Origin of the sequence: Lentibacillus halodurans (assembly GCF_900112045.1) — a bacterium.
Taxonomy (GTDB): Bacteria; Bacillota; Bacilli; order Bacillales; family Amphibacillaceae; genus Lentibacillus; species Lentibacillus halodurans.
The window spans coordinates 1-57671 of sequence record NZ_FOJW01000018.1 but is presented as its reverse complement, the minus strand read 5'-3'; the positions used below and the strand labels follow the sequence as shown (position 1 = coordinate 57671).

Below are 57671 nucleotides of genomic sequence, written 5' to 3'. Positions count from 1 at the left end.
CAGATCAATCGTCTTCCTGCACATAAAGTTACGATCCTATGTACAGGATCACAGGGCGAACCGATGGCAGCACTTTCACGGATAGCCAATGGTACACACCGTCAAATTCAAATTATCCCTGGTGATACGGTCGTATTTTCATCATCACCAATCCCTGGTAATACTGTAAGCGTCAGCCGGACAATCAACAAGCTGTATCGTGCCGGAGCGGATGTGATCCACGGTCCATTAAGTGATATCCACACTTCCGGGCACGGAAGCCAGGATGAGCAAAAACTGATGCTCAGACTTATGCAGCCAAAATACTTTATGCCGATTCATGGTGAATACCGTATGTTGAAGGAACACCTTAAACTTGGTGAAGCATGTGGCATTGATCCGACTAATTCATTTGTAATGGATAATGGAGATGTCTTGGCATTAGGCAGTGACAACGCGATGATTGCCGGAAAAATCCCATCAGGTTCCATTTATGTTGATGGAAGCGGGATAGGAGATATCGGCAATATCGTTTTACGTGATCGCCGTATTCTGTCTGAAGAAGGGCTTGTCATGATTGTCGTCAGTATTAACATGAAAGAGTTTAAAATTGCATCAGGTCCTGATATCATCTCGCGCGGATTTGTCTATATGCGGGAATCAGAAGACTTGATCAATGAAGCCCAGAAACTTGTTGCAAAACATTTGGATAAAGTAATGGAACGCAAGACAAGTCAATGGTCGGAAATCAAAAATGAAATAACCGATACAATTGCGCCATTCCTCTTTGAAAAAACAAAGCGCAGACCAATGATTTTACCGATCATTATGGAAGTTTAAATAAAAAGATTCGGCTGAAACCTTGTCTTTCCATAGGCTGGGGATCAGGATATTGGCGAATCAGCCGATTTCACATTCCAGTACTTGAGACGCTATTCATTAGTACGATCGAAAGTCATTTAAAAAAGGTGGCATGAAAATAAAATAAATTTTCATGCCACCTTTTCTGTTTTCAGTGCGATTGTGGACGTGAACACCCTTTTAAATGGGGGTCAGTGCTTCACTACCTGTCGATTACCAAGTGCTTTTCAAATCTCGATATATCTTTGTCAGCACCGATCAAGATAAGGACATCTTCCTCTTTAAGTACATCATCGGCTGCAGGAGAAACATTAATGTCTTTATCACGTTTGATGGCGACAACGTTACAGCCGTAATTCGCCCGGATATCAAGTTCTACTAAGGTTTTGCCGCGCATCTTTTCGCCCGCTCTCACTTCAACAATGCTATGATCATCAGAAAGTTCAAGATAATCAAGAATATTATTGGATATAATATTATGGGCAATGCGTTTCCCCATATCTCTTTCAGGATGAACAACGTGATTTGCACCGATCCGGTTTAAAATTTTCTCATGGTAGTCATTTTGTGCTTTCACCGTAATGCTCTTAATGCCAAGATCAGTTAAAACAACTGTTGTTAATATACTGGCTTGTATATTATCACCGATCGCGACGATCACATGATCAATATTTTTAATGCCTAATTCTTTTAATGTTGCTTCATCAGTAGAATTAGCGATGACTGCATGTGATGCAATATTTTTAAATTCATTTATTTTATCTTCATCCGAATCGATGGCCAGTACCTGCATTCCTTCTGAACTGAGTTCTTTGCATATACTGCCGCCGAAACGCCCTAACCCGATCACTGCATAGTCTCGTTTCATTCTGCTTCCTCCATATTGTATTTATTCATAGTCTATCATACCACAAGATATCTGACGCAATGAATATTTTAGCGAGTTTCCATTGTAACGATTTTGATACAAAGTTTTCACCCTGTTGTCACAGCTGTAAGTATGAGATTGAACTACAATGTTTTATACTATCTATATAAGGGAAACTGCGATCCAGCAATTCGTATATAATACGTTTGATATGATAGATGTCATGTTCCCAATCAAGGAGGACTCCCCCCAATGGAAATGGATACAGTTCTGATAAGCAGGTTACTTACAGCTATGACACTGGGCTTTCATATTATTTTTGCAACCCTTGGCGTCGGTGTACCGCTGATGATTTCGATTGCTGAGTTTATCGGGATTAAAAAGAAGGATCCGCATTACCGGCTGCTGGCAAGACGCTGGACCCGAGGGTTTGTCATTACGGTAGCCGTCGGTGTCGTAACAGGAACCGCTATTGGTCTGCAATTATCACTGGTATGGCCGAATTTTATGCAGGTTGCCGGCAATGTCGTCAGCCTGCCATTATTTATGGAAGTTTTCGCATTTTTCTTTGAAGCGATTTTTCTGGGAATTTATTTATATACGTGGGAACGGTTTAAAAATCAATACATCCATTGGCTGTTCTCCCTGCCGGTTATTATTGGCGGGGGCTTTTCTGCCATGTTTATTACAACCGTCAACGCCTTTATGAACACTCCGGATGGTTTCGCCATGGAAAATGGGACGTTTGCCGCCGTTAATCCGATTGCTGCCATGTTAAACCCAGCAACCCCGACAAAAGTGTTCCACGTGTTAACGTCCGCCTACTTAACTTGTGCAGCAATTTTGGCAGCCATAACAGCTTTTATGATTCTGAGAAAGAAAGCGACAGACTATCATAAAAAAGCCTTGAAACTCACCGTGACCTTAACGTTTATATTTGCGGTTTTAACAGCTGTTGCCGGAGATTCATCAGCTAAATTCCTGGCAGCTCACCAGCCGGAAAAACTGGCCGCGGCAGAATGGCACTTTGAAACCGAGGAAGGGGCTGATCTGATTCTTTTCGGGTGGCTGAATGATGCCCATGAGGCCATTGGCGAAATTCGCATCCCTAATGTTTTAAGTTTTCTTGCCCATAGTGATTTCAATGCTGAAGTGACAGGGCTGGAAGAGTTCCCCGAGGATAAGTGGCCACCGCTGTGGGTGCATTATATGTTTGACCTGATGGTCGCGATCGGCTTCTTCCTGCCTGGTGTTGCTTTACTGTACCTTATGTTAAGTAAAATGAAAAAACGTAACGAGCATAACAAAGCTATACTTTCACTTATTGTACTGGGAGGACCCTTGGCAATGCTGGCCATTGAATTCGGCTGGATTTATGCCGAGGAGGGACGACAGCCATGGATTATAAGGGGGTATATGACAGTTCAAGAAGCTGCTACGTCTTCACCTTATATCGGTCTGATGTTTTTCCTTTTCCTGGCGCTTTATATCGTATTAGGGACATTATGCATTGTGACACTGCGTAAATTGTTCCGGAACAATCCGGCTGAGGAAGAATTGGAGAAACAGTATCCAACTGATGAAAAGGGTGATGAATCATGAGCTATGAGCTAATCGGTATTTCTGTTTTATGGATATTTTTGTACGGTTACCTGGTTGTGGCCTCAATTGATTTTGGTGCAGGGTTTTTTGCATACTATGCTAAAATTACTAAACAGGACCACGTGATCAATAAGCTGATTTCACGGTATTTGTCTCCTGTCTGGGAAGTGACAAACGTCTTTTTCGTTTTCTTCTTTGTCGGGATTGTCGGATTCTTTCCGGAAACGGCTTATTACTATGGAACAGCATTACTGGTGCCGGGCAGTATCGCGATCGTTTTACTGGCGATTCGCGGATCGTTTTATGCCTTTGAAAATTATGGATCCAAACAAAGTACGGTTTATATGTTTTTATATGGTGCTACTGGCCTACTGATCCCTGCTTCCTTATCGGTTGCACTGACATTGTCTGAAGGCGGATTTATCACAGAAGAGAACGGTGTGGTCTCACTGCAGTACCTGGAACTGTTCACAAGCCCGTTATCATGGAGTATCGTTGCATTATCGATTGTGTCAGTACTGTTTATCAGTGCATCCTTTTTAACATTTTACGCAGCACGTGCTCAGGATTATCCGGCCTTAAATCTGGTACGCAAGTTTGCCCTGTTTTGGAGTACACCATCGATTATCGCTGCACTGACGACGTTTATCTTTTTGAGTCAACATAACTCCAGACATTACGAAAGTATGCTTGACTTATGGTGGATGTTCGGGCTATCGGTCGGATTTTTCATGATGGCTGCATGGCTCCTGTATCGGGGAAAATATTACGGAATGGCGTTTATCAGTGTTATGCTGCAATATTTCTTTGCCTTTTTCGGTTATGGCATCGGGCATTATCCTTATATCCTTGATCCATTCATCACAATTGATGACAGTGCTACACATGAATCAATGGGAATAGCACTTGTGATAGCGTTTATCGGTGGATTACTCTTATTAATTCCTTCTTTGATACTGCTGATGAGACTGTTTTTGTTCAATGCTGACTATGTCAAAGGCAAAAAATAGCTGATAGATATTGATCATTCTTTGGGAGACTGAGAAGCTATGGACAGCTTAAGAAAGGTTACATTCGGATATAAGTGGCAACTGTCATTCCTGTTTGCCCTGTCTGTCATAACAGCAGTGGCGATTATTTTGCAGGCATATTTCCTCGTGACAATTGTCGATCGGGTATTTTTACAACAGCTGACATTTTCCGAAATTGTATGGTTGCTTTGGGGATTGTTGGCTATTCTATTGATTCGAACGACTGCATCCTATATCAATGGCCGCATCGGGATCAAAATAGGTGCAGACGTTAAAGCAAGTTATCGCAAATCGCTGCTGCATAAATTTGCAGGAACAGCCATCAGCAGTTCGTCACAGGGGCAATCCGGCGGGAAGGTCAGTACACTGCTGGATGCAGTTGATGAAATGGACAGCTATTTCAGTGCATATATTCCACAGTTGATCCAGACATCGATCATTCCGCTGATTATTTTAGGTGTTGTATTCAGCCAGCATGTCAATACAGGGCTGATTATGGTCATTACAGCTCCATTCATACCCATTTTTATGATCATTATCGGCATGCAAACGAAAACCAAATCAGAAGAACAGCAGGAAAAACTGGCTGCCTTCTCCGGACGTTTTCTGGATACGTTACAAGGACTGACCACCCTTAAATTATTTGGACAGGCAAAAGAACAAGAAAATGCCATCGAAAAAAGCAGCCTCAGTTTTCGCGATGCGACGATGCAAATATTGAAAGTCGCGTTTACGTCCTCATTTATGCTTGAGCTGATTTCGATGCTCAGTATTGGCATTGTCGCCCTCGAACTGACCATTCAGCTTATCATTTACGAGCGTATTTCCTTTTTCACGGCGTTCTTTTTATTAGTACTGGCGCCCGAATTTTATACCACACTAAAACAGCTCGGCAGTACGTTTCATAGTGGACGGAGCAGTATGGGCGCAGCAAAAAAAGTGACGGATGCATTAACCGATACCGAACAGCCCGTTCAATGGGGGAAAAAGAATTTGCCCGCAGAATTAATGCCGGCAGTGATTCGTCTGCAGCATGTCAGTTTCGCTTATGGTGAAGGTCAATTTTCCTTGAAAAATATCGCAACAGTCATACCATCTTACGGTCAAATTGCAATTGCCGGCAGAAGCGGTTCCGGAAAAACGACCTTGCTGCATCTGATCGCCGGTCTTCTTCCTGCTGCCGATGGACAGATTTTCGTTCATGAGAAGCCGTTAATGCAATACCGTGAAAAAGATTGGTTTGACCAGCTAAGTTATATCTCGCAGCATCCCTACCTTTTTTCAGGAACGATTGAAGAAAATATCGCAATTGGCGGAAATTCTGATGCCAGCCGGGAAGAGATTGAACACGCAGCTGAACAGGCGGGGATAGCCGATCTGATTCAAACACTGGAAGATGGTTACGATACACGTGTCGGTGAGGCTGGACGCGGACTTTCCGGCGGGGAAATGCAGCGCCTTGCATTGGCCAGAGCGTTTTTAAAAAAACCATCTATTATTCTGTTTGATGAGCCGACAACCGGCCTCGACCTTTATACAGAACGCATTTTGCAGCAATCGATCCAACAATTGTCCCGGGATGCTACGGTGATTACTGTCGCCCATCGGCTTCATACGATCAAGCATGCTGATAACATCCTATTTCTGGAAAATGGGAACCTGCTGGCTGAAGGGACACATGATGAACTGGTTGAAACAGTTCCAGAATATCGGAACATGGTATCACTTCAGCAAGGAGTGAAGAATGAATGAAAGATTTAGCCATGATTATCAAATTAATGATACTGGAAAAACGGGATATTTTTTATTCGATCATCTTTGGCTTTATTGCTGGTATAACAGCTGTAGGTCTTTTTGCAGCAAGTGGCTATCTCATATCCAAAGCTGCCTTGACGCCGCCTTTTTATACACTAATCATTCTGACATCATCTGTCAAATTACTCGGGATCACTAAAGCCATTGCCCGTTATGCCGAACGCTATTTTTCGCACCGGGCGACATTTACGATTTTAAGCAATTTGCGTGTTGCGTTTTTTAATAAACTGGAACCATTAGCCCCGGGTATTTTTCACAAATATAGAAGTGGCGACCTATTATCTCGGGTTGTTGGTGATGTTGAAACACTGCAGCATTTCTTTTTGAGAGTCTTTTATCCGCCAATCGTTCTACTGCTGGTCTTTATAAGTACCATCCTGTTTACCGCGTTCTTTTCCATTTATGTGGCCATTGTTCTGTTAGTGGGGCTTTTGCTGACGGTGTTTGTTGTGCCGGCGTTATTTGCACGAAAACAAGTAAAGATCGATCGTCGTGTCCGGGAGCAAAGAGGCGAATTATCAACAGAGGCTGCCGAATTCCTAAATGGTTTCCGTGATCTGAAAATATATCAGAAGCTGGATGAAAAAGAACAACATCTCATTCAATCATCTGATGCCTATATCAACGATCAGGAACAAGAAAATATTAATAAGCTAACGAGTCAGTCGGTTAACGCATTCATGTCGCTGATTGTTTCCTGGTGTGTGCTGGCATTAGGGGCTTACCTCGTCTTCGATGGTCAGCTGGAAGGAATACTGCTCGCAATGCTTGTCATGATTTCCCTGACAGTTTTTGAGGATGCTGGACCGATGGCTGTCTTTCCAATCCACTATCAGGACAGTAAACGGGCCGCTAACCGTCTATCGGCAGTCGTGGAGCACGAAAATGAAGATGGGATAATCAATGGCGACAAAGCGTTATCGCAGTCGGATCATGCCTTCCCGATTTATATGGAAAATGTTTCGTTTTCATTCCCGGATGAACCCCGTCAGACGCTGAGAAACATTGACCTGAAACTGCCTGCAGGTTCAAAGACAGCACTTGTCGGGCCAAGCGGTTCCGGGAAATCGACACTTTTTCAGCTGCTGTTGAAAATGAATCATACCGATCAGGGTGATATTCAACTGGATGGACTGTCAATCAATCAAATCGAGCAGGAATCCATTTGGGCAAATTTGAATGTCGTTCTGCAGGAAAACCATTTCTTCTTTGGGACTGTCAGGAGCAATTTGTTGATTGCGGATGAGACATTAACCGATCCGGAAATGGAGGCTGCACTGGCCAAAGTAGAGCTTGATTATCTTTCATTGGGTGATGCGGTGTATGAAAAAGGCGAAAACCTTTCCGGCGGGGAAAAACAGCGACTGGCCATAGCACGGACGATGCTAAAGAATGCACATATATGGCTGTTGGATGAACCGACATCATCTGTCGACGCCCTGGCCGAAGAGACCATTTACCGACACCTTTTTGACCAGGCTGAACATGATACCCTCGTGCTCATCAGTCATCGCTTGAGAAATCTGGAGAAAATGGATCAAATTATTGTCATGGATCACGGTAAGATTATTGAATCTGGTACATTTGCCGAATTGATGCAGCAACAAGGGTATTTGTATGAAATGAAACAGATTGAAAAAGATCTGCTGTAGAAAACTCCCTGTTTATATAATGGGATCAATTTTAGAAGGAAAATTGCTGGTATCTAAATTCATATCCTACTGATTGAATAACTAGGAATTACTAGCAAACAAAAGCGCTCAGATTAAATTCTGGGCGTTTTTGGATGTAATATATCAATATAAAAATCATGATTAACTTATTTCCGTCTCCAATGAACATTCTCCCTTTTATGTTTAAAACCGTTAACCGATTTTATCATTCACTGGCGAGAAGACCCCCACTTCAATTTTGGGAAAGCAACAGCCCAAAATAAGTGGGGAATGAATCACTTTCGGACAAGGGATCGTTTTTGCCATCTCAATTGTCCGCTGTCCTGAACTATATTGATAGCAGATATCTATTAAAACTTTTCCTTTTTAGATAATATTTTCACAAAGCTATACTTACTAAAATCTGAATCGATTTCAAAATGGCTTCTTTATCCAGCATCTTAATACCCATGTATCATCATCTTAAAAAAGAGGGCAGTTACGATAAAATAATCGACAACTGCCTCTTCTCCTAGTTTAATTATACCATTATTACTTAACCATTTTTAGTCTTTTTTTACTTTTTTAAATTGTTAGTATAAATCAAGTGATGTTGCTTCTTTGACGTAGTCACCAGCTATTAAATGGGAGGGAAAGTAATGAAACAATATGTTTTAAAGTTTCGTGAGATTGATCAAACGCGGCAAATGGTGTTTGGTGGGAAAGGGGTTAATTTAAGGGAACTGTCGAAGATTCATGGAATACAGGTTCCAGAAGGATTTTGTATTACCACAGAAGCTTTTAGAAAATCTCTCGAAAATAAGGATGCCTTCCACACATTGCTAAAAGAGCTGACCCTGCTAAAAGCAGGGGATCGAGAAAAGATTGGTGGAATCAGCAGGGAGATTCGGAAAATCATTTTGAAAGCAGAAATTCCTTCCGATGTTGTGAAAGCAATTACTCACACACTCTCCCGGTTTGGCGAAAACCACGCTTATGCAGTACGTTCCAGTGCAACAACTGAAGATTTACCACATGCCTCTTTTGCTGGTCAGCAGGATACCTATCTAAACATCAGAGGAAAAGATGCATTCAGGCTCCGGTTCGCCTTTTAGATCTAAAATCCAGCTGTATTCAACATGCACAATGTGCAACAGAGTGTATAGGATACTGCCAACTCCTCCCACACGTTTCTTTAATAATTCTTCTTCAGAAACACCCTCACACCATTTAAAACAATCATCCTGAACTTGCCAGTTATATTGAAACAGTTTTAAACATCACGGTATCCTCCACCTTATTATGTGAGCCACTTCCTACATCGCATCGAGCATTTCAAACTGGGATTTGACAAGATCGAAGTATTCACCATGCCGTTGCATCAGTTCATCATGGCTGCCGTTCTCCAGGATCTTGCCATTTTCCAGTACAAAGATATTATCCGACTCTCTGATGGTCGATAGCCGGTGAGCAATAATAATAGCCGTTCTGCCTTTCAGCAGCCTTTGTAATGCTGCCTGAATCTTTACTTCTGTCTCGGTATCTATGCTTGCCGTTGCTTCATCAAGAATCAAAATTTTCGGATCGGCCAGCAGTGCCCTCGCAAATGATAATAATTGCCGCTCACCTGCCGACAGGATATTGCCACGCTCTTCCACTTCTGTTTCATATCCGTTTGCCAGTCTTTGAATAAAATCATCGGCTCCGACCACTTTTGACGCCTCAATGACTTCCTCATCCGTTGCATCCGGGCGCCCAAACCGGATGTTTTCCATTATCGTGCCGGAGAAAATGAAGGTGTCCTGCAAGACGACACTGATCTGACGGCGCAGACTGCTCAATCTAACATCACGCAAATTACGCCCGTCAATTTTAACCGAACCTTTTGTCGGATCATAGAAACGGCTGATCAAATTGGCAATCGTTGACTTGCCGCTCCCGGTATGACCTACAAGTGCAATCGATTCGCCCGCTTTAATATCCAATGATATTTCATGCAGTGCAATCCGTTCTTCATCATACGAAAATTGGACATGGTCAAATTCAATACGGCCATTCATGTCAGTCAAATCAACACCATCTGTTTTATCAACCACATTCGGCTGTTCATCAAGAAATTCAAAGATACGCTCGGATGCAGACATAGCCATCAGCAGCTGGTTATACATCTGTCCAAGCCTGGAAATCGGCTCCCAGAACATACCGATATAAAAACCAAATGATACAAATGTTCCAATGGCAATACCACCATTGCCCTCACCTAGCAAAATGAGATAGGCACCAAAGGAGATAAGAATGATCGTACCAATTGCATTACTCATTTCAACAAACGGGCCGAACATAGCACTCTTTTTAGTGGCCGTGCGCCAGCTTTTAAAATTATCGGTATTGACCCCATCAAAATATTCTTCATTCGCTTTTTCCTGGGAAAATGACTGGGTTATACGGATTCCCTGAAGGCTCTCATTTAGATGGGAATTCAAACGTGACTGCTGAATTCGTACATCCTGCCATGAACGCCGGATATTCCGCCTAAGTTTAGTTGAAATATAAAACATGATCGGCAGAATAACCATAATGGCCAGAGCCAGCTTCGGACTAAGCACCAATAATATAACAATAATGCCGGTGAGCATCACAACATCCATCAGCAGATTGATAATTCCGTTCGTAAACAGTTCCTGCAGGGAGTTGGTATCATTCATAATCCGAACAATAATCGATCCCCCCGAACGTGTATCAAAAAAACGGTGTGACAGCCGCTGTATATGTGAAAATAAATGTTGCCGCAAGTCATAAATCACATTTTGTCCCAGTATGTTCACCCACTTAATCCGAAAAGCATTTCCAACATAGCTCAGCAGGTATAATATCGCAATGCCCACTACAAGATAAGTAAGCATCGTCGTATCTTCATTGGCGATGACGATATCAAATGCGACCTTCCCAATCAGAATTGGGACAATCAAACGGACGGCAGTTGAGATGAACATTGCGATTACAGCACCTGGTAAATAGGTTTTGGTATATGGCTTTATATACGTCAGCAAACGCCACATTTGCTTCCAGTTAAATGGCTTTTCCACAGCATGATCGACTGTGTAATAAAACCGGTTTAAATGACGATTTTCATTCTGTGTTTCTTTTGATTTTGCCAACATTCTCACCTCCTCTTTAAGTTGCTGTATTCATAATCTGTTCCCGGTCTTGGTACTGAATATTGTAGATCCGTTCATACTGACCTTTATTATGGACCAGTTCTTCATGTCTGCCCTGTTCAACGATCTCCCCGTCCTCGAGCACAAGGATTTCATCAGCATGTTTTAACGATGAGATACGATGCGCAATAATAAAGGTGGTTCGCCCTTTCATAACCTCTTTTAAAGCTTTTTGAATCTGGAATTCTGTTTCCATATCAACGGCCGATGTTGCATCATCAAGCACTAAAATACTCGGATTGATGCAAATTGCCCGGGCAATGGCGATGCGCTGTTTCTGTCCGCCTGACAGACCCATCCCGCGTTCGCCCAGCATCGTATCGTAACCCTTTGGCATTTCCATGATAAAATCATGCGCCTGCGCCCGTTTTGCAGCGTCGATAATTTTTTCTTCCGGTATCTCCGGATTACCATAGCGGATATTTTCCCTGATCGTTGTCGAAAACAAAAACGATTCCTGTAATACAAACCCGATATGACTGCGTAATGTTTTTAGCTGATACGCATCAACAGGCCTTCCATCCACCAGTACCTCACCCTTCTCAGGCTCATAAAAACGGGGAATCAGTTGTGTAATGCTCGTTTTTCCCGATCCTGTCGAGCCGCTCAGACCGATTACTTTTCCAGCAGGTGCATCAAATGAAATATTTTTAAGTGCTTTGTCATCGTCTTTTGTATACGTCAACGTGACATCCTTGAATGTGACATGACCAGCAATCGGTTCATCGATCGCTCCATCTTTTTCTGTGATATCTTCTGTTGCTTCCAGAATTTCCAGCAGCCGTTCACCAGATGCCTTCGCCTGTGAAAACATATTAATGACAAATCCAAGGCTCATCAATGGCCCCATAATATACCAGACAAGCTGAAAGAATGCTACCAGTGCCCCCAGGCTCAGTTCATTGTTAATGACCAGAAAACCGCCATATGCCAGTAAAAGAACGACACATATATTCCCGATGAATTCCATCACCGGAAAATACTTTGCCCAAATGCTGGATGTGTACAAATAATTTTGTCGATAATTATCGTTACTGTCAGAAAACCTTCCGACTTCAAAGTCCTCTTTAGATAATGATTTCACTGTATTCATCCCACTGATATTCTCCTGTACACGGGTGTTCAGCCTGCCGAATGATTTACGGATCCCTCTAAATGCCGGATGGACCCGTTTGTCAAATTTAAACACAACCACAGCCAAAAATGGCATAGCAGCCATCGTAATCAGTGCAAGCGGTACGGAATAGTAAAACATGACCCCTAAACTGAACAAGATGAGCATGGTAATCTCGATAAAATCAGAAATACCAAATGATAGGAAATTACGAAAACCTTCCACATCCGTTGTCTTTCGTGACATAAGATCTCCGGTTCTGGCATTATCGTAGTATTTAAACGATAACACCTGAAGTTTTTCGTACAATGCTTCCCGAAGCTTGTATACAGCGGTTACCCCAAAGACATCCCCCATATATTGATGGAAAAATGTAGAAATACCTTTCAAAAGCATAATGAGAAAGAATCCAGCCGCTATATACGGGATCAATGAATACCTTTCCTCCAGCACAACTTCATCAATCGTTAACTGCAGAACAATTGGATAAACAACTGTAATGGCTACAACAAACAACAGGAAAAATAATGATATCAAGAGATACTTTTTATATGGCCAATAAAATTGTTTTAATTTTTTAAAAGTATTCAACTGCCTTCCCTCCCCGATGACTTTTCATAATATCTAATATAACGGGTTCCGAAATAAAATGCCATACCTTTTACTAACTTTTTTTAAATTTTTTAAATTAATAAATTCGAGCCTTTTTATTAAGAAGTTAATTTGACCAAAATCGGCGAGTGAGCCTGTTAAACGTCATCGAGATATAATACTTTAATGCTTTCTTAAGTTACAAAAATACTTCCGCCTGTTAAAAGCGGAAGCAGCCAATCCATTTATCTTCCTGTTTCATTCAAAACCCTGTCAACTCGTTTTTGGAGAATATGCATTCCGCCACTCCCAGACTGCCGATGTCTCAGCCTTCCATTTGCATCAAACAAATAATAAGCCGGTACATACCTGTTTTTAAATGCATTCGTTAAACTATGTTCGTGATCGACAAAAACTGGCTGAGTCATGTTATGCTTTTTGGCAGCACGCCGAACCGCATTCAAATCCTCATCTTCTTCGGACCTTGGCATGTGCACAGCAATCACATGCAATTCTCCTTTGTACGCATCACGGAATTCGTTTACCTTTGGCATTGCTTTTTCACAAGTATCACAGCTAACTGACCAGAAATGAATTAGAACAGGTTTGTTTCCGGTTAATTCTTTTTTGGACAATGGTTTGCTGTTAAGCCATTTCGTTGCTCCACTCAGTTCCGGCATCTGATCTCTTAATTTCATCCTTATGACCTCCATGTACCTGAAAAAAGCTGACTTCTGTATAAAAGCAGCTCGGTTTTTGGTTTCCATTATTATATATGCCGGACAGCTTATTCCTGTAACTTAAAAAACACTGATCATATTTTATTTGCTATAATTAGGGTAAATTGTTAGCATATGTCCATATTTGATATAAAGTGACTGCTAGAAAGGGGAATACATATGGATATTTTTGGAATTGATGTCGATTTGAACAGCTTATTGGGGGTTATTGTACCTGCCGTATTAAAAATCGCTCTGCTGATTTTAGCGTTTATTATTTTTATTCCGATTGGGAAAAAAATAATTAAAAAAACGATGAACAAAGCTGGTAAAAATCAAAAGATCTCACCGTCACGAGTTAAAACACTGGAAAAATTATTAGTGAATGTTTTTTCCTATGTCATGTTTTTTGCGTTTATCTTAATGCTGTTTGCTATGTTCAGCATTCCTATTGGACCACTGCTCGCGGGGGCAGGTATCATTGGACTTGCTATTGGCTTCGGTGCGCAAGGGCTTGTCAGTGATATCGTGACCGGATTTTTTATTCTGCTGGAACGTCAGCTGGAAATCGATGACTACGTGACAACAGCCGGTTACGATGGCATTGTGGAAGAAATCGGTTTACGGACATCAAAAATCCGCAGCTTTGACGGTACTTTGAATTTTGTTCCGAACCGCTATATTGAAGGCGTAGCTAACCATTCCCGTGGTAACATGCGGGCACTTGTTGATATCAGCATCCGCTATGATGACAATGTTGATGAAGCCATAACAATACTGGAGCAGGTTTGTGCCGAATTCAAGGACGATGAGCGCTTCAAGGAAGGCCCCGATGCTATCGGAGTGCAAAGTTTCGGTTCATCTGATGTCGTTCTGCGTGTTGTCGGCCAGACTGAAAACGGCCTTCAATGGGAATGTGAGCGTGCGATGCGAAAGCAAATTAAGGAAGCCTTTGATAACGCGGGAATTGAAACACCATTTCCACAACCAATTGGGATTCAGAACAATCAAGGTTAATGAAAAAACTTGACGCAGTTCTTTTAATGTATCAACGTTTTACATATATGTAATGATTAAAAGCTTCGGTTGCCATTGAACCGAAGCTTCTTTACTATTGCTGTTCATTTAATCGTTCATTCACCATTTCACAAATCTCCTGTGCATTATACCCATCAGCATTGATGACGGGACCGGCAATACTTGCTGTAGACATTCCCATAACATCCTTATCTTGACCGGAAATGACACAGCAATCACAATATGCAGTATCATCCTCCGATTGCAAATCAACGACATTATGTCCCATCTCAGCCAAAGCTTCTTTCACATCGGTCATCGTTCCTTCTACGCCAATTCGCGCCATTTTGCATACCTCCTCTGGTACAAATCTTTCACGTCTAGCTTTTCCTAAACAGCACAAGGTATGCAGCAGTTAGGCGGACATGGCCTTAATCGAATCGACAACAGTCTGGACGCCTGCTTCCAGTGCAGATTCATCAGGCTGCAGTTGAGCATTATGCAAGCCATATGGTGAGTTTACTCCCAGCCAGAACATAAAACCAGGGATCTCTTTTAACATATAGCCAAAATCTTCACCGGTCATGGCCGGATTGGCTTCCTGATAGCTAATTTCACTTCTTTGCATGGTTTCGGCAAATAAATCAACCCATTTTTGATCATTATAAACCTGATAATAGTTGGAGCCGTAATCGACATGAATAGAGCACTCGTGGGAAATCTCAAAACCACGCATTAATTTTTCCAGCTTTTCTTTAACAACATCGATTGTTGCAGGCTCAAGGGTTCGAATAGTACCTTCAAGCCTTGCCGTCTCAGCAATGGCGTTCTGGACAAATCCGCTTTCGATTTTACCGATTGTGACAACAGCACTCTCCAGCGGGGCCACGCCTCTTGAGACGACTTGCTGCATCTCGACAACAAAATTGCTGGCTGCCACGCCCATATCTCTCGTCAGATGAGGATAGGCTGCATGCCCGCCTTTTCCGGTAAAATCAATAAACAACTCACTTGTATTGGCAAATAGTAGTCCCGGACGGCTTGAAACAGTCCCGACCGGCAGTTCCGGCGCAATATGCAGTGCAAATATGACATTCGGCTTCCACTCACCAAGAATTTCCGGCTGTATCATCGGCAATGCCCCGCCCGGACCTTCTTCTGCGGGCTGAAATAAAAATACGATATTGTCATTAATCGGCTCATCAATCATCTTCTTCAATGCACCCAGAGCAATCGTCATATGAAAGTCATGGCCACATGCATGCATGTTACCTTCATGCATGGACTGAAATGGATATCCCGTCTGTTCTGTTATGGGCAGCCCGTCCATATCACAGCGGAATCCAATCGTTTTTCGGGGGTTTTCCCCGGTGACCCGCACCATAACACCGGTTTTCCAGGTTTTTATGTCGACACGATCAGTCTGCATTGCCTTGATTGTATTGAGTATATACTGCTGGGTTTTCACTTCCTGAAAGCCTAATTCAGGTATCTGGTGCAGTTCCCTTCTAATTGTCTGCAATGTGCTAAATTCCATCTTCTTCCACCGCTCTAGTCATCCAATTTGCGGAGTTCTTGCTTGATTTCAGTTTTCGACTTCGTGTCATCATCAATTTCCTTCAATACTTTCGCAGGCGTTCCTGCGACAAGTGTATTTGGAGCCACATCCTTGGTAACAATGGAACCAGCAGCAACAATGGCACCTTTGCCGACCGTTACACCTTCCAGAATAACAGCATTAGCGCCAATGACCACTTCATCTTCTATAACAACCGGCTTTGCTGAAGGCGGCTCGATGACACCGGCCAATACGGATCCGGCACCGATGTGACAATTCTTCCCAACAGTTGCACGGCCACCAAGAACGACATTCATATCAATCATGGTCCCTTCGCCGACAACAGAACCAATATTAATCATGGATCCCATCATGATGACCGCTCCATCACCGATTTCGACCTGGTCACGAATAATGGCACCCGGTTCGATCCGTGCATTGATCTCCTTCAGATCAAGCAATGGGATAGCTGAATTCCTGCGGTCATTTTCAATCGCATAGTCAGTAATATGTGCTTTATTTTCATCCAGAAATGTCTTAACATGCTTCCATTCACCGAAAATAACCCCACTGTTTTGTTCGACAAAAGTCTGTAAATCATCACCATATTTTAATGAATCAAGCTGATCACCTTTCACATAAACTTTTACTGGTGTGCTTTTTTCACTGTTTGAAATAAAACTGATTATCTCGTTAGCATCCATCATCTTCACTTTTTGGTTCCTCCAATTTTTATGTATTTCTCTCGCCTTAACGGCAACAAGATTCCCACTTCAAGATTTCAAAGAAAGCAGGAAAGCTAAGTGGGGGATCAGTTGCTGCCCGTAAAGGTCCGATTCTGTTCAACTAACATTCAGCGGGGGAAGCACCGCTGAAAGAAGTTTCACTTCACTTTACTTTAGCAGACCGCTATGTCAGTCGCAACCATACTGTCAGTTGACCCAAAAAATCTGGGCAATGTGTTAACTGTAATGGGTACGTCACCTGAAAATTACGTATTTGACTTGAATGTATGGTGATCCCGCTTCAGTTGCTTTAAAATAACACGTCTGGTTAAAATGCCGTCAAAATAGCCTTCATCATCGGCGATACACACGAAAGGATAATTTATGACAACTTTCAAACCTTCCATAAATGTGTCTGTTTTTGATAAACAGGGGATATCCGTATTCATAGCTTCGTGTACTGGCGTTTCGGATAGCTTCTCCATTTCAAAACGTTCCAGCCCAAGAACCGTATTTAAAATCCTTGTCTTACCTATTGTTCCAACAAGTTTGTACGACGAATCCAAAACGGGTACAGCAGAGTATCCCGATTTTACAAGGATCAGCAAAGCATGTTCCAAAGGATTATTAACCTGGACATGAGCTACTTTTTCTGAGGAAATCATCAGATCACCAATGACAATGTCCGTTAGTTTCTTATCTTGTGTTGCACTCATATAAACACTCCTTTTTAAATACTAGAACAGCCAAGGAGCCAATTATATCGACCACATATATAGTTTACCATAGGACGGGTCATAGAAACATTGATTATGCGCTGTATATGACTAAAAATCCCATCATTTATTGTTGCAATCAATAATGGTTGCAAGTGCTGCTGATAAAAACGATATTCAACTTTATGGTTTATTTGATAAATATATCTGTAATAAGCGAAAGCGTTATCATATAAAGTATGCATAGTTGAATTGAAAACAGGAGTCCTGAACGAATAATCCATAGATTAGCCAAATAATGAGGAAAGAAAATGGATTGGAGCCATTTTTCAAAAATGGCACAGTTTTTGTGTTGTCGCGCGGTCTGGCATAGTTCCTCATAGCAGGGTCAGCTATTCACTAGTTCCGTCTTTTACGATGCTGTCTGACGGAAAAACGTTCTAATCCGAAAACTTCTCGCTATCCGTCAGATGCAAATCACTAAAACGGAAATGGATTGAACCATTGGCCGCCATCCATCGTGACAACTTCTCCATTGATGTATGCAGCTTTTTCAGACAACAAAAAATGAGCCAGTCCAGCAATTTCTTCCGGTTTGCCCAAACGTTTCAGTGGAACAGAATTGACGGTACGTTTGACAGCTTCTTCTGATTGGAATAACTTATCTGCACCACCAGTCCTTTCAATTGGTCCGGGGGCAATGGCGTTCACACGGATACCATATTTGGTCCCCCTCTCTACGGCCAATGTTCGCGTCAAATTAAGAACGCCTGCTTTAGCCGCAGATGAGTGCGCCACACCTGCACCTGCATTCCACGCATAAGTAGCAACGATATTAAGAATGGATCCATTTATCCCATTATCAATCCAATGTTTGCCGACTTGACGACTGCAATAAAATGTGCCGTTCAATACAATATCAATTACAGCGTTCCACCCATTAACAGACAAATCTTCAGCGGGTGCGATGAAATTTCCGGCAGCATTATTGACGAGATGGTCAATCGTTCCGTATTGATCGATTGTTTTCGTGACCAGTTGTGTAACATCTTCCGGTTTTCGAACATCCATTGAAATCGGATACAAATTTCCTTGTGAAGATTTTTCCAATTCCTCCCTGGTTGTTTGCAACCGATCTTCATTTCGGCCTGTTATAACAACATTGGCACCTTCTTCAGCAAATTTTGCTGCCATATATTTGCCCATACCACTCGATGCACCTGTAACAATTACCGTTTTATTTATCATCGTATCCCCCTCTTATTTTCCCGCCTATATTCACCATCATAATTTTCCCTGACATAAAAGTCAAAATATTAACAGTTTATTACAACGTGCATTTCCGCTAGCATCAAATATCATTCCAATTTAAAATAAAGTAAGATGATATCATCCATTACGAAAGGCAGATCCCTATGAACAGACGAACATTTTTAAAGAGAGTGGCAGGAAGTTTACTTGCCCTTATCGGTTTGAGCGGAGGCACCTATTATTACGCTCGTGAACTGGAACCTGCTATGCTGGACATCAAACATGAACAGCTTTCATCAGTCAAAATACCAAACGTATTCAATGACTTTAAAGTGGTACAGTTTTCCGATACGCACATCGGATACCACTATTCTATCGAACAACTCTCAGATCTCATTGATACGATTAACGAGCAAAACCCGGACTTAATTCTTTTTACCGGGGACCTTGTTGATAAACCGCACACCTACAACTGGGACCATAACCTTGTTCAGATACTCGGGAAACTCAAAGCAGATTATGGAAAGTATTGGATCTATGGTAACCACGACCATGGCGGATATGGTACTGATATTGTACGAAACGTTATGAGTCAATCCGGATTCAGCCTGTTGCAAAATGAACACGTTGAAATTGAGATGAATAACGGACAGATTATCCTCGCAGGGATTGATGATGTCATGCTCGGCAGACCGGATCTTGAAAAGACTTTAGCTAATGCAGATCCGAATTTGTATACCCTCCTGCTGGCACATGAACCTGACTATGCGGATAATACTGTGCATTTTCCGGTTGATGTTCAGCTTTCTGGACACAGTCATGGCGGACAGGTGCGTCTGCCATTTATCGGGCATTTGTATACGCCGCTGTATGCGCAAAACTACGTGCAAGGCAAACACACTTTTCAAAACAGCAATTTAACCCTTTATGTCAATCGAGGGGTTGGCACAACACGGCTGCCATACAGATTTCTTTGCAAGCCTGAAATTCATATATTTACACTTAAAGCTGAAACAGAATAATTGATCTGCCCCAAGAGCGCTTTACCGCATGATTTCGTAACAGTTTGTTCATAGTTTTTTTCCGGAAAACGTGCTAGACTAAAATGTAAGTAACTAGGAGGAAAACAATGGCAAGGTATATATGGGTATTTCTGCTGTTATTATTTGTTATGTTTTTAAGTGCTTGCGGTGATCAGTATGAAGGTGACTTCTCATATGAAGTACAGGACTTTACATTTACTAATCAGGATGGAGAGAACGTAAGCAAGCGTGATTTAGAAGGTAAATTTTGGGTCGTTGATTTTATTTTTACCAATTGTACAACTGTCTGTCCGCCCATGACTTCCAATATGGCTAATCTGCAGGATCAATTACAGAAAGCTGGTCTTCAGGATGAGGTTCAGCTCGTATCGTTCAGTGTCGATCCGAAACGTGATAAACCGGAAACATTGAAAGACTATGCAGAGGCTCGCGGCGGAACATTTGAAAACTGGGATTTACTGACAGGATACGATTTTGAGACGATCAAAGAATTCTCAATCAAATCTTTTAAATCAGCCGTTGAACAACTCCCTGATTCGGATCAGATGATGCATGGAACAAGCTTTTTCATTGTTACGCCGGAAGGAAATGCGATCAAAAACTATGATGGCCGAAAAGCTGCCAATATGGAAAAAATAGTGGAAGATATTCAGGAAATGATGTAAATGAAGTCAGAGTGGGGTTGCCCACTCTTTTTGATATTGAAATAGGACTAGCTATACTGTACGATATAAATAAGTAAGATCATTAAATAGAAAGGAGCGTCAAATGAATGTGTGAAAAAGATCAAATTCCTCTTGATGAACTGGCCAGGGCACTTTTTACAATCAACCGTCATGCCAAAACAGCCCCTGAACCCAAACACCTTTATTTCATTAAGAAGGAATCCATCAACCGTTTATTAAAGGAAAAACGTGCCGAAAAAATTGGTTTGCACTTCTCGAACCACCCCAAGTACAGTAATCAGCACTCCACCCTTTTAGTTAAAGTGGACAAGTATTTTTTTCATATACCTCCAACGAAAGACGACTTCAAAAAACTTGAGCATTTAGGTGAACTGGACCAAAACTACCGGAATCCTCCAACAAAGATGTCACTTTCACAGGCAAAAAAGATCGTATATCGTTACATAAACTGGAAACCAGTCAAAAAGCAGCAGCCAAAAAGAAAAAAATACAGATCCTCCTATTTCACGCCTTCCTCACTGGGAAAAATGGAGTGGCCTCCAGGCAAGACCAAACGAGGGTCACGTTAAAACTATTTGTCGCCAGACGCTTTTTCCATGTTTAGCTGTAGCCTGATCAGGGTATTAGAGGTATTAAAAGGAGGTATTCGGATATGACAATTGAAATGGAGAATTTTTTGTATGAGCTCAAAAAGCAAGCCGGACAGACACATGTATTAAAAGATACTTACGAGTCTCTAACACCGGATGAACAGGATAAGGTCAGCAATCTGGCCCCGTCCAGTCAACCAATGCCCCCTGAACAACACAAGACGATTTTTGAATGGTATGAACAAATGCAGAAAAAACTCGGCATAATAAATAAAACTTAACCGAAGTGCGTATTTATTATACGTGCCTTTTTTTGCTTCGGAGGATAAATTGTATGAAATGAACAATCACCAGGTATCCGCCAAAAATGGCCAGGCTGCGCAACGTGACCTCCAGCAACGGCAATTGGAAAACAGCTGTCAAAACAATTCCACCTAAAAATAGTAGCAGGATCAGCAAACTGGTCATGATATAACTTAATAGTTTCACTGACTTTGTCGTTACGATCCAATTGATGAGTGGACGGATTAGGATATATGTTACAACAATCCCCGTAAAAATGAATATATATGAAAAATCGATGCGCTCCGGGAGTAAAACGCTCAAATGAGTCAACTCTGGCCAATCCATCATGCTTATCAACGCCTTTCAATTATCTTATTATTCAATATAAACCGATCAATTCCATATTATACGTATCAACTATTTGATATAATGACATTATTGAACGATGTTTGGGGTGACTATCTTGAACAGGGCATTTTTGCTCATCATTCTTGGAGCTGGACTTTGGGGAACAATTGGCTGGTATGTGAAAAACTTGTATGCATATGGTTTCACACCTATGGAAGTGGTAACGCTTCGTGTATGGTCCGCTGCTACTTTATTAATGCTGTTTTTAGTGATTACATCACCTGAAAAATTGAAGCTGACCTCGTTTTCAGACCTGAAATATTTTATAGGCACGGGTGTGTTCAGCATCGTGTTCTTCAATTTTTGCATGTTTACCGCAATTGACTTGTCAACGATACCCATCGCAACAGCTCTGCTTTATACAGGGCCGGCATTTGTAACGGTATTATCATTTTTACTGTTTCAGGAACCGTTCACTAAGCCGAAACTAAGTGCCCTGCTTATTACCATAGTCGGCAGTGCGCTGGTTGTCGGGCTGGTCCCTTTAAATTTGAACACCTTTCAGCTTGGAAGTATATTATTCGGCCTCGGATCAGGTTTTGGGTATGCGCTTTACAGTATTTTCAGTAAGTTCGCCTTGGAAAAATATACAAGTATAAGTATTACCGCCTATACATTCATCGTGGCTGCTGTATCGTTACTGCCGTTTTTCCCTTATCAGGAAAAAATATCATTACTAATGGACCCATCTGTCTTGTTTTACGCCATCGGACTGGGCTTTCTGCCGACAGCATTCGCCTATATTATTTATACATACGGGCTCAACCAAACGGAAGCATCAAAAGCTTCAATCCTGACAACAGTGGAACCAGTGGTGGCAACTTTGATTGGAATTTTTGTTTTCCAGGAAGCCTTTTCACTGGTGCAAATGCTAGGAATGGCATGTATTATAGGTGCTGTGATCATCATCCAAATGAACCCCCGTCCGGCAAAAACTGCTGGAATAAGCGATATTGATCACGACATATCAGAACAAAACCAATTATGATCGAAATAAGTTCAATCATATTTATAAGAGCTGCATCGACTTTACAATGCATTTAAAGCTGATATGGAAGAGCACACAGTCAAGGAGGAAGAGAAAAGAGCTTCACCTTAATTAAAGCGTATGAAGAACATCCGGGTGACGAACTTCTAAGGCGAATCCATGAGCAAATGGCGGACTGGAGGATGAACATGACGCTTCCGGTAACATCCTGAAACGTATGCTAGAAATCACCGATAGATTTGAGCGACCGAATGATGCATGCAATTCATATCGCATCACTTATGCAAGGCTGGCAGAACTAGAAACAGATACATTCTTTATCTGGACATGTATTGTTCAAACATCTTTAAGAAATACAAGAGGGCGGGAGCATTCCTGGATGCCTTCCACCCTCTTGCTTTGTAAATATAAAAATGGTTCAGACGGTTACTTTATGGTATCATAGGCTTATGATGGTAATCGACCCATTTTATCGGATTGTTGACTGGTCACTTTTTTATCGAGACGTTGTTCAATCTGGTTTAATTTATATTCATCTTCCCACAGTTCTTGTTTATTTTGCTGAACCAGTTCTTCAAAACTTTGATATTTTGGACGCATATTTTTATACACTCCTTTATTCGTGTGTTAATTATATTATACCCTATTCCATACATCATAAATCGAAATTATTTGAACATTTTATAAACATTTTACTTTTTTGGAGGTTTCGACATGCGGCCACAACTGAACAAAACCGCTGAAAACTTAGAGATATCGGGAATCCGCAAATTTTTCAACATGGTATCTGATGAGCAAAATGTTACATCACTTACGATCGGACAGCCTGACTTTCATACACCCGAACATGTAAAAAACGCTGCTAACCATGCATTAGATCAAAATAAAACGATGTACACTCCTAATGCTGGAATTATGGAACTGCGTACTGCCATAGGGGCGTACTATCAGAATCAGTATGGTATACGCTATGAACCAAAGTCGGAAATAATTGTGACAACCGGTGCATCACAGGCGATTGACATAGCATTGCGAACCATTCTCGAACAGGGTGATGAGGTCATTCTTCCGGCGCCCATTTACCCTGGTTACGAGCCATTGATCAAACTCGCGGGCGCCACGACTGTATATGCTGATACATCAACGGATCATTTTAAGCTGACCAGGGAAAATCTGGAAAGACATATTACAGCAAAAACAAAGTGTGTTGTCCTACCTTACCCTTCCAATCCTACAGGGGTGTCTTTTACAAAAGAAGAACTTCAGGAGCTTGTTTCCGTCCTGGAACAAAAAAATATTTTTATTTTGGCTGATGAGATATATAGTGAATTGGTATACGATTGGAGGCATACGTCGATTGCTAGTTTTGCTGGCGTTGGAGACCGGACAATTGTGATTAATGGGGTTTCCAAGTCACATGCAATGACTGGATTCCGGATTGGCTATGCCCTGGCTCCGGAATGGCTGGCCCGGCACATGCTCAAGGTTCACCAGTATAACGTATCATGCGCTTCATCCATCAGCCAGTATGCTGCACTGGAAGCTTTGACTGAAGGTGTGCATGACCCAGCCGCTATGCGCAGTGAATATCAAAAAAGACGGGACTACGTATACAACCGATTAGTGGAAATGGGACTCGAGGTATACAAACCTGACGGGGCATTCTACTTTTTCCCGGCATTCCCTGTCGAGCATACTTCATCATTACAACTGGGAATCGACCTAGTGCGGAAGGGAAAAGTTGCACTGGTACCGGGAAGTTCATTCTCTTCCAAAGGGGAAGGTTATATGCGCCTGTCCTACGCATATGATATGAACACAATCAAAACAGGTCTTGATCGGCTTGAATCGTTTTTAAGGAGGGAAAGGATCATCTAGCCTGGAAAACTACTCTACTTTTTTCTGGCTGTTCGTTTGTTTCATAGATTCGTAAAGATTTAACAGCTTGTCCAATTCCTGACTGGTCGTAATAGCTTCCGAACTTGTAAAACCTTTGTCAATAGCAATATTTGTCATTTTATTTCGCAAAAATTCGATGCGTTCCAAAAGCTTGTCTGCAGCACACATTGTGATTTAAATAGCACCTCCATTTAATAGCTTACTTAACTTTAGCATACTTCAACAAAAAATGACAAGTTTCAATTGAAATTATTGGAAAAATTTCTTTTATTTTGGAAGGAAGATCAACATGTATTATAAACGAAATGAATCTTATCGATTTGTATTTCATCAGCCGGTTGCCGGAAAACTGACAAGAAGCGAAACATACAGCAAAGTAACAACTGACGTAGAGGTTCTGGATGTAAGCAATCAGGGGGCCAAACTATTCTGCCCAAACACTGTCAACTTGAAAAAGCATACAAACATCTTCCTTTCATTCCGGCTGAATACTGCCCTCTTTCAAGCAGCAGGTGTAATTGTATGGATAAAAAAATATCCCCGATCATGTGAACTTGGCGTCCACCTCAACACGGATGAAGAATATAAAGAAAGCATGACAAGAGAACTGAAACAAATTGCCAAGAAAGCAACGAAAAACAAGTAGGCAGCTTAATCATTTGAAAGGAAACAACAGGAAAGGATGTTGTCAGTTGGGAAAATCAGAACGGAAAAATGGATGGAAAGAGTGGACAAAAGCTATACTCATAGCCATCTTAATTGCTTTTGTCCTTCGCTCGTTCGTGTTTGTCACCTCTGTCGTTGACGGGGAGAGCATGGAACCCACCCTTGAAAATGGCGAAACAGTTCTTTTCAATAAATTGACCTATCTATTCAATGAACCTGAACGGGGAGACATCGTCATTATCAACCGACCGCAGAAAAATTATGTTAAACGGGTGATCGCACTGCCCGGAGAAACGGTTGCCGTTAAAAATCAAACGTTATATATTGATGGAGAGCCATATGACCAATCATTTATTACGGATAACGAACTTAACAACACCGGTCAATTTGGGCCGATTCAAATACCGGAGAACAGTTATTTCGTAATGGGTGATAACAGGAAGTTAAGTAAAGACAGCAGAAATGGGCTCGGTTTTATTAGTGAAGAAAACATAACTGGAAAATCAGAGTTCATCATTTTTCCGTTCAATGAATGGTCTATGATAAAGTGAAACTTCATTCAGCGGACGCTTTTCCCGCTGAATGTTAGTTGAACCGAATCGGACATTGACGGGGAGTTTGCCCCCGTTTGCGAGGGGGGATTACTCCCCGTTATATGCGGGATAAAGTGAAACTTCATTCAGCGGACGCCCTTCCCGCTGAATGTTAGTTGAACTGAATCGGACATTGACGGGGAGTTGTTCCCCGCACAATTTTCAAACATTAAGGATTATATTAATGGGGGACTTACTGGCTGTTATGGTGGGGTAAAGTGAAACCCGGGTCAGACTTACCATGAGTTTGTCTGACCCTCATATTTATTCATTATCAAATATACAGTAACCAATATTAAGCACGAGTACCCCGAAACAAATGATACCAAAAGCTGTTTCCCATATTTCCATACGTTTATACCTCCTTCTTGCATGATATGTAGAAAGCTAGACTTTTCTTCCTTATCATATCAATTTCCCTGCCCTAATGAAAGTGAAAATATGATAAACTGAGGATAGAACATTAAACGGCTTAACTTTAGCAAGTACAATGGAAAGCAGGTATGATGATGCACCACTGTCCTTATTGTGGCACAAAAGTACGTGATCATGAGTCCTATTGCATTAAATGCGGCAAAAAACTGCCGGAAGACATGTATGAACGGCTCGAAAACAGAAAAACATTCAACAAATACTGGTATATACCGATATCCATTTTTACGCTTATCGTCATAACGACTGGTATTTATTACGTTTTTTTACAGCATCAGACAACTGAGACCAAGGAATTATATAAAATGGCTGAGGAAAGTGCTGTAGAGGAACAATACCAGGAAGCAAGCAAACATCTGGAGTCTGCCCTTGAACTTAATCAGTCTTTTTCTCAAGCCGACATGGCGTTAGGTTTCGTCCAGACAGCACTGGATACTGAAAAAAATATAAATCAGGCAGCACAGCTTCTGGAAAAACAGGAATTTCACGATGCCCTGTCAATTATCAATGAAGCTGAAAACAATTTAACGAATTATAATGGTGATGCAGTGACCCCTTTAATCAACAAGCTGACAGCAAAACGCAATACCATAAAATTGGAACAGCTTAAATATAAACTGGAGCAGGAGCCGGGCATCAACGAATTAAAAACTTTATTATGGGAAGGAGAAGCCATACAAGCCGATGAAGCTGCCGACATAGCGGCTTCCATTCGAACCCGGATTGTAGATTATACTTTTTCTCAAGCAAGCGAGCAATTGAATGAAAACCAGTTTTCAGATGCTTTATTATTGGTGGAAGACGGATTGAAATACGTACCGGACTCTGAAAAACTGCAAAGCCTGAAAACAACAATTGATAAGGAAAAAACAGCTTTCGAAACAGCCCAGCGCCAGCGGATTGAACAAGCAATCAGTTCTGCCGAAGAAGAACGAGAATTGAATGAAAACGATGCAATTGAACTTGTTTCGGCCGATGTTGAAACTGATGAACAAGGAAAAGTGGTCATAAAAGGAAAAGTAAAAAGTGTCGCCACCATCCCTATCAATTCGATTCTTGTCCAATATGATTTGTCTATTCATGACGAAGTCTTTTTATCAAACGAAATATATGTCTATCCGGAAACACTTTATCCAAATGATGTTGGCGAATTTGAGTTCACCCACTTTGATATTGACGAGAACGAAGAAGATATCAGCCTAAAAGTGGATAAAATCAGGTGGTATACTGATCAACAACAATAGGAACGCAATCAATGAGGTGAACATATGCATAAAAAACAAAGAGGGCCGGTGATTGTTTCTTTATTGCTTGTTGTCGCGGGAATCATTACGTTGGCTGCTATGAACAACATATGGCAGCCCAATACCATTTCGGTCAACAATCCGGTCATCAACAAAGTGGAATCAAATACGCAAAGCCTTGATCTGAAATCGATCATTCATAAAGCTGAGAAAAGTGTCGTGCAAATAGAAGGACAGAACGAGCAAAGTACCGTGACTGGATCCGGGTTTTTATATAACGGACAAGGGGATATTATTACAAATGCTCACGTTGTAAAAGATGCAGACGTTATTAATGTGCGGACAGCCAACGGGCACATTTATCCAGGTGCAGTCATTGGGGCGGGAGAAAACACCGATGTGGCCGTCATACGAGTACCGCAGCTGGCTGATCAGAGCACTTTAAATATCGATGCTGAAAAACAGGCTGAAACAGGCGATGAAGTGATAGCACTGGGCAGTCCGCACGGTTTTCAAAATACAGTCACATTGGGGATTATATCCGGAACAGAGCGTAATTTCTCGGTTGATGGGTTCAGCTATGAGAATGCCTATCAGATATCTGCACAAATAACCGACGGAAACAGCGGAGGGCCATTAATTAATCGTGAAACGGGAAATGTGATCGGTATTAATGCTGTTGGTACAAATGATGGAACCATTGGATTCAGTATTCCGGTTGATGATGTTTATAAACAAATCACTAGATGGTCAAACGAAGCACAAAATGACCAGCTAGACTTTAAATACACTGACGATATCACCGGTTCCACCAACCCTGATCAACTTATTGAAGATGCAGAGTACGTGGCGGAATACTTTTTTGAAAGTATCAGCATCAGAGATTATGTTGGTGCTTATACGCTACTAGGCAGTAACATGCAATCAGCCAATTCTTACGCTGATTTCCGCGAAGGCTACATCTATTATATGGACCTGGAATATTCCGATTTGTCAAGCACCGTTACAGAAGATAATCAAATCAAAACAACTGTCGCTGTATCAGCGAAGGCAAAAACGCCTGAACAGGAAGAAACCAAAGAACATGACATAACCTATGAGCTTACGATTGGACAGGAAAATGATCAGTTGAAAATTTTAAAAATCAATGAATCAAATGAAAGTTAATCTGTCATTATTTTTTTAAAACTTAGTTGTGCTGATCAAGCATGAGCTCTATTTATCAGGAGCGTTGACAGATACACCGAGCAGGTTAATCGCGAGTTCCCCAGCTGAGTGGAAATGTCCTGTGTTTCCGCTTAACCAACTGTTTGGAGTAATTTAGTCAACTTCTCAGGCGGCAATGGCTTACTGAAATAAAAACCTTGCATTTCATCACATTTTTCTTCTGTCAGAAACTTGAGCTGTTCGATTGTTTCAACACCTTCAGCGATCACCTTCATGTCCAATGAATGAGACATATGAATAATGGATTTGACAATTGCCTGGTTTTGTTCCCGATTTTCATTAATAAACATTTTATCAATTTTTAATTTCGTTATCGGGAAAACACTTAAATACTTGAACGATGAATAGCCGGTACCGAAATCATCAATTGAAACAAAAACACCAAGCTTACGCAGGCAATGCATCGTTTCAAGAATATTTTCCTCATTCGTCATGGCCATGGTTTCGGTTATTTCCAGCTCCAGGTATTTTGGTGCAAGACCTGTTTCATTCAGGATATGCTCGACTTTTTCCACTAATCCTTTTTGATAAAATTGCTTGGCAGACAAGTTCACACTCACAATGACAGGCTGAAATCCTTTGTCTTGCCACGTTTTATTTTGTCTGCAGGCCTCCTTTAAAACCCAGTCTCCGATATCAATGATTAGTCCGGTTTTTTCCGCAAGACCGATAAACTTATCCGGGGGTATGTACGACTTCAGGGGGTGCTTCCAGCGCAGTAATGCCTCCACACCTACAATTTTATTGGAATCAAGACTTTTTTGCGGCTGATAATGAAGCTCAAACTGGCCCTCCATTAAAGCTTTCCGCAGTTCACGCTCCATTGTTAACATGGCTTTAAAATTTTCCGCAATGGATAATTCAAAAATATTGTAGTTACTTCCATGCTTTTCCTTGATAACATACATGGCTGAATCAGCGTGCTTGATCAGGTCATTCGCTGATGTTCCATTTTCAGGATAGATACTAATTCCGATACTGATCGACGTGAAAATTTCATAATCGTTCATTTTAATTGGTTTCTCAAAAGCGGTCATTAATTTTTCTGCAAAGGCAGCAACAGCATCCTGATCTTTTGGACAACGATACAGAATGAGAAATTCATCGCCACTCATTCTAGCAATAAATGTATTCGTATTCAAAAATGTTTTAAACCGATCCCCGCATGCCCTTAATAGCTTATCTCCAAAGGCATAGCCAAATGTATCATTGATCTCCTTGAAGTAATTCAAGTCAATAAAATAAACTGCCAGCATTTGCTGGTTTTTTTCTGCTTCATTCACAGCTTCTTTTAAAACCTTATTGAAAAAATTCCAATGCGGTAAATCGGTAAGCTCATCATAATAGGCCATGTATTCAATCCGTTTCTCATTCTCAATCCGGTTGGTAATATCTTTAATAACTGCGACTCTGATTATATTGCCATGGTTATTATACGGAAGTCCCATTATTTCAAAATAGAAGGTTGAGGAATCTTTTCGAACACCTGTTAATTCATATGGTCTTTCAGGATATAAATGAATATCGGGCAGCTGATGGAAACCTCTGTCATCAATCAGCTGGGAAATGTCCATATTTTTTATCTCTTCTTCGGTATATCCGAACATATCCGAAAATGTCTGATCACAATCAATAATGCGATTGCCTTCATACATGACAATCCCTTCTGAATTGTTATAGACCTGATTGTTGATATGACGCTTTAATTCGTCTGTTTTGTCAGTGATGGAAAGTTCACTAATGATCAGACAATAAATATCTTTTCCAGTACGGATAGCCTTCACTTCTATCAATTTCCCGTTTTGATTTTTTAACTCCATTAAAAGATGGGTTTCATCATTTTCCTGCAACAGACGAAAGTCAAGATATTCATAAATAGATTTTTCATTTTCATCATCCATTTTTAATAGAGCGTACGCAGCATCATTGCCGCGAATGACCTCTCCATTTTGCCGGACAAACACGATCGCATCTTTTAATCTTGTTAAAATTTGATCATTGATTGGTAAATTTATTTCCTTGAACATGGATATCCCTCCTGGACAGACAGCGTTATCCAATGATAATTCTCTCTTTTGGATAGTGATACTTCCCGGTTTTTTTATTATCTTTGAATATTAATAAGAACGTAATGATTCCGACCCTTCCAATAAACATGCTGCAGGCAGTGCCAGGACAGCAGTAGCTAGTATAACAAGCAATAAAATAAAACAGAAAAATCAGCTGAGCTGTACCGGCGACAGTCGGTTGATCCAGTGGGCAGAACATACAGTACTTCTTGCATCCTCAATAGTATTATCGGTTCACTTCCGAGAAACTTAATAACATTATAGCCGGTTAAATGCGTTTTACGTTTCGCTATCGACAATTTGAATTGAAAGAAAGATCAAATTTGGACATATATTGATCTTTCATGAAGCGGATTTTCAGATAGCCGGGCATTAGAAAAATCGCATTTACTTTGATTACGAATTGAATTCAGCTTTTAAAGACAGACAATCCTTTTCTCGCGATACTACCTGAACGCTGCCTGCTTATTAAATTTGCGCTTTGAATGTTTGCAGCAATTCCTCCCCCTGATACCCTTGTTCGATTAATGATTTTAACTTTTCTTCAATAATTTCTTTCCGCTGATCAACAATCGTGCCAACAAAAAGTACGTTCATTTTCCCGCCAATTTTATTCATGCCAGTGATTGCTGTAATGAAAGTCGCTGGCCTGTTACTTTCTTTCGTAATTTTGACCTGGATCAAGACTTCTTCTTTATTATTTTTAAGGTTTTGAAAAAAATCATAATATTCCTGTTCGACATATGCTTCTATCACCCAGCGGTTTGCTTCATCCTCCCGGTTGATGATCAAACCATCCAATAGAGGGATCGTTTGCTGTAACATATCAGCGTCTTCGTTATCAATAATTTTTAAAGAACTCAGCTTGAATGTTTTCACACCATCACCTCCCGTTGCTAACAAACCCATTTTCATCCCCCAATATAGGACATTTCAATTTTCTTGCGGTTACGCTGCTTTTGCTCCGACCGTTCCTCCGAATAGCGATCTTTCCTTCTCCCCCACAAACTTCTCATTTCCTGTTCCAGTTCAATGTCTGATAATTCATCATGACGCATTTTTTCGCGTATGTCAAAACCGTCTGAAGCAAACAGGCATGTGTACAGTTTTCCATCCGCTGACAAACGAATCCTTGTGCACGTACCGCAAAAGGAATCCGTTACAGAGGATATAACGCCTATCTCTCCCCCACCGTCTTTATAACGGTATCTTGATGCAACTTCACCATAATAGTTTTCTTCTGCCGGTTCAATTGGCATCTCCTTATCAATCGTACGAATAATGTCTTTTTTGGATATGACATTTTTAAAATCCCAGCCATTATGATTACCGACGTCCATGAATTCAATAAAACGCAATATGATGTCTTTTCCCTTGAAATAGCGCGCCATTGGCAAAATTTGGCTGTCATTCATGCCCTGTTTGACAACCATATTGATTTTGATACCAAGACCAGCTTCCTTAGCAGCTTCGATCCCTTTTAGAACAGGGCGGGCCACTACACCTTTTCCGTTAATTTCCTTAAACACATCATCTTCAATCGCATCAAGGCTGATATTGACACGCTTCAGCCCTGCATCTTTCAGTTTTTTTGCTTTTTTCGGCAAAAATACGGCATTTGTCGTTAACGCAATGTCTTTTATTCCTGGAATTTCAGACAGTTCTGCAATCAATTCCTCCAAGTTCCTGCGCATCAGCGGTTCACCGCCGGTAATGCGGATTTTTTCAACGCCAAGATGGGCAAACACTTTAGCCAACCGGAGAATCTCTTCAAAGCTCAATAATTCTTTTTCGGATAAAAACACATAATCCTCACCAAATATTTCTTTTGGCATACAATAGGTACAGCGGAAATTACACTGATCAATCACCGATATACGCAGGTCTTTAAGTATCCTTCCGAATTGGTCTTTGATTGGTGCTGATTCAATCTGCACAGTAACCTCTCCTTTACAGCAAAAGTATCCGTTTTACTCCGGTGCAACGGTTCATAAAACCCATGCTCGAATGCAGTTTCACTTAAATTCACGTTGACCTTGCTGATCATCCAGCAACAGTACTTCCGCTTCATCACCTGTTTTGAAGCCACGTGTCCCGCCAGGAAGCACCATCAGACTGGTTGAATATGCAAGCGACGTCACGACATTGGATTTGTCAATTCCAGCCAAGTTCGTATAAACTTGGCCATTTTCATACGTTACATAACTGCGCACAAACCGTGTAAATGGATTAGGCTTTGGAAAATCATCTGCCAGTTTCGCCTTAATCCGCCGAAGAAAAGCATTTTGATTAAATAAACAATGCTGGATGATCGGTCTGACAAACAATTCAAAACCAACATAGCATGCAGAGGGATTTCCTGATAAGCCGTACAGTAATTTTCCCTCGTTTGCTGCAACGGTGGTGACACTCCCGGGACGCATCGCCACTTTGTTAAATAAGACATCTGCACCGAGTTTTTCATAAATGGCAGGCATTAAATCAAAATCGCCAACCGATACACCGCCAGTCGTAATCAGGATATCGACCTCTTCCAATGCCTCTTTAATCGTCTCATAGCTGGCATTCAACTCATCTTCAAGCTTCCCAAAGTATTTATAGTTTGCGCCGGCGCGGATGATCTGCGATACCATCATATAAGCATTGGAATTGCGAATTTTTCCTGGCTGTAATTTCTCGTCTATATCAAGTAACTCAGTGCCTGTTGCAATAACACCAATCACCGGTCTTTTAGCAACTTTCACTTGACTATAGCCAAACGTTGCCAGCAGCGCTTTTACTCCGGGATTAATCAGTGTTCCCTGTTCAATCAGCTTTTCTCCTTCTGTCACCTCCGAACCTTCCTGGATAATGTTTTGTCCTGAATCAAGGGTTCGTTTAATCGACATATAGGATTGACGGCCTTTTTCATAAGACTGGCATATTTCAAACATGGCAATACAATCCGCGCCATCGGGAATTTGGGCGCCGGTCATAATTCGTGTGGCCTCACCTTTATGTAAGCGTTTTCTCGGAACTTCTCCTGCACCGATATGTTCGACAACTTCAAACGTCACCGGGGTGTTGCTGTCAGCTTCCAATGTATCCGCCGAACGAAGCGCAAAACCATCATACGGTGACTTTGGAAACGGTGGGACAGGATGTTTGGCCGTAATGTCTTCTGCCAGCCTCCTGTTGTCACAGTTCTGAATGGAAACATATTCCGTCTCCCCTTGCCTCCTGTGTTTCCATACACGGTTTATCGCTTCATCAACCGGGATCGGTTTCCGTATTGCTGCCACTTCGCATCAAACCTTCCGTAACCAGTTATCATCATTAAGTTAAGTTTAACAAAAATATATGCAAATTGATATTCGATACTTCCATCGTCATGAAATGTTTAGGAATAGATATCTGATAGAGGGATCAGCAGAACACCACAAGGGATTAGTATTCCTTTTTTTAGTATGGGCTTCAATTAACATGCTTTTTTAGTATAATGGTTTTATATACAGGGGGTGCGAATATGGGAAAGAAGTTTGTTGCTTTCATAATCCTTATTTTTTTAGTTGCTTGTACTGAAGAACCGGTGATTGTAAAATCGGACTCGTCACCGGAAGATCCCGATCAAGAACCGGAAATCGTTGAACAGGAAAATGATGATAAAGAAGAGGTAGAAGCATTTATTGAATTTACCCTGCCGGAAGAAGAAATCATGATCAACCTGAAGATGGTTCCAATTCTGGACAGTTACTTGCAGGCTGCCGAAAACCGTTGGCAGGCAATTGCAGAAATGACCCTCGAGCCCATTATTACAGCTGACAAAGATCTTTACCTGCTGGAATTTTCATGTCAGGAAAAACTATGCTCCTATTTATTGCTGGACCGAACTGAAGAAAAAAATAAAGCCTATTTAATTGCTGATTTAGCGGAACTCTTTCAGAAGACAATATCACCAGACGATACGAAGGTTTTATTTCACTTTAACAGAGAGCAATCATCACACTTGCCTTATTCCGATTTTACAGTGATTGACTTGGAAAAGTGGGAACTAATACCTCTTGATATTCATGAGGAGGAACAGGTGATGCTGGATTATACGTGGCCGATCCTGAATGTGGAATGGATTGGAAATAATAACCTTTCCGTAACAATACCAGACATAGCAGAGCCCACTCCAGAAAACATAAAACAGTGGCAGGACACGGAAAAGCCGACAACAATGGTTGAATTCACATTAAACACGAATAAATGAAATAACATAAGTACAGCGGGCATCCTCATCTTATCGGGATGCCTTTTTCACTGAAAAATTAATTCTTCCTGATGGCTGATTGTCATTTGTTCACCATCCACAGAAAAATTTGCCTCGCAAAATAACGTATACGCTCCTTCACCTGGGACATCAAATGTTTTGGCGTCTTGAGGGTGATAACTATCTGCTGTATGCAGCGTCCTGGAAACAGTACTGCCGGTATAATCATGGTTCGAATGTTTCAATGATACAGAAACAAGCGGTGTCTGATGTTTGATTTCCACAGATTCATCCCCGGTATACTGAATGGCTCTAAAAACCCGAACACCCTCATCCATACGCTCTACGCGGATATGTAACGTAAAGTCTCCCTCTTGTACCTCCTTCGTTGTATTAGTGGCGAGTTCGACCCCGGATTGCCCATAAACCCAATAGGACGATATAACCAGGATAACAGCTATAACGGCCACGATCATGACATTCGCCCTTTTTTTCATATCCAGCCCTCCCTCTTATATATGACGAATTTCCCCGCCAAAAAGTTCCATAAATTTGCAGGAAATTTTGCATTTGCATCTGCTTGTAAGCACCTTTTATATTTCAAGACTGGCCATACTTAAAAGGTAAAAAATAGCAAGCATAATAAATCGCATTCTTAAAATGATAAATAGTGAAGTGCATAGGAAATCATATGTCAAAAGACAATCGTTTTTCTATCTGCTTAACAAGCTTTCCTATTCAAAAGGGGGTCCAATCACATTGACTGTTTCAGCCCAGGTTAAACAGACAATAGCTGGTTTAAAAAGTGCACAAGCCAGTTTTGAACAATTCGCACTCCAGACGCAAAACAAACAGGCAAAGCAACTTTATGAAGATGCAGCTCAACAAACGCAAACTATCCTGCAGACTGTTGAACCACGCGTACAACAAATCGAACAGGAAGAACCGCAGTACAAAGGATTTTAAATGGTGAGGTTGGCTTTTTAGCCGACCTCCCTCACTAATCTGGAGGTTATGACATGAAAACCTTAAAAATTTTGTTGACGCTCGGACTTATTTGTTTGCTGATAGGCTGTACAACCAATAACAATACATCGGAAAACAATCAAAACGTAAATTTCAGCACGATCTCTGCCAATAGTTCCATTGACCAGACTGCTTCAAATCAAGCTAAAAAACGTTTAAGTCAACGTGAAGTAATAACTTCGGTCAACGCAGTAAATACGGACAAACAGATGATCATGGCATTTGAAATAGAACATAACAAGCGATTTCAACTGACTGACATCCGTAAAGACATACAAAAGAACATGAATAAAGAATTTTCGGATCTGAAGGTTGAAGTTTCCACCGATAAGAAACTGGTACTTGAAATCGGCAAACTTGAAGAAAAAATCGACCAAGCGAATATATCAAAAAAGAAATTGCAAAAAGAGGTTGATCGCCTCATTAAGCTGATGAAAGACAAAACCTAAAGGAAGCGTGAGGATCAATGGCAGATAAGAAAAAGAAAAATTTACCGCCGGCCGCACAAAGGTATCAGACCTTTGCCAAGCACAGAGAAGTAAAACGGCCATTGTTGATTAATTGTATTAAAGCTTTTCTGGTGGGTGGTTTCATTTGTTTTATCGGCCAAATCATTTCTACTATATATGTTTACTTCTTTGGCTTTACTGAACAAACGGCTGGTAATCCGACAGTGGCAACCCTCATTTTTATCACCATGTTTTTAACCGGTTTTGGCGTATATGATCGAATCGGTCAGTTTGCAGGCGCAGGATCCACAGTTCCGGTGACCGGTTTCGGAAATTCCGTCATTTCTGCAGCGATTGAGCATCGTTCAGAAGGCTTTATATTAGGTGTTGGCGGCAACATGTTTAAACTTGCAGGACCTGTCATTGTATATGGTGTGTTTTCCGCTTTTGTCATTGCATTAATTAAAACAATGTTGATTAAATGGGGGGGCATCTAATGTTAACCGGACATCGCACATGGATTTTTGAAAATCAACCCGTAATTATCTCAACCGGTACCGTTGGCGGACCATTTGAAGCGAACGGGAATATACCGGATGCTTTTGATATTTTGCATGATGACATGTGGCTGAAGCAATCATCTTTTGAAAAAGCACAACGCACGATGTTGGAGGAAGCATGCCAGATAGCCGTTAAAAACAGCCTCATTCAGAAAGAACATGTGAAATTTTTTATTAGCGGTGATTTAATCAATCAAATTACCCCAAGCAGTTTCGCAGCCAAAACCCTTGATGTGCCATACTTCGGGTTATTCAGTGCCTGTGCAACATCAATGGAAAGCCTAGCACTTGCTTCATTCATTATTAACGGGAATGGGGCAGACTATATTTTAAGCGGTACAGCCAGTCATAACGCTGCAACTGAAAAACAATTCCGTTACCCGACTGAGTATGGCGGCCAAAAGCCTCCAACTGCCCAGTGGACCGTTACAGGAGCGGGATGTGCTTTGGTTGCAGAAAACGGAGAAGGTCCGAGAGTTACATCGGCAACCATTGGCAAAGTGGTTGATATGGGAATGAGCGACCCATTTAATATGGGTGGTGCCATGGCGCCTGCTGCAGTTGATACGATTGAGACACATTTAAGAGAACGGGATGTTGACCCAACCTATTACGATTTAATTATTACAGGCGATCTTGGCCATATCGGCAGAGAAACCTCATTGGATCTTTTACAGAAAAAAAACATTGCTGTGCCAGAAGAAAATTATAAAGACTGCGGGTTAACCATTTATCGGGAAGGACAGCCGGTTCTCTCGGGTGCAAGTGGTACAGCGAGCTCCGCCATAGGGGTCTATGGACATTTTTTAAATTTAATGGAGGAACAGCAGTTGAACCGTATACTCGTTGTCGCAACAGGGGCATTACATTCTCCTTTAAGCGTACAGCAAGGTGATTCAATCCCTTGTATTGCGCATGCAGTCTCGATTGAGTCAGGAAGTGATAAAACATGATTTTTTTCTGGGCATTTATTGTCGGTGGATTGATTTGTGTCATCGGGCAAGTTTTGTTTGATGTATTTAAACTGAACCCAGGTGTAACACTGACTATTTTCGTTATTGCCGGGGCCATTTTAGACGGATTTGGATTATACGATCCTTTAATTGATTTTGCAGGCGCCGGTGCAACGGTCCCCATAACCAATTTTGGAAATCAGCTTGTACATGGTGCCATGCAAGAAGCAGAGCAACATGGGATTATCGGCGTTGTCACTGGAATTTTTGAGGTTACAAGTGCCGGTATTTCGGCCGCCATTATATTTGGTCTGATTGGTGCATTCATTTTTAAACCGAAAGGATAAGGTAAACCATGACTGTCAGCTCACAAGTGAAAGGATGTTATTCATCCATTAAAAGTATTGAAGCAACACTTGAAACCCTGGTAAGCAAAACCCAGGATCAAGAAGCGGAAAAAACTTTAAAAGACGTTCAAAATACGATGAAAACCGTCAAAAGTGATTTGGAAAAGCAAGTTCTGTACCTTACCAAGGAAGAACCACAATATAAGAGTTAGGAAATCGTACCGGAAAATAAACTGAATGCAGTCGGCATACAAAGCTGACTGCATTCAGCAATAAACGATAAGGCAGAGTAAATAATCATATAAAAAGGAATGATTCCATGCCAGGTTGGGCAGAAATTTTAATTCGTTCAATCGTTTTTTTAACCATTTTATTTTTGATCACCAAAGGGCTCGGCAAAAAACAAATGTCGCAGCTGGATACGTTTCAATATATTACGGGCATTGTCATCGGCGGTATTGTGGCCATACATGTGAGCGATGTGACGGCAAATGTAGCTTATGGAATATTGGCACTGGCAGTCTGGTTTTTCATTCCATTTGCGGTTGAATTTATGGCACTAAAGAGCAAACGATTCCGTAATTTCGTTCAAGGGAAAGGAACCGTTTTAATTCAAAATGGCAAAATCATGGAAGACAACATGAAAAAAGAACGATTCACCACGGATGAACTGCTGGAAGAATTACGTAACAACAATGTATTCAAGGCATCTGACGTTGAGTTTGCCGTTCTCGAACCGACCGGTCAGGTGAATGTCCTCCCCAAAAAAGAGAACCAGCCAATCACGCCCAAAATTCTTGGTCAAAAAGTTTCACCGGAGAAAGAACCCCAAACTGTTATTATGGATGGGAAAGCGCTGTTGGAACCTTTGGCAAATGCATCACTGAACACAAATTGGTTGGAAACAGAACTGGACAAAATGAACGTCAGCATAGAAAATGTTTTTCTCGGTCAAGTCGACAGTGATGGCCAATTAACAGTTGATCTGTATGATGATCAGCTTACGGTCCCCGAACCAACTGAAAAGCCTTTGCTTCTTGCTACAATGAAAAAATGCCAGGCAGACCTGGAATTGTTTGCGCTGGCAACAGAAAGTCAGGAATCCAAACAATTATATCAACAGAACAGTGAGCGAATGCAGCAAGCGATTGATAAAATAACGCCGTATTTACAATGAGATGCGGCGCTTTTCATCTAGTAGAGTCGGGCATGATGTTTATATTTTCAATGGATTCTGCTCTTCTTTCGATATTTTTCTCTTCTGTCGATACGCTCACTTTTCTGCTGAAACTTTGCTCTATTCTGAAGCTCCCCTATTCTTTTGCTAAAAGCAAAAAAGCAGGCTCCCCCCCCAACAAAGAGAGCCCGCCTGACCTTACTCACTAATCCATAAAGCGACTTTGCCGAATTGTTTACTTTCTTTCAAGTAATTCATAGCTTCGCGGGCATCATCCAATGAAAAAGTACGATCGACAATCGGATGGATCTGATGAGTATTAATGTATTCTAGCATGGCACGAAGCTCTTCCTGGCTGCCCATTGTCGTACCAATCAGCTTATACTGTCCGTAGAAAAATTGCCGGAGATTCAATTCAACCACATCTTCTGTTGTCGCACCGAATGTCACGATACGCCCGCCTTTTTTCAGCACTTCCAGCGAACGGTTAAACGTCGCTTGTCCAACACTGTCAATCACAATATCAATCGTTTCCTCTTTCAATTCTTCAGGCCAGCTGCTGTTTGTATCCAAAGCTCTATCGGCACCAAGCTCGATTGCCTGTTTGCGCTTCGTTTCACTTCGAGATGTAACGATTACACGGGCACCGGCGTTTTTAGCAAATTGAATCAAATATGTTGCCACACCACTGCCCGCACCAGGGATAAACAGCGTTTCCCCCGCTTGTAAGTTTCCTTTTGTAAATAGCGCCCGATATCCGGTCAATCCTGACAATGCAAGCACACCCGCTTCATCCCAGGATAAATGCTCAGGTTTTCGTTCAACTTGTTCTGCGGGTAAAACAATCAATTCTGTAAATGTTCCATTATCAGGCATCCCGAGGATATCGAACTGTTCCGGTGGTGCATCACGATGTTCATACCAGCCGAGTGAAGGATTGATAATCACTTCATCACCAACCGAAAATTCAGACACACCTTCTCCGATGGACGCAATCACACCAGCACCGTCTGAACCGATAATTAATGCACCAGCTTCATTCCCTCTTCGCCCGGCAATAGTTACGTCCCGTCGGTTCAAACCGGCTGTTCGGATGGAAACAGCTACCTGTCCGTGGTCGGCAAATGGCTCGTTCATCTCTTTTATTGTCAGTTCACCATACTCATGTACGAAAGCTTTCATGTTTCTGCTCCTCCCGATAATAGTAACTGAATGTTTCCAAATGTTCTGTACTGATGATATCATGCGGAAACAATGGCACATATATTTTTTCCTGTTTTGTAAATGTTCTGTTGATCAAATCAATATATTGCCGTTCATGTTCTTTCCGCTCTATTAAAAATTTGCCGTCTGCATGTTCCGGCAGTATTTTATTTATAATTAATGTTTTCACATGCAGATGGTATTGATCAAGTAATTTGATCGCTTTTTCCGTTTCCGTAATCGGAAGACGTTCCGGATTTATCACAAACACAAAACCAGTCAAATTCCCGTCAAGCAATATTTCTCTTGCCGTGGAAAACCGTTCCTGACGTTCCTTCAAAACATCATAGATCGGATCCTCAACCGGGTCACCATCGTTGAGCAATTGCGTATAATTGTCATTTGTCTTCTTCCGCTTTTTCAGCATTCCCTTAATCCAGACGCCCATCAGTTCAGGTAATGACAACAGCCGGATAGTGTGACCTGTCGGAGCCGTGTCAAATATGAGCTTATCGTAATGATCGTTTTCCTCCAATATGATGGAAATCAATTTATCAAACAATGCTGCTTCATCTGCACCGGGTGAGGATTTGGCCGTATCAAGCTGCCGGTGCACCTCCTCCATCATGCTGGAATGCACAACATTTTTTATATTGTCCTTGACCCCTTTTATATAGTGTTCAGTCTCGATGGCTGGATCGATTTCAAGGGCATCAAGATTTGTTGAAATCCTAGTTATGCTGCCGCCAATGGATTTGGCAAAAATATCACCAAGATTATGTGCCGGATCAGTTGAAATTAAAAGTGTTGAGTTACCGTTCTTAGCAGATTTCCAGGCAATGGCCGCAGCAGAAGTTGACTTCCCGACGCCACCCTTACCGCCAACGAAAATAATTTTTTTCTGTAAAACTTGCATTTGGCACATCCTTTCCATTTTCCAGGTCTACAGGAGTGGTTGCTAACAGCAGCGGATTCCGGTCAGCGGTGATTTATCCATACCCATCCGTAAATGCCAGTCATGAAATTCTTCAATCATATAGGGATACAATTCGAGGGTATAATAATAAACCGGATTCGGGATGCCGATCATTTCTGAATATAATAGCAATAAAAATAGATCGTCCTGGTTCCTCAGTTCCCTCGCGATTTCCTGACGGTGCGGCATATTTAATACTTCCTCGTAAAAAGCCACTAGTTTTTTGAGCTGCTCAAGCATTTTATCACCTCGCTTAAAAACTAAAGGGACCAGCTTGCTGCATGATCCCTTTTTAAAACACATTCAAAATCCGGCTTATTATTTCAGCCTTTCTTGCCTGAATTCAGGTAATTTGCCGGATGTACCGGCTCCTTTCCATGACTAGTTTACGTTCTCATCCAAGTCATTAGGCGGATCCATGTTACGGGTTATTGTACTGAATGCTGTCAAAACGATCCACACGGCAAAGACAAATATAATGGATCCAAGCACGAACAGTAGCATTTTCGGATCACTGCCAAACCATGACCATTCAAATAAGACTTGCCGGAACATTGCCCACAGTGTCATAAACATGATAAAGATCATTGGAATCAATGTAACCAGATAATTGCTTCCCCGTTTTTTCAGCCAAATGGAAATGAGCAAGAGACTGATGCCGGCAAGCAGCTGGTTGGATGTTCCGAATAATGGCCATAGGAGATAACCGCCTGATCCAAACCCTCTGGATCCCTCAGGAAGCAATACAAGAACAGTACTGGAAATAACGGCCACAGACGTTGCCACATGCATTTTCGTCAAGGCAGGTACCTTATATTCAATACCAAGTTCCGTAATAATATAACGCATCATTCGAACTGACGTATCAAGGGTTGTCGCTGCAAAACTGACGACAATAATGGATACGATTGTAGCAGCTATATCAGATGGAATCCCGAGTCCAGTGGCCAATACGCTCGCACCATCAACAAACACGTTGAGCCCAGCTTCATTAGCGGCCGTGAAACTGCTGTATGTTCCAAAAAACTCATCTGTTGTGCCGAAGAACGTTACGACAGCCAATATGGAAACCAGTGCAAGGGTACCTTCACCAACCGCTCCAAAATAACCGACAAAACGGGCATCCGTTTCTTTATTAAGCTGTTTTGAGGACGTTCCGCTTGAAACCAGACCGTGAAAACCTGATATCGCACCACATGCTACCGTAATGAATAAAAGCGGGAACCATGGTGTGTCAGCACCCGGATTTGTAGCAGGTGCGGTAATGTCCGGGTTGGTAAACAAGAGTCCCAAATACAGGATCGCCAACCCTACAACAAGCTGGTGCGAATTAATGAAATCACGGGGCTGAAGCAGCTTCCAGACCGGCAAAGTGGAAGCGATATACACATAAACCATTAAAATAATAATCCAAATAAGAAAAGCGCTGTTGACGGCACCAAGCCCAAAAATACCGCCACTTCCGTCACCACCGAAATATTGAACCAGATCGATCTGCAAAAAGCTGACCTGGCTGGCAATAACTGCAGTCAAATACATAACACCGAGTGCGATCACCGATGGAAGAAGCATTTTTATATTCCGCTTATATACCGCATAACCAATCCATATAGCCAGCGGAATTTGAATGAATACAGGCAGAACACTCGATGGATAAGAAATAAACAGATTGGCAATGACCCAGGCAAACACAGCATTTACCATTAAAACGAGAATAAGGATGATAAATAAAAATAATATCTTTGCCCGTTGTCCAATCAGTCTGTTGGCAAGTGTACCGATGGATTGCCCTTTATTCCGGACTGAAATGGCCAGTGTCCCAAAGTCATGCACACCTGCTGCAAAAACCGTTCCGAGAATCACCCATAAAAGCGCGGGAAGCCATCCCCAGTAGACCGCTATTGCAGGACCGAGAATTGGCGCAGCACCCGCAACAGATGTAAAATGATGCCCCCATAGGACGAACTTGTTCGTCGGTACAAAATCAACATCGTCTTTGTACCGGTGTGCCGGCGTAACATAGTTGGGATCAAGACGGAATATTTTTTCTGCAACAAATTTTGAATAATAACGGTAGCCGAGCGCAAATATCACAAGACCAATGATTGCTACCAATATACTGTTCATATGTCTCCCCCTTTTAATTTAGATTGGGATGTCTAGACTTCAAAGGACCCCATACAATTTTATGTGTAACCGCTTTCGGATAATACAACTTTATTTTATTGAAAATATTGTGGAATGTAAATATTATGTATAAATGTCACATCTTTTCGAGAGCCTCAATTGAAATGTATGCCAACAAAACCCCCGATCACTGTAAAGCCAGTTGTCGGGGGTTGATGACTATTCTTTCCCCATCCCGCGCAGAAATTGAAGCAGCATGGTGACACTCCGGTTAATTTCAGGATCTTTTAGCGCTTTGATCAAACCCATATAGGATGTATGTTCCGAAACTTCTGCAGCAGCCGCCTCTTTTACACCATGATTTAATCTCTCAGCGAATCGTTCCATGTCCTCCACATTCAGTTCGCCGATAAGTATAAGCAACTTGGGCAAGTTCTCAAGCGTGGCAGCATACTGTGGTTTGTTTATTTCCCGCATAACATTTTCCAATGCATCCTCACGATGTTTAATGAGCGCATCAACCATATCCAGTGTTCCACTCTTATTCAGTGTTTCCAGAAAATCAATTCCTTTTAAAACAGCTTCCTTATGATCACTGACTGCCTTCTTAATCTCTTCAAGATTCCTTTTCCGAATCGTTTCTTCAGAGATTTCCATACGCTTAATCCTGGATATTTGTTCAGCCATTTTGTTTCACCTGACTTCCCGGGAAAACATAGTCATGACGATCCCATTTCCGTTCCGGTTTTACACCGAGTTGCGACTGCGGATTTCCGCGCCGGTAATTATTTGGTGGCAGCGGGCTTTTGCCTTTTTTCTTCATAACTTCCATCCGGACCGCTATCTCTTTATAAGCAGGCGTATCCGAATCTTTGTCAACACGGTTATCGGTTAAGTAATTAACGGCTGTTTTGCCATTGTCATTCAAAGGCAAATACAGTTCTCTTCCGCTAACTCTGTCTGTAATATGCACCAGTCCGGTCGCCTCACCGGCTTCCGATATCAACTTAACTTCAGCACCTTCGTTTATGCCGCGTTCTTCTGCCAGTTCAGGTGAAACTTCAATAAACGCAGTCGGCATTTTACTTGTGATACCCTTCGATTTATAAGTCATGTTGCCTTCATGAAAGTGTTCCAGCACTCTGCCGTTATTCACGTGCAAGTCATATTCATGATTTGTGTCATACATTAGCTGATAATCCAGCGGGTATAATCTTGCTTTGGTATCAGCAAACGGGAACCCGTCAGTGTACAGTAGTGGTGTATCCGTACCATCTGCAGCAACCGGCCATTGGAGGCTATTGTAATTGGTCAGCCGATCATAGCTTACCCCCGCAAATAACGGTGCAAGAGATGCCGCTTCATCCATTATCACTGCCGGATGGTCATATCCCCAATCATACCCCAGTCTCCCTGCCAGATCTGTAATGATTTCATAATCCGGACGGGAATCACCTTTTGTGTCAAGCGCTTTATACAGCCGCTGAATCCGACGTTCCGTATTCGTAAATGTGCCTTCTTTTTCAAGACTAGGAACCGCGGGCAAAATAACATCCGCATATTTTGCTGTTTCGGTTAAAAATAAATCCTGAACGACGAAAAATTCCAGTTTTTCAAAAGCAGCTGTAACATAATGGATGTTGGCATCTACAATCCCGGTATCTTCACCCAGAACATACAGAGAATGGAGATTTCCTTCATGAATGGCACCGATCATTTCATGATTATCTTTTCCCGGTTCAGCCGGAATTTCAACTTCCCATGCGTCTTCATATCGTTTACGGACATCATCATCGGCAACTTTTTCATATCCCGGGAAAAAATTCGGCATGCTTCCGAAATCACTGCAGCCCTGAACATTGTTATGACCACGCAACGGGTATGCCCCTGTACCATTTCGCCGGTAATTACCGGTGATCAATAATAGATTCGATATAGCAGTACTTGTATCACTGCCAAGCTGATGCTGTGTTACCCCCATTGCCCAGCAAATGGCAAGTTTATCAACGCTGACAATTTGTTCGGCAATTTCAATTAATGCTTCTTTAGAAATGCCCGTTAATTCTTCTGCATAGGCCAATGTGAATTTTTCCAGGGATTGCTTGTAATCGTCAAAGCCGTTCACCCATGTATTGATAAAATCACGGTCTTCCCAGCCCTGATCAATGATGTATTTCGTTACTGCTGACAGCCATACCAGATCTGTCCCGCTTTTCGGCTGGAAGAAGCGATCTGCTCGCTGCCCCATTTCATGTTTCCGCAAATCAAATACATACAATGTTTGGCCGAATAATTTTTGTGAGCGCTTAATCCTGGATGCCAGCACCGGATGAGATTCCGCTGTATTAGATCCGATGGTAATGACCATATCCGCCTCGGCGATATCATCGATGGAACCGGAGTCACCGCCATGTCCTACCGTACGGAAAAGTCCCATTGTCGCAGGTGCCTGACAATAACGCGAGCAGTTATCAACGTTATTCGTGCCGATTACCTGACGTGCCAATTTTTGCATGACATATGATTCTTCGTTGGTAGCTTTTGATGAAGCGATGAATCCTAAAGCATCAGCGCCTTTCTCAGCTTTAATTTCGGAAAAGCGTTTAGCTGTGTAATCCAGTGCCACATCCCACTCGACTTCTACAAAAGACTCACCGTCACGGATTAAGGGCTTCGTCAGCCTTTCTTCGGAATTCACGTAATCCCAGCCAAACTTGCCTTTTACACACGTCGAAATCCCATTCGCCGGAGAATCCTGCTGCGGCTCTACTTTCAATATTTTCCGGTCTTTTGTCCAGACATCAAATGTACATCCGACACCACAATATGTACAAACGGTTTTCGTTTTTTCTATGCGCTCTTCCCGCATTGAAGCCTCAGTATCAGAGACAGCCATTAACGCTCCGTAGCCGGTTTCCACTTTTTTGGTCACATCGATCATGGAACGCAACAATCCCGGTTTTTGATCGGTCATATAGCCTGCCTCTCCAACCATCGATGTTTCCATTAAGGCGTTACACGGACAAACAGTGGCACATTGTCCGCAGCTTACACATGATGATTGGTCGATTGGAACATCATTATCCCAGACTACACGCGGCTGTTCGCGTTCCCAGTCTATCAGAAGCGTTTCATTTACCTGAATATCCTGACAGACTTCCACACAACGGCCGCACAAAATGCACTGATCCGGATCATAGCGATAAAATGGACTGGAATTGTCGATTTCATATGGCTTCGGCTCAAACGGGCGTGATTGGTGTTCAAGCCCAAATTCCGCGACTGTATTATGAATTTCACATGAACCATTATTGTAATCGCACACGGTACAGTACAGCTCATGCTTTTCCAGGATACGGTCAAGTGCTTCCTTTTGTGCTGCATTGACATGTTCCAGCTCAGTATTCACTTCCATACCGGCCTCCACTGTCGTTCCGCAAGCACGAACTATTTCCCCATCCACTTTAACCATACATGTGTCACAGGTCTGAACAGGACCTAGTGACGCATTATAGCAAATTTGCGGTACAAATTGATCGGTCGTGTTAATTAAATCCAGCAGATTCTGATTGGGCGCTGCCAGATAATCTTCCCCGTTAATGGTAACCACGACATGTTCATGGTTCTGCACGTTATCCCCTCCTAAAGAATAGAACGAAAGCCCTTACAAATTTCCTGCACCTAATGTCAATTATTTATATTTTTTAAATATTATAACATACTTGAAGAAATGAAAAGTAACCATAATCTACTGTACATATCATTTTTTGGTGATGCCGGAATTACTGCCTGCTCATTTGTTGCCAACCCTATTGCTACAGTTGTGAAGCCTGTGTATGGTCCATGTTTATTTTCTCTTTTTTCATTTGCCGCATGACAACTCTTATCCAAAGGGAAATGATTAAAGAAACAACATGCATTCCACCAAATATAAGCAAGACAAGCTGATAGCTATTTGTTGCATCATAGACCAATGAGAGCAGCATGGGACCAACGACACCGGCAACTGCCCAAGCAGTTAAAATATAGCCGTGTATCGCACCAAGCTGCTTGGTTCCAAACAAGTCCCCAATATAAGCCGGAACTGACGCAAATCCCCCTCCATAACAGGAAACGATTGCAAATACAAGAATTTGAAATAAAATAACAGATGTAATAACAGGTAAGGTAAAATACGAAATGGTTCCGATGGTAAAAAAGATCGTATACACATTCGGTCTTCCAATGTAGTCCGAAATAGTAGCCCATCCGAGTCTGCCAACACCATTGAAAAGCCCCATAACCCCTACCATTGTCGCTGCCGTAACAGCGGACATGCCAGTAATTTCCTGTCCAATGGGGGATGCAACAGAGATGATCGCAATACCTGTCGTGACGTTAAGAAACAACATCGTCCATAACATCCAAAACGGCTTCGTCTTAATAGCCTCGTTGGCTGTCATTTGTGAAAGATCTTCTTTTCTCTGCTTCTGTTCATCAGCTTTTTCGTCCTTCATCCCTTCAGGTTTCCAGTCCTCCGGGGGTGGAGCCAGATACTGCGATGCTGCCATCATAATAATCAAATAGCATGCCCCCAAAATATAAAATGCATTTGAAATGCCAACTGAACTGACTAGAGCCTCGCCGGCAGGACCGCTGATCAGCGATGCAAATCCGAAGCCCATTATAGCAAGTCCCGTTGCCAATCCACGGTGATCAGGAAACCATTTTACAAGTGTTGATACGGGCGCTATATAGCCGATTCCGAGGCCAATACCACCAACGATACCGTAAAAAAAGTAGAGTAAAATCAGTGATTCAAAAAAAGTCGCAAGTCCTGTTCCCATAACACCTATACCAAAAAATATGGCCGATAGCATACCAGAAATACGCGGCCCTCTTTTCTCAACAAACTTTCCCATAAAAGCTGCGGAGAATCCTAATAGAAAAATGGCAATACTAAATGCCAGTGAAATCTGGCTTGTGCTCCAGCCATACGCATCAGCCATCGGATTTGTGAACACACTCCAGGCATACGCAGACCCTATACAAATATGTATTCCTACCCCAGACAAAGCAATTAACCAGCGATTTTTGACTTTTTCCATTTTCTACCTCCTCCTGAAGCGGATTATATGAAAATATTCACTTTTAAAACAGCACATTAAAGTATCTTAATAGCTTCATCATCGTATGCAAGCAGTTACATAAAATCTAAACAGACACAACGTTAAAATTATCACAATAAATCATATATTCCAAAATATTTAAATGTTACGTTACCATAATGGATAATGCATGTCAATTTTCCCTGATACGTTTCAAAACAGTAAAACGAAGCTGAGACAAAAGTATATTAACCAGAGATAAATCCGAACGATGATTCTACTATGATTGGAACAGTTCGGATGTATCTTTTGAGGGTATTGTTGAAAATTTGTTGCGAATGATCGATCAACTGAGAAGTTACTTGGCCTTAGATTCGCTTTTTTCCATGCTTTTGTTGGTGAGTGCATGATGGTCGCTGCGGAAAAATACGTCCTTTCCGGGGCACGGCCTCAGCTAACTTTGACAAGAAACACACTTGGCAAAGTTGATCTTCGGCTCGCGCTGTTCCCTCAGGCGTGTCGCATTTTTCCGCAGCTTAGAATCGTGTTCTCATCAGGTAACAGCAAGTTCAATGAATATCGTTCCATCAGTCCTTTTCTTCCAACAATCAGCACCCCAACATGAGCGGAGGCAGCATACGGAGACTCCTATTATGGGAACAGCACGAGTCGAAGACCCCGCAGGAAGAGGTCTTTGCTTTCCGAGGAGGCTGAGGCCGTGCCGATGGAAAGCGCAGTATGCTGCCGGAGCGAATGATAGCACGCAACTAACATCAGAATGGAAGGAACAAATTGTCACGCGTTCGCAGTCGGTATCAACAATGAATAAGGATGTGACTGTTGAAAAAGTCAAATGCTGTACTTCCTGCCCTGTAATCGTTCGTCTTTAGCATGGAAAGTTTTCATTGTGTTCCAGCCTCTTACTTTGATAGTTATGTTCAATATAGTTTACCCTGCCGATAAATGATCGTGGAAATTTTCATGACCGCATGGATATAGCAATTTTGCCGCAATGGAAATGGGTCACCGTAAAATTGCGGATAAATCGTATCAAATGTCTCTTTCATTTGATCAAAAAGCCGGCTGAACACTTCATCTTCACTGATAAACTGTGTTTCCCTTCCCTGCAGCCATTCCAGATAGGAAACAATAACACCACCGGCATTTGCGAGAATATCCGGGATGATGACAACACCGTTTTCACTCAAGTATTTATCAGCACCACTGGTTATCGGTGCATTCGCTCCTTCAACGATGATTCTTGCCTTGACATCCTTCATATTTTCCTGATGGATTTGAGCTTCGAGGGCTGCCAGCATTAATACGTCTACGTCAAGTGTCAAGAGATCATCACGATCCCGGATGGTTGCCTTGATATCAGCGTCCTTTAACTGTTCCTCGTCTGTAGGCAGATCACCCTCATGATTTTCGGTGTATTCAATCAGGTTTGATATATCAAGACCATCCGAGTTATAGAGGGTAACATTCCGGTCACTGACAGCAACGATTTTATTGTTCAAGTACTGACATTGATATGCTTCAAGGGCTGCAATAGAACCGACATTGCCGAATCCCTGAACAGCAATCGATACTGTTTGATCGACATGATCCAAGACTGTTTTGGCAAATTTATTATCACGCTGTGAAAGCCATTTCTCCTGATCTTTAGCAAAATCGTGGAGCATATAGCGGAATGAATAGTAAACACCTTTGCCTGTGGCCTCTCTTCTTCCCAAAGAACCGCCATTGAGGACACTTTTGCCGGTGAAACTGCCCCTGTATGGCCTGCCGGGATGGATGCTTTTATATTCACCCATCATCCAATCCATTTCCCGGTCACCCGTCCCGACGTCCGGTGCCGGTATGTCTTTATCAGGCCCAATGATATCGCTGAAATATTGAACATATTTCCGACAGATCAGATTCAGTTCTTTTACCGAATATTCTCTTGGATTAATGATTACTCCGCCTTTTCCGCCGCCAAACGGAACTTCATGCAAGGCATTTTTCAACGTCATCAGTACAGCGAAATTTCCCACTTCCTCTTCAGATACCGATTCATGGAAACGAATGCCGCCTTTATACGGACCTAATATATTGTTATGCTGAATCCGGAATGATGGGATGCGTTCCACCTTGCCATTTTCCAGGGTAACGCGCAAAAAAGACTTGTTGACATGGTTCGGAGTGGACAAAATAGAATTCAATGAAGAAAAAGCTTTCTCCCGTGCCTGATCTTTTAATTCCGGCAGAAAAGAGTCATCATCCATTAACGCATCCAGCGATTCCTGGACAATTTTTTCAGTACTATTACCCATATTGCTACCTCCGTTCTCGTTGTATAATACAACCTTTTCCTCTATATATTACAACTTGTGGCTATGAATATCTATAACCATTCTACTTGGAGGTTTTACACTTTTAAGACTAATTATTCAACAATAACATGTGTTTAACATCCACTCCGCACGCAGAAGAAGTGCTCTTCTTTTTTCAAACAGTTTGTCAAAAATGTCTAGTGTTTTATGACGACCGGATTTTGAATAATGTCCTTAAAAGATAAACAGAGCCAATAAGGCAGCAGTAAACAGCCCAAGCATAACCGGCAAAAAATTTTTTCGGACTAGATCCATTACTGACACACCGCAGAAACCAGCAATGGCTATCAGTGAGGACCAGGCTACAATGGTTCCGCCGCCGGTCCAGATAGATCCCATTTGACCAATCGCAGCGAGTGTCCCTGCATCAATTGACGTGGTTTCCAATGATGCGGCTAGCGCACCGGTTAGCGGTAAACCGGAAAATCCTGATCCGTCAAGTCCAGTAACAATACCAATAATCAGGACACTAAATGCAGCAAGCAACGCACTTTGCGGGACAAATTGCTGTGAGGATTCAACAAGATCAAACAGAAAGCCAGGCGCGTTTTCCTCCATACCGAGAATATCTCCGGAAAAATCCGAGCTGCCAAGAAAAAAGAATCCTGCGATCGGAATGACCGGTCCCATTGCTTTAAACGCAAAGACAAAGCCTTCAGTAATATGATTACTTATATAATCTAATGCTTTCTGGCGGCCAAATGCCACAGTTGATAATAACAGCAATATAACGGCAACACCTCCGACAAATGCGGCACCGTCACCACCCTCAAATCCGCTCATCCGTCCGGCATTCAGTTTCGAATACATCATGTAAATCACAACGGCTAAAAGTGAAACCGGAACAAGTACTGCAAACAATTTACTCCACGTATTCAAATGGGTCGATTTTGCAATATTTTCTGATTCCTTAGCTGTCTGCATCTGTCTCATTTCGATTTCATTGTGTTCACTGTCTTTTGAACGAATTGTCTTCCTATACATTAGATATGCAAGCCCGATTGCAACACCACCGGCAATCAACGATAAGGCAAGTGCTTTATCAGCGACAAGTGCTATATCGATTCCTGCTGAAGTTGCTGACAAATTCGGTGCAACCTGCACAATGTAGTCAGAAGACAGCGCCATTCCCTGACCAGCCAATGCAACAGCCACTGCAGCAGTCATTGCCGGCAGACCCGACCGAATGGCTGCTGGAACAAGCAAGGCACATATCAGCGGTACAGCTGGAGTAGGCCAAAAGAATAATGAGATAACATAAGTCACTGCAACTAATACAAAAAATGAAACATGGCCATTTACCATTAATTTCTGTATCGGCTGAATCATCCTCCGATCAGCGCCGAGATCACGCAAGGAATACAGTAGCGCCAACATGAACGTAATGATCAAAAAGATATTAAAAAGTTCTTTCGCTGCAACGAGATTCGCATTAAATATTGCTGTAAAACCATCGATCAGGCTGCCCTTGTAATCCCAGGCAATCACAAATGTTCCGAGTAACGTTGGAAGCACAACAGCTTTACGGAAAATCATCGTCAAAATGATCATTAATGTGAATAGGCCATATAACCAATGGGATAAGGTTAATTCCACGCTAAACACTTCCTTTCCGGACTGTGCTATAGCCTATGCACACCGAAAGAAAGCAGTGAAAAAATTCACATTTAGCGACTTAGATTGTAAACTTCGGGATCTGAAATATGAACTTCAGGCGTGATACCGTTCATTCAGGAGTTCTTCTTTGCTTCGATTCATTTTTTTCGGCACAATGATTACACAATAGATTTCCATTCTCCTGACTCCCATCAAAAAAACCGTTCTCACAATAGACGTGTTTTCCACATGACTGGCATTCACCGATCAGTTCCCGCATACGAATTCCACCTTTTGATACCAAGTATATATGAAAAATAGAGGCTGGAACCCAATTAAAACTTTTCACGTTAAAGACGAACGATTACAGGGCAGGAAGGGCAGCATTTTACTTTTTCAACAGTCACATGCTTATTCATCGTTGATACCGACTGCGAACGCGTGACAATTTGTCTTGGTGCAGCCTTCCTTCCATTCTGATGTTAGTTGCGTGCGATCATTCATTGAACTTGCTGTCACCTGATGAGAACACGGTTCTAAGCTGTGGAAAAATGTGACACGCCTGGGGAACAGCGCGAGCCGAAGATCAACTTTGCCAAGTGTGTTTCTTGCCAAATTTAGCTGAGGCCGTGCCCCCGGAAAGGGCGTATTTTTTTCCGCAGAACCATCATGCACTCACCAACAAAAGCATGGAAGCAAGCAAATTTAAGAGCAAGTGACTTCTCAGTTGATCGATCATGCGCAACAAATGTTCAAACATCCCCCAAAAGATACATCCGAACTGTTCCCATCATAGTGGAATCATCGTTCGGATGTATCTTTGGCTAATATCCTTTTGTCTCAGCCACTATTGTCCCGGAATATTTTGTTAAATTTTGAGGTTATGAGCGGATCATGAAATGTCCTAAGCAGCCCGCAGCAATGTTCTCGGCTGCTTGTGGAACAAAAGGAAAATGGCAACTGCACTAATGATCAACGATGGAATAATATAAGAAATATTGTACAATAATGAATAAACCCAGACAGATTGCCCTTCCACAGCCGATTCAAAAAATACAACACCTGCTGCAAAATGAGCTGCAAACCGCAGCATACTGCCTAGAATAACCCCAAGTGTAATATAGGTAAGATAGGTTTTGGCCTGCCCGGATTGAACTGCTTCCTGAACCTGATTCGCAAAAATCCCCGCAAAGCCAATGACCGTAAAGGCTAGTGCATAGTCAATGAAACCCTGTACCGGATGGAGCACATAGCCGGTACCCGTAGCAATTTGCAGAATTCCCCATAAAAATCCTGACAAAAGTCCGCCTTTAAGTCCCCAGCGAAACGCAAGAATAAACACCGGTATCATCGCCAATGATACAGAACCACCTTGTGCCCAAAGTTTGATCGATAAAAACGGAATAATGTCCAGCATAAGTGCCAATGCTGTAAAAACAGCCACTTCAATCAAAAACAGTGTACGTTTTGAACGCATAAAAACCTTCCCCTTTGCTGGCAGATCCATACTGCCTGCTAAATTTTTTTAAACATAAAAAAAGCAATGCCAAGGGGGAGCTTCCTGATGGGGAAATCCGCTCATACATTGCTATTGTTTCCATCAAAAAAACCACCATCCCTACGTTAGTATTAACTAACAGGTTCGAAGGGTCAGAACAGCAGTCTGTTCACTCTCAGCCATATGGCTCCCCTTGAAGGCTTCTAACCTATGCTTTTTTTGCTGTTTCCATTATAACGTATAGCTGGGTTATTAACAAACGTTTTCCGTACGATAGAATGCCGCTTGATTTCAGACTGGGCTCAATCAATGTGATGTACTTGCTGGATGCAGATTTCGAGTACCTTGTTGCATGAACTGACGAGGTGCTCACATGTATTCAAGCTGTTGTTAATGAAAGAAACGTTTCGACATCTTCGACACACAACTTTATGGCATTTTCCCAGAAGTCTGGTTTTGTCAGATCAACATTCAGGTGTTTTTCTGCGAGCTCTTCCACTGTCATGCGCCCGGTATCACGCAATAATGCAATATAGTCATCTTCAAAGTCACTGCCAATCTCCTGTGCATATTTATATATTCCGAGGCTGAACAAATAGCCGAACGTATAGGGGAAGTTATAAAATGGTACACCGGTAATATGAAAATGCAATTTCGAAGCCCAGAAATTCGGATCATATTCATCCAGCATTTCACAATACGCTTCCTTTTGTGCATCGATCATCAACTCATTTAGCCTTTCGACAGAAACCATGCCTTGTTGACGTTCCTCATAAAACCGCCTTTCGAAAAGAAACCGGGCATGGATGTTCATGAAAAACGCGATACTGCGCTTAATTTTGTCTTCAAGCAGCGCCACTTTTTCTTCGCTTGTTTGTGCACGTTTTACCGAAGCATCCGCAACAATCATTTCCGCAAATGTCGAAGCAGTTTCTGCAACATTCATGGCATAACCTTGGTTTAATCCGTGTATATCATTCATGACATGCTGGTGATAAGCGTGCCCTAATTCGTGCGCCAGTGTTGCGATGTTGGCAGATGTTCCGGAATAGGTCATAAAAATACGCGTCTGTTTACTGTCGGGAAAACTGGTACAGAATCCGCCCGGACGTTTACCGGGTCGATCCTCTGCTTCAATCCACCGATTTTCAAAGGCCATTTGGGCGAAATTAGCCATTTTCGGACTGAACTGACGAAAATTTTCCACGATAAAATGCGCACCCTCTGTATATGTCGATGTTTTCACCGATTTTGATATAGGTGCATTGACATCATAGATACTTAATTTTTCCTGTCCCAACAAATCGGCTTTCTTTTGCAGGAACGCCACAAAGTGCTGTTTATTACGATTAATAGCTGTCCACATGGCGTCAAGCGTTTCCTGTTTCATCCGATTAATTGCAAGCGGCTCTTTTAAAACATGGTGCCAATTGCGATGTTTATACTTTTGCAGACGAAATCCTGCCAAATGATTTAACGTTTGACCAAAAAAATCGGAATTTCTTGTCCATTCCTTATTAAGCTGTTTAAAAACCTGCTTGCGGATGGAACGATCAGGACTTGTCAGTTTATTCGATGCCTGCCCGACAGAATAGGAATTCACTTCGCCATCTTCTTCTACCTCAACACGCATGTTCCCGATAATGGTATTATACATTTGATTCCATGCATCATAGCCATCCACTTCCAAATCGTTGATGAGCACTTCCTGTTCAGGCGAAAGCAATTCCTTTGCCTTCTTTCGTTTCTCATTCAAAACAAAACGAAGCTGCTTCAATTCAGGTTTATCCAGAAGTTCGTTCCATGCTATATCATTGATTTCTGTAAGTTTTTGATTCAGTTTTGTCCTGACCGCACCCATTTCTGCTCTCAGTTCATTTCTTCTGGCAACCAGAATATCAGTCTTTTTATCATTCATATCCTCTGCGTTAAGGCAACTAATAAATGCGAACGCTTCTTTCATCTTGTTTTGAGCATCCTCAAGGCAGGTTGCAATATTCGCAAGCACACCCGCATCAGCATCTTCATCATTCGGGTTAAACTGATCAACTTCTGACCCAACGTTTTGGATATTTTCCTGAACATTTTCCAAATAGGTATGAAATGTTTCCGACGTGCTCCCTCCCGGAAAAATGCTATCCAAATCCCATTTAGGATTTAACATTGTCTCTCGCATCCCCCATCTCCCCCTTAAATAAAATTATGTATTTTATTATTATATCGATAAATTTGAAAATTTACATTAGGAAATTTGTGCTATATTTAAACGCCTGAGTTATCGATTTTACTCAGGCGAAATGAATCAATCAGAAAAAGATCCTTCAAGCTGATAAATTATTTGCTGACATGATACTCATCAATAATCTGAATCCGTTTCATTTTCACTATCAGCTTTTTTATTACAAAAACCATTTTCCATTAAGACCGCCCTCTGCTTCATGCCTGTTTTCGTAATATAATTATTTTTGAACCATGCCCATATGGATGTTACCAAAGTGAATACAAATGAAACTGTCTGTTCAATTATTTCAGCATCAATTGGGAGCGGTGATTTTCCGAAGATGACAAGAAATTGGTTGATCAGCGCTGCTGCAAGTACCGTCGACCGTATAACAGTGCCTTTGTCCACTTGTTTACCTCCTCGTATGTTCATATAGTCTTTCCATACTATTATGTTCAGACAGAAGGCTTTTTGGAACGGCTGTGGTCCGGAAGATTCCCATCAGATAACAAGGCACTATTTTTGAAAAACAACGTATCATCATGCAGTAAATTCAGTTTTTCTTATGTCGCCGCTCAATTGAAATCACACCATTTGTAATTTTGCCAGCTATCGAAGAAAATATTAGTCCTGCTGCTGCGATGACGATGATGATCAGAACGAACTTAATAGCAAAGTCCATGATGTTGCTTGAAACAGCGGAAGTAATGTACCGGCTGCCGTAATAAAGGATGATTCCTGAAATACTGACAACACCGGCAAATGTAAAGAAAACACCGATAATCTGCAGTAACGATAACTTTTTCCAAATCTCCTTATGCTTAAATCCGACATATACAATATAAACAATTAATACAAGTGCAATCAGTAATGGTCGTGTCATAATATCTGCTCCTGTTTATCCCGCCTTAACAGGCAGTAAGTTCCTGGCATCTATGGCTGCAAAACATCCAGCGTTCTACAGGAATTAACTGCCTGTAAAGGTCCGATTC

General features: G+C 41.8%; 54 protein-coding genes, 2 pseudogenes and 1 riboswitch (1 of these 57 running past the window's edge). Of the genes and pseudogenes, 25 read left to right on the top strand and 31 right to left on the bottom strand.

Annotated features, from left to right (window positions below):
- Nucleotides 1–819 carry the final stretch of a ribonuclease J1 gene (gene rnjA, locus BM195_RS16570; RefSeq protein ID WP_090241085.1) on the top strand. It extends 849 nt beyond the left edge of the window, so 819 of the gene's 1668 nt are visible here — the last part of the coding sequence; its start codon lies off the left edge, out of view; its stop codon occupies nucleotides 817–819.
- Nucleotides 820–1042: 223 nt separating this feature from the next.
- On the opposite strand, the gene BM195_RS16565 is transcribed toward rnjA, so the two are convergent.
- Nucleotides 1043–1708 carry a potassium channel family protein gene (locus BM195_RS16565; protein ID WP_090241083.1) on the bottom strand — a complete coding sequence of 222 codons (666 nt, stop codon included), beginning with the start codon at nucleotides 1706–1708 and terminating at the stop codon, nucleotides 1043–1045.
- 252 nt (nucleotides 1709–1960) lie between these two features.
- Between BM195_RS16565 and BM195_RS16560 the strand changes: the two genes are divergently transcribed.
- From BM195_RS16560 to BM195_RS16540, 5 genes and pseudogenes are all read left to right on the top strand, one after another.
- A complete protein-coding gene (locus tag BM195_RS16560; protein ID WP_090241081.1) occupies nucleotides 1961–3310 on the top strand; it encodes a cytochrome ubiquinol oxidase subunit I in 1350 nt (449 codons plus the stop codon).
- Nucleotides 3307–4320 (top strand): cytochrome d ubiquinol oxidase subunit II, encoded by a 1014-nt coding sequence (locus BM195_RS16555; protein ID WP_170848288.1) that lies wholly within the window; start codon nucleotides 3307–3309, stop codon nucleotides 4318–4320. Before BM195_RS16560 ends, BM195_RS16555 begins: the two co-directional genes overlap by 4 nt.
- Nucleotides 4321–4359: 39 nt before the next feature.
- Nucleotides 4360–6093 (top strand): thiol reductant ABC exporter subunit CydD, encoded by a 1734-nt coding sequence (gene cydD / locus BM195_RS16550; protein ID WP_090241077.1) that lies wholly within the window; start codon nucleotides 4360–4362, stop codon nucleotides 6091–6093.
- Nucleotides 6090–7808, top strand: a complete 1719-nt coding sequence (gene cydC, locus BM195_RS16545) for a thiol reductant ABC exporter subunit CydC (protein WP_090241075.1) — start codon at nucleotides 6090–6092, stop codon at nucleotides 7806–7808. Before cydD ends, cydC begins: the two co-directional genes overlap by 4 nt.
- A gap of 659 nt (nucleotides 7809–8467) precedes the next feature.
- A pseudogene (locus BM195_RS16540) lies at nucleotides 8468–8899 on the top strand (PEP/pyruvate-binding domain-containing protein); the annotation flags it as partial.
- On the opposite strand, the pseudogene BM195_RS16535 reads toward BM195_RS16540, so the two are convergent.
- The 4 genes and pseudogenes from BM195_RS16535 to BM195_RS16520 form a co-directional block, all read right to left on the bottom strand.
- A pseudogene (locus BM195_RS16535) lies at nucleotides 8900–9079 on the bottom strand (DinB family protein); the annotation flags it as partial. It lies immediately after the preceding pseudogene.
- Between the two features lie 45 nt (nucleotides 9080–9124).
- Nucleotides 9125–10969 (bottom strand): ABC transporter ATP-binding protein, encoded by a 1845-nt coding sequence (locus tag BM195_RS16530; protein ID WP_090241069.1) that lies wholly within the window; start codon nucleotides 10967–10969, stop codon nucleotides 9125–9127.
- Nucleotides 10970–10982: 13 nt separating this feature from the next.
- Complete coding sequence (locus BM195_RS16525; RefSeq protein WP_090241066.1) at nucleotides 10983–12731, bottom strand: ABC transporter ATP-binding protein; 1749 nt, start codon at nucleotides 12729–12731, stop codon at nucleotides 10983–10985.
- Nucleotides 12732–12976: 245 nt separating this feature from the next.
- Nucleotides 12977–13429, bottom strand: coding sequence for a TlpA family protein disulfide reductase (locus BM195_RS16520; RefSeq protein ID WP_090241064.1), 453 nt, complete (start codon nucleotides 13427–13429; stop codon nucleotides 12977–12979).
- 201 nt (nucleotides 13430–13630) lie between these two features.
- On the opposite strand from BM195_RS16520, the gene BM195_RS16515 reads away from it, so the two are divergent.
- A complete protein-coding gene (locus BM195_RS16515) occupies nucleotides 13631–14467 on the top strand; it encodes a mechanosensitive ion channel family protein (protein ID WP_090241062.1) in 837 nt (278 codons plus the stop codon).
- 94 nt (nucleotides 14468–14561) lie between these two features.
- On the opposite strand, the gene BM195_RS16510 is transcribed toward BM195_RS16515, so the two are convergent.
- From BM195_RS16510 to fadH, 5 genes are all read right to left on the bottom strand, one after another.
- The gene (locus BM195_RS16510) at nucleotides 14562–14813 is read right to left on the bottom strand and encodes a YkuS family protein (protein WP_090241060.1); all 252 of its coding nucleotides are present in this window, start codon (nucleotides 14811–14813) and stop codon (nucleotides 14562–14564) included.
- 69 nt (nucleotides 14814–14882) lie between these two features.
- A complete protein-coding gene (locus BM195_RS16505; RefSeq protein ID WP_090241057.1) occupies nucleotides 14883–16004 on the bottom strand; it encodes an N-acetyldiaminopimelate deacetylase in 1122 nt (373 codons plus the stop codon).
- Between the two features lie 14 nt (nucleotides 16005–16018).
- Nucleotides 16019–16738 (bottom strand): 2,3,4,5-tetrahydropyridine-2,6-dicarboxylate N-acetyltransferase, encoded by a 720-nt coding sequence (gene dapD, locus BM195_RS16500; protein ID WP_170848287.1) that lies wholly within the window; start codon nucleotides 16736–16738, stop codon nucleotides 16019–16021.
- Between the two features lie 278 nt (nucleotides 16739–17016).
- Nucleotides 17017–17466, bottom strand: a complete 450-nt coding sequence (gene cbpB, locus BM195_RS16495; RefSeq protein ID WP_090241052.1) for a cyclic-di-AMP-binding protein CbpB — start codon at nucleotides 17464–17466, stop codon at nucleotides 17017–17019.
- A 480-nt stretch (nucleotides 17467–17946) separates the two neighbouring features.
- Nucleotides 17947–18714 (bottom strand): 2,4-dienoyl-CoA reductase, encoded by a 768-nt coding sequence (gene fadH / locus BM195_RS16490; RefSeq protein WP_090241050.1) that lies wholly within the window; start codon nucleotides 18712–18714, stop codon nucleotides 17947–17949.
- A gap of 167 nt (nucleotides 18715–18881) precedes the next feature.
- Between fadH and BM195_RS16485 the strand changes: the two genes are divergently transcribed.
- From BM195_RS16485 to BM195_RS16470, 4 genes are all read left to right on the top strand, one after another.
- Nucleotides 18882–19739, top strand: coding sequence for a metallophosphoesterase (locus tag BM195_RS16485; RefSeq protein WP_090241048.1), 858 nt, complete (start codon nucleotides 18882–18884; stop codon nucleotides 19737–19739).
- A gap of 107 nt (nucleotides 19740–19846) precedes the next feature.
- The gene (locus BM195_RS16480) at nucleotides 19847–20425 is read left to right on the top strand and encodes an SCO family protein (protein WP_090241046.1); all 579 of its coding nucleotides are present in this window, start codon (nucleotides 19847–19849) and stop codon (nucleotides 20423–20425) included.
- 107 nt (nucleotides 20426–20532) lie between these two features.
- Nucleotides 20533–21015, top strand: a complete 483-nt coding sequence (locus BM195_RS16475; RefSeq protein WP_090241045.1) for a YkyB family protein — start codon at nucleotides 20533–20535, stop codon at nucleotides 21013–21015.
- Between the two features lie 83 nt (nucleotides 21016–21098).
- Nucleotides 21099–21317 (top strand): hypothetical protein, encoded by a 219-nt coding sequence (locus tag BM195_RS16470; RefSeq protein ID WP_090241043.1) that lies wholly within the window; start codon nucleotides 21099–21101, stop codon nucleotides 21315–21317.
- Between the two features lie 16 nt (nucleotides 21318–21333).
- Here BM195_RS16470 and BM195_RS16465 read toward each other — a convergent pair whose 3' ends face one another.
- Nucleotides 21334–21669 carry a hypothetical protein gene (locus tag BM195_RS16465; protein ID WP_090241041.1) on the bottom strand — a complete coding sequence of 112 codons (336 nt, stop codon included), beginning with the start codon at nucleotides 21667–21669 and terminating at the stop codon, nucleotides 21334–21336.
- A 106-nt stretch (nucleotides 21670–21775) separates the two neighbouring features.
- Between BM195_RS16465 and BM195_RS16460 the strand changes: the two genes are divergently transcribed.
- On the top strand, nucleotides 21776–22717 hold the full coding sequence (locus BM195_RS16460; protein ID WP_342028047.1) for a DMT family transporter: 942 nt from the start codon (nucleotides 21776–21778) through the stop codon (nucleotides 22715–22717).
- A 447-nt stretch (nucleotides 22718–23164) separates the two neighbouring features.
- Here BM195_RS16460 and BM195_RS16455 read toward each other — a convergent pair whose 3' ends face one another.
- Nucleotides 23165–23317, bottom strand: a complete 153-nt coding sequence (locus tag BM195_RS16455; RefSeq protein ID WP_090241037.1) for an FbpB family small basic protein — start codon at nucleotides 23315–23317, stop codon at nucleotides 23165–23167.
- A 114-nt stretch (nucleotides 23318–23431) separates the two neighbouring features.
- Here BM195_RS16455 and BM195_RS16450 point away from each other — a divergent pair, with 114 nt between their 5' ends.
- Complete coding sequence (locus BM195_RS16450; RefSeq protein WP_090241035.1) at nucleotides 23432–24595, top strand: aminotransferase A; 1164 nt, start codon at nucleotides 23432–23434, stop codon at nucleotides 24593–24595.
- Between the two features lie 9 nt (nucleotides 24596–24604).
- On the opposite strand, the gene BM195_RS16445 is transcribed toward BM195_RS16450, so the two are convergent.
- Complete coding sequence (locus BM195_RS16445) at nucleotides 24605–24763, bottom strand: Spo0E family sporulation regulatory protein-aspartic acid phosphatase (protein ID WP_342028046.1); 159 nt, start codon at nucleotides 24761–24763, stop codon at nucleotides 24605–24607.
- A 142-nt stretch (nucleotides 24764–24905) separates the two neighbouring features.
- Here BM195_RS16445 and BM195_RS16440 point away from each other — a divergent pair, with 142 nt between their 5' ends.
- The 4 genes from BM195_RS16440 (at nucleotide 24906) to BM195_RS16425 (ending at nucleotide 28718) form a co-directional block, all read left to right on the top strand.
- The gene (locus BM195_RS16440) at nucleotides 24906–25262 is read left to right on the top strand and encodes a PilZ domain-containing protein (RefSeq protein ID WP_090241031.1); all 357 of its coding nucleotides are present in this window, start codon (nucleotides 24906–24908) and stop codon (nucleotides 25260–25262) included.
- 46 nt (nucleotides 25263–25308) lie between these two features.
- Nucleotides 25309–25833, top strand: coding sequence for a signal peptidase I (lepB, locus tag BM195_RS16435; protein ID WP_090241029.1), 525 nt, complete (start codon nucleotides 25309–25311; stop codon nucleotides 25831–25833).
- Between the two features lie 551 nt (nucleotides 25834–26384).
- On the top strand, nucleotides 26385–27551 hold the full coding sequence (locus BM195_RS16430; protein WP_090241027.1) for a zinc-ribbon domain-containing protein: 1167 nt from the start codon (nucleotides 26385–26387) through the stop codon (nucleotides 27549–27551).
- A 24-nt stretch (nucleotides 27552–27575) separates the two neighbouring features.
- Nucleotides 27576–28718: a S1C family serine protease gene (locus BM195_RS16425; protein WP_090241025.1), complete on the top strand. Its 1143-nt coding sequence runs from the start codon at nucleotides 27576–27578 to the stop codon at nucleotides 28716–28718.
- Between the two features lie 131 nt (nucleotides 28719–28849).
- Here BM195_RS16425 and BM195_RS16420 read toward each other — a convergent pair whose 3' ends face one another.
- From BM195_RS16420 to BM195_RS16400, 4 genes are all read right to left on the bottom strand, one after another.
- Complete coding sequence (locus BM195_RS16420) at nucleotides 28850–30805, bottom strand: EAL domain-containing protein (RefSeq protein ID WP_090241023.1); 1956 nt, start codon at nucleotides 30803–30805, stop codon at nucleotides 28850–28852.
- A gap of 510 nt (nucleotides 30806–31315) precedes the next feature.
- Nucleotides 31316–31756, bottom strand: coding sequence for a YwpF-like family protein (locus BM195_RS16410; protein ID WP_342028045.1), 441 nt, complete (start codon nucleotides 31754–31756; stop codon nucleotides 31316–31318).
- Between the two features lie 2 nt (nucleotides 31757–31758).
- A complete protein-coding gene (moaA, locus tag BM195_RS16405) occupies nucleotides 31759–32784 on the bottom strand; it encodes a GTP 3',8-cyclase MoaA (RefSeq protein WP_090241019.1) in 1026 nt (341 codons plus the stop codon).
- Between the two features lie 78 nt (nucleotides 32785–32862).
- Nucleotides 32863–34128: a molybdopterin molybdotransferase MoeA gene (locus BM195_RS16400; RefSeq protein WP_090241017.1), complete on the bottom strand. Its 1266-nt coding sequence runs from the start codon at nucleotides 34126–34128 to the stop codon at nucleotides 32863–32865.
- Nucleotides 34129–34352: 224 nt separating this feature from the next.
- On the opposite strand from BM195_RS16400, the gene BM195_RS16395 reads away from it, so the two are divergent.
- The gene (locus BM195_RS16395) at nucleotides 34353–35081 is read left to right on the top strand and encodes a hypothetical protein (RefSeq protein WP_090241015.1); all 729 of its coding nucleotides are present in this window, start codon (nucleotides 34353–34355) and stop codon (nucleotides 35079–35081) included.
- 47 nt (nucleotides 35082–35128) lie between these two features.
- Here the strand turns inward: BM195_RS16395 and BM195_RS16390 are convergent, their stop codons facing one another.
- Nucleotides 35129–35578 carry a hypothetical protein gene (locus BM195_RS16390; RefSeq protein ID WP_090241013.1) on the bottom strand — a complete coding sequence of 150 codons (450 nt, stop codon included), beginning with the start codon at nucleotides 35576–35578 and terminating at the stop codon, nucleotides 35129–35131.
- Between the two features lie 262 nt (nucleotides 35579–35840).
- On the opposite strand from BM195_RS16390, the gene BM195_RS16385 reads away from it, so the two are divergent.
- From BM195_RS16385 to BM195_RS16355, 7 genes are all read left to right on the top strand, one after another.
- Entirely contained in the window at nucleotides 35841–36047 is a 207-nt protein-coding gene (locus BM195_RS16385) for a DUF1657 domain-containing protein (protein WP_090241011.1), read from the top strand.
- A gap of 53 nt (nucleotides 36048–36100) precedes the next feature.
- Nucleotides 36101–36556, top strand: a complete 456-nt coding sequence (locus BM195_RS16380) for a hypothetical protein (RefSeq protein ID WP_090241009.1) — start codon at nucleotides 36101–36103, stop codon at nucleotides 36554–36556.
- A 17-nt stretch (nucleotides 36557–36573) separates the two neighbouring features.
- Nucleotides 36574–37053 (top strand): stage V sporulation protein AC, encoded by a 480-nt coding sequence (gene spoVAC, locus BM195_RS16375; protein ID WP_090241008.1) that lies wholly within the window; start codon nucleotides 36574–36576, stop codon nucleotides 37051–37053.
- A complete protein-coding gene (spoVAD, locus tag BM195_RS16370) occupies nucleotides 37053–38069 on the top strand; it encodes a stage V sporulation protein AD (protein ID WP_090241005.1) in 1017 nt (338 codons plus the stop codon). Before spoVAC ends, spoVAD begins: the two co-directional genes overlap by 1 nt.
- Nucleotides 38066–38416, top strand: coding sequence for a stage V sporulation protein AE (spoVAE, locus tag BM195_RS16365; RefSeq protein ID WP_090241003.1), 351 nt, complete (start codon nucleotides 38066–38068; stop codon nucleotides 38414–38416). The genes spoVAD and spoVAE overlap by 4 nt, the downstream gene beginning before the upstream one ends.
- 8 nt (nucleotides 38417–38424) lie before the next feature.
- The gene (locus BM195_RS16360; RefSeq protein WP_090241001.1) at nucleotides 38425–38628 is read left to right on the top strand and encodes a DUF1657 domain-containing protein; all 204 of its coding nucleotides are present in this window, start codon (nucleotides 38425–38427) and stop codon (nucleotides 38626–38628) included.
- 107 nt (nucleotides 38629–38735) lie between these two features.
- Nucleotides 38736–39593 (top strand): DUF421 domain-containing protein, encoded by an 858-nt coding sequence (locus tag BM195_RS16355; RefSeq protein ID WP_090240999.1) that lies wholly within the window; start codon nucleotides 38736–38738, stop codon nucleotides 39591–39593.
- A 198-nt stretch (nucleotides 39594–39791) separates the two neighbouring features.
- On the opposite strand, the gene BM195_RS16350 is transcribed toward BM195_RS16355, so the two are convergent.
- The 13 genes from BM195_RS16350 to BM195_RS16290 all read right to left on the bottom strand — a co-directional run bounded on the left by BM195_RS16350 (nucleotide 39792) and on the right by BM195_RS16290 (nucleotide 57562).
- Nucleotides 39792–40775, bottom strand: coding sequence for a zinc-binding dehydrogenase (locus BM195_RS16350; RefSeq protein WP_090240997.1), 984 nt, complete (start codon nucleotides 40773–40775; stop codon nucleotides 39792–39794).
- Nucleotides 40756–41712, bottom strand: a complete 957-nt coding sequence (locus tag BM195_RS16345; RefSeq protein ID WP_090240995.1) for an ArsA family ATPase — start codon at nucleotides 41710–41712, stop codon at nucleotides 40756–40758. Before BM195_RS16345 ends, BM195_RS16350 begins: the two co-directional genes overlap by 20 nt.
- 42 nt (nucleotides 41713–41754) lie before the next feature.
- Nucleotides 41755–42012: a cory-CC-star protein gene (locus BM195_RS16340; protein ID WP_090240993.1), complete on the bottom strand. Its 258-nt coding sequence runs from the start codon at nucleotides 42010–42012 to the stop codon at nucleotides 41755–41757.
- 141 nt (nucleotides 42013–42153) lie between these two features.
- A complete protein-coding gene (locus BM195_RS16335) occupies nucleotides 42154–43899 on the bottom strand; it encodes a carbon starvation CstA family protein (RefSeq protein ID WP_090240991.1) in 1746 nt (581 codons plus the stop codon).
- Between the two features lie 219 nt (nucleotides 43900–44118).
- A complete protein-coding gene (locus BM195_RS16330) occupies nucleotides 44119–44586 on the bottom strand; it encodes a helical membrane plugin domain-containing protein (RefSeq protein WP_090240989.1) in 468 nt (155 codons plus the stop codon).
- On the bottom strand, nucleotides 44579–47530 hold the full coding sequence (gene fdhF, locus BM195_RS16325; protein ID WP_090240987.1) for a formate dehydrogenase subunit alpha: 2952 nt from the start codon (nucleotides 47528–47530) through the stop codon (nucleotides 44579–44581). Before fdhF ends, BM195_RS16330 begins: the two co-directional genes overlap by 8 nt.
- A gap of 184 nt (nucleotides 47531–47714) precedes the next feature.
- A complete protein-coding gene (locus BM195_RS16320) occupies nucleotides 47715–48986 on the bottom strand; it encodes an L-lactate MFS transporter (RefSeq protein WP_090240985.1) in 1272 nt (423 codons plus the stop codon).
- Nucleotides 48987–49924: 938 nt separating this feature from the next.
- Nucleotides 49925–51304: a Glu/Leu/Phe/Val family dehydrogenase gene (locus tag BM195_RS16315; RefSeq protein ID WP_090240983.1), complete on the bottom strand. Its 1380-nt coding sequence runs from the start codon at nucleotides 51302–51304 to the stop codon at nucleotides 49925–49927.
- Between the two features lie 234 nt (nucleotides 51305–51538).
- The gene (locus BM195_RS16310; protein WP_090240981.1) at nucleotides 51539–52960 is read right to left on the bottom strand and encodes a hypothetical protein; all 1422 of its coding nucleotides are present in this window, start codon (nucleotides 52958–52960) and stop codon (nucleotides 51539–51541) included.
- Between the two features lie 904 nt (nucleotides 52961–53864).
- A complete protein-coding gene (thiT, locus tag BM195_RS16305) occupies nucleotides 53865–54437 on the bottom strand; it encodes an energy-coupled thiamine transporter ThiT (RefSeq protein WP_090240979.1) in 573 nt (190 codons plus the stop codon).
- A gap of 121 nt (nucleotides 54438–54558) precedes the next feature.
- A riboswitch (TPP riboswitch) is annotated at nucleotides 54559–54662 on the bottom strand.
- A gap of 175 nt (nucleotides 54663–54837) precedes the next feature.
- On the bottom strand, nucleotides 54838–56634 hold the full coding sequence (locus BM195_RS16300; protein WP_090240977.1) for a M3 family oligoendopeptidase: 1797 nt from the start codon (nucleotides 56632–56634) through the stop codon (nucleotides 54838–54840).
- A 180-nt stretch (nucleotides 56635–56814) separates the two neighbouring features.
- On the bottom strand, nucleotides 56815–57087 hold the full coding sequence (locus tag BM195_RS16295; protein ID WP_425283933.1) for a phage holin: 273 nt from the start codon (nucleotides 57085–57087) through the stop codon (nucleotides 56815–56817).
- Between the two features lie 145 nt (nucleotides 57088–57232).
- Nucleotides 57233–57562 (bottom strand): hypothetical protein, encoded by a 330-nt coding sequence (locus BM195_RS16290; RefSeq protein WP_090240973.1) that lies wholly within the window; start codon nucleotides 57560–57562, stop codon nucleotides 57233–57235.
- Between the last annotated feature and the right edge of the window lie 109 nt (nucleotides 57563–57671).

Excerpts from the sequence above, each read along its gene's own strand:
- BM195_RS16565 (WP_090241083.1), bottom strand. The coding sequence starts at position 1,708 with ATGAAACGAGACTATGCAGTGATCGGGTTAGGGCGTTTCGGCGGCAGT.
- BM195_RS16560 (WP_090241081.1), top strand. The coding sequence starts at position 1,961 with ATGGAAATGGATACAGTTCTGATAAGCAGGTTACTTACAGCTATGACA.
- BM195_RS16555 (WP_170848288.1), top strand. The coding sequence starts at position 3,307 with ATGAGCTATGAGCTAATCGGTATTTCTGTTTTATGGATATTTTTGTAC.
- cydD (WP_090241077.1), top strand. The coding sequence starts at position 4,360 with ATGGACAGCTTAAGAAAGGTTACATTCGGATATAAGTGGCAACTGTCA.
- cydC (WP_090241075.1), top strand. The coding sequence starts at position 6,090 with ATGAAAGATTTAGCCATGATTATCAAATTAATGATACTGGAAAAACGG.
- BM195_RS16530 (WP_090241069.1), bottom strand. The coding sequence starts at position 10,969 with ATGTTGGCAAAATCAAAAGAAACACAGAATGAAAATCGTCATTTAAAC.
- BM195_RS16520 (WP_090241064.1), bottom strand. The coding sequence starts at position 13,429 with ATGAAATTAAGAGATCAGATGCCGGAACTGAGTGGAGCAACGAAATGG.
- BM195_RS16515 (WP_090241062.1), top strand. The coding sequence starts at position 13,631 with ATGGATATTTTTGGAATTGATGTCGATTTGAACAGCTTATTGGGGGTT.
- BM195_RS16510 (WP_090241060.1), bottom strand. The coding sequence starts at position 14,813 with ATGGCGCGAATTGGCGTAGAAGGAACGATGACCGATGTGAAAGAAGCT.
- BM195_RS16505 (WP_090241057.1), bottom strand. The coding sequence starts at position 16,004 with ATGGAATTTAGCACATTGCAGACAATTAGAAGGGAACTGCACCAGATA.
- cbpB (WP_090241052.1), bottom strand. The coding sequence starts at position 17,466 with ATGAGTGCAACACAAGATAAGAAACTAACGGACATTGTCATTGGTGAT.
- fadH (WP_090241050.1), bottom strand. The coding sequence starts at position 18,714 with ATGATAAATAAAACGGTAATTGTTACAGGTGCATCGAGTGGTATGGGC.
- BM195_RS16485 (WP_090241048.1), top strand. The coding sequence starts at position 18,882 with ATGAACAGACGAACATTTTTAAAGAGAGTGGCAGGAAGTTTACTTGCC.
- BM195_RS16480 (WP_090241046.1), top strand. The coding sequence starts at position 19,847 with ATGGCAAGGTATATATGGGTATTTCTGCTGTTATTATTTGTTATGTTT.
- BM195_RS16475 (WP_090241045.1), top strand. The coding sequence starts at position 20,533 with ATGTGTGAAAAAGATCAAATTCCTCTTGATGAACTGGCCAGGGCACTT.
- BM195_RS16470 (WP_090241043.1), top strand. The coding sequence starts at position 21,099 with ATGACAATTGAAATGGAGAATTTTTTGTATGAGCTCAAAAAGCAAGCC.
- BM195_RS16465 (WP_090241041.1), bottom strand. The coding sequence starts at position 21,669 with ATGATGGATTGGCCAGAGTTGACTCATTTGAGCGTTTTACTCCCGGAG.
- BM195_RS16455 (WP_090241037.1), bottom strand. The coding sequence starts at position 23,317 with ATGCGTCCAAAATATCAAAGTTTTGAAGAACTGGTTCAGCAAAATAAA.
- BM195_RS16450 (WP_090241035.1), top strand. The coding sequence starts at position 23,432 with ATGCGGCCACAACTGAACAAAACCGCTGAAAACTTAGAGATATCGGGA.
- BM195_RS16440 (WP_090241031.1), top strand. The coding sequence starts at position 24,906 with ATGTATTATAAACGAAATGAATCTTATCGATTTGTATTTCATCAGCCG.
- BM195_RS16430 (WP_090241027.1), top strand. The coding sequence starts at position 26,385 with ATGCACCACTGTCCTTATTGTGGCACAAAAGTACGTGATCATGAGTCC.
- BM195_RS16425 (WP_090241025.1), top strand. The coding sequence starts at position 27,576 with ATGCATAAAAAACAAAGAGGGCCGGTGATTGTTTCTTTATTGCTTGTT.
- BM195_RS16420 (WP_090241023.1), bottom strand. The coding sequence starts at position 30,805 with ATGTTCAAGGAAATAAATTTACCAATCAATGATCAAATTTTAACAAGA.
- BM195_RS16410 (WP_342028045.1), bottom strand. The coding sequence starts at position 31,756 with ATGGGTTTGTTAGCAACGGGAGGTGATGGTGTGAAAACATTCAAGCTG.
- BM195_RS16395 (WP_090241015.1), top strand. The coding sequence starts at position 34,353 with ATGGGAAAGAAGTTTGTTGCTTTCATAATCCTTATTTTTTTAGTTGCT.
- BM195_RS16390 (WP_090241013.1), bottom strand. The coding sequence starts at position 35,578 with ATGAAAAAAAGGGCGAATGTCATGATCGTGGCCGTTATAGCTGTTATC.
- BM195_RS16380 (WP_090241009.1), top strand. The coding sequence starts at position 36,101 with ATGAAAACCTTAAAAATTTTGTTGACGCTCGGACTTATTTGTTTGCTG.
- spoVAC (WP_090241008.1), top strand. The coding sequence starts at position 36,574 with ATGGCAGATAAGAAAAAGAAAAATTTACCGCCGGCCGCACAAAGGTAT.
- spoVAD (WP_090241005.1), top strand. The coding sequence starts at position 37,053 with ATGTTAACCGGACATCGCACATGGATTTTTGAAAATCAACCCGTAATT.
- spoVAE (WP_090241003.1), top strand. The coding sequence starts at position 38,066 with ATGATTTTTTTCTGGGCATTTATTGTCGGTGGATTGATTTGTGTCATC.
- BM195_RS16360 (WP_090241001.1), top strand. The coding sequence starts at position 38,425 with ATGACTGTCAGCTCACAAGTGAAAGGATGTTATTCATCCATTAAAAGT.
- BM195_RS16355 (WP_090240999.1), top strand. The coding sequence starts at position 38,736 with ATGCCAGGTTGGGCAGAAATTTTAATTCGTTCAATCGTTTTTTTAACC.
- BM195_RS16350 (WP_090240997.1), bottom strand. The coding sequence starts at position 40,775 with ATGAAAGCTTTCGTACATGAGTATGGTGAACTGACAATAAAAGAGATG.
- BM195_RS16345 (WP_090240995.1), bottom strand. The coding sequence starts at position 41,712 with ATGCAAGTTTTACAGAAAAAAATTATTTTCGTTGGCGGTAAGGGTGGC.
- BM195_RS16340 (WP_090240993.1), bottom strand. The coding sequence starts at position 42,012 with ATGCTTGAGCAGCTCAAAAAACTAGTGGCTTTTTACGAGGAAGTATTA.
- BM195_RS16335 (WP_090240991.1), bottom strand. The coding sequence starts at position 43,899 with ATGAACAGTATATTGGTAGCAATCATTGGTCTTGTGATATTTGCGCTC.
- BM195_RS16330 (WP_090240989.1), bottom strand. The coding sequence starts at position 44,586 with ATGGCTGAACAAATATCCAGGATTAAGCGTATGGAAATCTCTGAAGAA.
- BM195_RS16320 (WP_090240985.1), bottom strand. The coding sequence starts at position 48,986 with ATGGAAAAAGTCAAAAATCGCTGGTTAATTGCTTTGTCTGGGGTAGGA.
- BM195_RS16315 (WP_090240983.1), bottom strand. The coding sequence starts at position 51,304 with ATGGGTAATAGTACTGAAAAAATTGTCCAGGAATCGCTGGATGCGTTA.
- thiT (WP_090240979.1), bottom strand. The coding sequence starts at position 54,437 with ATGCGTTCAAAACGTACACTGTTTTTGATTGAAGTGGCTGTTTTTACA.
- BM195_RS16300 (WP_090240977.1), bottom strand. The coding sequence starts at position 56,634 with ATGCGAGAGACAATGTTAAATCCTAAATGGGATTTGGATAGCATTTTT.
- BM195_RS16290 (WP_090240973.1), bottom strand. The coding sequence starts at position 57,562 with ATGACACGACCATTACTGATTGCACTTGTATTAATTGTTTATATTGTA.